The organism is Thermocatellispora tengchongensis (assembly GCF_014202315.1).
Classification (GTDB): Bacteria; Actinomycetota; Actinomycetes; order Streptosporangiales; family Streptosporangiaceae; genus Thermocatellispora; species Thermocatellispora tengchongensis.
Window position 1 is genome coordinate 1 of record NZ_JACHGN010000021.1, and the last position, 50,879, is coordinate 50,879.

A 50,879-nucleotide genomic window follows, 5' to 3' on the forward strand; every position below is an offset into this window, starting at 1 on the left:
GCGCCGTTGCCGATGATGCCCACCGACCCGTCCAGCTTGACGTAGTTGAGGTCCTTGGCCTTGGCCGCGGCCTCCAGCGGGTCCTCGCTGGCCTTGTCGGCCAGAGCCTCGTGGTCGGGCTGGCGGAAGGCGGCGTTGTCGTCCAGCGTCACCTTGCCGTCGAGCGCGATGATCCGCCCGTCGGAGGTCGCGGCCAGCGGGTTGACCTCGACCAGCGTGGCGTCCTCGCGCTTGAACACCTGCCACAGCCGCACGATCGCCTCGGCGGCGGGCTCGATCACCTGGGCGGGCAGCCCCGCCTGGGCCGCGAGGCGGCGCGCGTCCTCGGCGCCGATCCCCTCGACGGGATCGACCGGCAGCTTCACCAGCGCCTCGGGCCGGGTCGCCGCCACCTCCTCGATGTCCATGCCGCCCGCGGCCGAGCACATGACGATGAACGTGCGCTCGGCGCGGTCGAGCAGGAACGCCAGATAGAACTCGTCGGTCACCACCTGCGCGGCCTCGACCAGCACGCTGCGGGCGACGTGGCCCTTGATGTCCATGCCGAGGATGTCGCGGGCCGTCTCCTCGGCCGAGGAGGGGCCGGGCGCCGGGCGCACGCCCCCGGCCTTGCCGCGCCCTCCGGTCTTCACCTGGGCCTTGACCACGACGGGGACGCCCAGCTCCGTGGCGACCTCGCGGGCCTGGGCGGGGGTCGTGGCCACCCTTCCGGGGAGCACCGGGACTCCGTGCGCCGCGAAGAGTGCCTTCGCTTGGTATTCGTACAGATCCACGCGTTACCTCGCCTCCACCGTACGACCTTGGTAGACTGTATACCGTATGGAAAAAGGGTCGTCTAGGTCTCGACAAGGGCCAGGGCGATTGCATATTACATACAGTATGGAGAAGACAGTGCGAGGCCGTGAGGTCACCGACTGGCGCGGCCGGGTCTACCTCACCGACGTCACCCCCGAGCAGATCCTCAATCGCCCCAGGTCGGCGATGCTGTGGCCCGCCGGGGCCGCCATGGGCGCGATCGGCGTCCTCCAGTACGGCTACGGCGCGGCCCTCCCCGTCGTCGCCGCCGCGCGCGGCTGGGGGATCACCCAGGCGCTGTGGCTGCTGGCCGGGTGGGCGCTGTGTCAGGCGGCGGTCGGCCTGCCGACGGCGGCCGCGATGGAGCGGCGCGGCGCCCGCCCGCGCGCGACCCTGCTCGCCGGCGCCGCGCTGTGCGCGGCCGGGCTGCTCGCGCTCGCCCACCTGTCCGACCCCTTGTGGGCGTTCGCGGGCTACTCCCTGCTCGGCGGCTTCGGCGGCGGCCTGGTCTACGCGACCTGCAGCTCCGTCGTCGCACGCTGGTACCCCGAGCGCTCCGCCGCCCGGGTCAGCCAGGTGACCGGGGCGTTCGCGTACGGCGCGGTGCCCTTCGTCGTGGCGGCCCACCTCGCCGGCCCCGGCTCGGTGACCGCGGTGCTCGACGTCGCCGCGGTGGCGGTCGGCGCGGTCGTGGCCGTGGCCGCCCTGCTGCTGCGCCTGCCGCCGGCGCGGTGGTGGCCCGCGCACATCGATCCGCGCGCCTGGGCGCTCGACGGCCGCGTCAACCCGGCCCTGCGGTGCAACCCCAGGGCCGTACGCGAGTTCTCCGCGGGCGAGGCGCTGCGCACCCCGGCCCTGTTCACCATGAGCGCGATCCTGGTGCTGGCCGGCGCCGTCTCGCTGTTCAACGTCGCCGTCGTCGCCACCCTGGCGTCCGCGCACGGCGTGGCCGCCACGGTGGCCGCCGCCGCCGGGCTGATCGCGCTGAACGGCGCGGGCCGGGCCGCCTCGGTCGCGCTGTCGGAGCGCATCGGCCGCCGCGCCGCGCTGACCCTGGTCCTGGCCTCGCTCGCCATCGGCCAGGCCGCCCTCGCGGGGGCCCTCGCCGGCGGCTCCGGCGTCACGCTGGCGGCCTTCGTGCTGTTCGCGGGCCTGGGCGGCGGCGGGTTCTACCCGCTCATCGCCGGCCTGGTCAGGGAGTACTTCGGCGAGGCACGCACCGCCGAGATCCACGGCGTCATCTACGCCGCCAAGGGGATCGGCGGCCTCCTCGGCGCGGGCATGGCCACCGTGTCGCTGGCCGCTTCGGCGTCGCCGGCCGCCTGCTGGGCCGCCGCCGCCATGGCCGCCGTCACGATCGCGCTCGCCCGCCGGCTGCGGCAGCCCGGAAGGCCCAATACATTGCCGATCACGCACGCCGCCCGTCCGTGATCGGTGAAAGCGGTGTGTGACCGGGTTCACGGAGAGCGTGCTTTCGCACGCGGTATACTGTACGCAGTCGACTGGAGCAGGGAGAAATTCATCAGCCAGGCACCCGGTCGCCCATCTCATTGGAGCTGAGAAATGTTGCGCACCGAATTGTCTGCCCAGAGAATCGCCCGGCCGGTCCCGCTACGAGAAAGCGTCTTCGAGGCCATCCTCGAACTCATAATCACAGGAAGCCTGCGCCCCGGCCAGCATTTGGTGGAAAGCGAGCTCGCCGATCTCCTCGGCGTCTCCCGCCAGCCCGTCCGCGAGGCACTGCAGCTTCTCAGCGGCGAGGGCTGGGTCGATCTGCGCCCGGGGCAGGGCGCCTTCGTGCACCTGCCCACCCACGAGGAGGCCGACCAGCTCCTCGCCGTGCGCGGCCTGCTGGAGACCGAGTCGGCCCGGCTCGCCGCGCTCAACACCACCCCCGAGGGCACGGCCCGCCTCCGCGACATCTGCGCCCGCGGCGCCGCCGCCAACGAGTCCGGCGACATCGACGGCGCCGTGGCCGCGAACGCCGAGCTGCACGCCTACGTCACCGAGATGTCGGGCAACAAGGTGCTGGCCGAGCTGGCCGCCCAGGTGTCCCGCCGGGTCCGCTGGTACTACACCCCGGTGGCCCGCCACCGCGGCGCCAAGTCCTGGGAGGAGCACGCCGCCCTGATCGACGCGATCGAGGCCGGCGACAGCCCACGCGCGGCCGAGATCATGCGCGAGCACACCGAGCACACCCGCCGCTCCTACCTGGAGCAGCGCACCGACGAGGCCCCGGTCGAACCGGCCCCGGCGCGCCGCCGGCGCACCCGCTCGGCAACTTGACCCGGATTTCACATTGAGCCCGCCCCGCGGAAACAAGCGGGGCGGAAGATCTGTTACAAGTAAAGGAGGTAAGAAAAATGCCGAACATTCTCGAAAACCTGCGGCGTTCCCTGAGACGGCCGCGCGGATACGTGGCCGACGGCCGCGTCCTGGGCCTGGGCCTGGCCACGGCCCTGGCCAAGCAGCAGGAGAGCATGCGCATCAACGCCGACGACGCCGAGCGCCACCTGCGCCGCTGGGCCGCCGACGAGTCCCTCGGCATCCGCCGCTGACCGGCAGGCCCGTCCTCACCCCCCAGGGCCACCCCCGGTAGGCGCCCCGCATCCCACGAGGTGCGCGACCGCCGCGCAGGGCGCGAACGCCCGCGCCGCCCCCCGCGCCCCATTCGGGCGCCGGCCCCGCACCCGGCGGCCTCCGCTCCCGCGGCCACCGCCACCCGCGCGCCGCTCCGAGAGCGGGCCCGCTCCCCCGGGCCCACGGTTCCATGAGCACCGGGCCCCATGAGCACCGGGCCCCATGAGCACTGGGCCCCATGAGCACCGGGCCCCATGAGCACTGGGCCCCATGAGCACCGGGCCCATGAGCACCGGGCCCCATGAGCACTCCCGCCCGGCCGCGTCATCCGCGGCCGGGCGTCAGCGTGACCGAGGGCCGGATGGAGGTGCCGCCCGCCCTGCGGATCTCGCGCGGGCGGGCGGCGGGATGGGGGTGGGCCCGGCCGAGGCGGGGTCAGTCCACCTCGGCCGGCTGCCGCTCGGCGGACGCGGCCTCGCGGACGCGGTCGCGGCGGGTCTTGATCAGGCTGGCGGCGGCCGTGATCACCAGGGTGCCGATGATCACGCCCAGCGAGAGCATGATGGGGATCTCCGGGGCCCAGGAGACGCCGTCGTGGTGCAGGGCCTCCAGGACCAGCTTGACGCCGATGAAGGCGAGGATGAGGGCCAGCCCCTTGCTGAGGTAGATCAGCCGGTCCAGCAGGCCGCCGATCAGGAAGTAGAGCTGGCGCAGGCCCATGAGCGCGAAGGCGTTCGCCGTGAAGACGAGGTACGGCTCCTTGGTCAGGCCGAAGATCGCGGGGATGGAGTCGAGGGCGAACAGCAGGTCGGTGGTGCCGATCGCGACCATCACGATCAGCATCGGGGTGACCAGGCGGCGCCCGTCGATCCGGACGGTCATGGAGGCGCCGTGGTAGCGGTCGGTGGTGGGCAGGACCCGGCGTACGGTGCGCAGGGCGATGTTCTCGGAGAACTCCGCCTCCTCTTCCTCGTGGCCGATCAGCTTCCACGCGGTGTAGATGAGGAACGCGCCGAACAGGTAGAACAGCCAGTCGAACCGGCTCACCGCCTCCGCGCCGATGGCGATGAAGACGCCGCGCATGACAAGGGCGATCACGATTCCGATGAGAAGGACCTTCTGGCGATACTCCCGGGGCACCGCGAATCTGCTCATGATCAGAATGAAGACGAACAGATTGTCGGCGCTGAGGGAGTACTCGGTGAGCCAGCCGGCGAAGAACTCCCCGCCGTATCCGGGTCCCGCGAAAATCAGGACGCCGATGCCGAAGGTGATCGCGAGGCCGACGTAGAAGGACACCCACAGGGTGCATTCACGAAAGGAAGGCTCCCGTGGATTGCGGGCGACAAGATAGAAATCTCCGGCGATAATCGCCGCGAATCCCACGATCGTCACGATCCAGACCCACGTGGGCAGGCTCATTTCACTCCTTTGCTACGGGCGGCGGCGTCACCACGAGTTCCAGAGGTGCCGCGAGCCCCGCTGCCGGTGCGGGGTCGCGTACCGGAGCGACCGTTCCCGGAGCCGCGGCCCGCGGGGGCGCGGGCTCCGGAGGACGCGCCGGCCGACGGGGGGCCGGTGCGCCCGCGACGTGCGGCGCGGGCCGCGCGGCGGGCCTGTTTGGCCCGCCACAGCATCTCCGCGTGCTGGACGTACCTCTCCAGCAGCAGCCGCGCGTCGGGATTGCGATCCTGGATGCGCATGAGCCAGTGGGGGGTGACCCGCTCGTGCATCCACACGAAGCCGATGGCGAAGCCCAGGCTGACCAGGCCCTGGTAGGCCAGGAAGGACAGCAGGTCCTCCCGCAGGTGCGGGGCGCCGGAGACGAGGGTGCTCGTGCCGGCCTCCTGGCTCAGCCGGGCGACCGGGAAGGCCACCAGCCAGTAGAGCCCGGCCGTGGCGAACACCCCGGGCTTGAACACCCCGCGGGCCATCAGCACGCCGTAGCCGCCACCGAAGATCGCGAGCGGGACGCCGAGCGTCACCAGCGAGGCCAGGGCCCAGCCGGCGGGCTGCCCCGCGAGCAGGGACAGTCCGCCGGCGATCAGGCCGGCCGTGACTCCGATGGCGAACCCGGGGACCGCGAGCTCGCCGAGCCGTCGTACACGTTCGGCGGTCATCTCAGCCCACGACCACGCCGAACCGGAACAGGCTGTAGAACAGCATGCCGAGGTAGAACACCGCGCCGAAGCCGATGATCACGTTGGTCCACCACTTCGGCCGGATCGGCTTGGGCAGCATTCTGTTGTTCACCAGCAGGAGCGTCACGCAGTACGCGCCCATGGCGAAGGTGGACAGGAACGCCAGCGTGTCCAGGATCCCGCTCGGCCCTTCGGCGGGACCGAACAGCAGGATCAGGATGCCGAAGATGATGACGCCCCACAGGAACGCCGCGTACAGGTGCGACATCCGCAGCTTCTTCGCGCCGGGCACGAAGAAGTAGGTCATGTCCGCCTGCCCTCGGGAGAAGGAGTCGAACAGGCCCAGCGTCGCGTTCAGGCCGATCAGGGCGATGAAGCCGAGGAAGACGGCGCCGAGGACCGAGCCCCCCGCCGAGGCGAAGGAGTCGGCCATCGCGTTGAGCGCCGCCTCGCGCTCACCGGACTCGATGACCTGCCGGACGTTCGGGTTCTGCCGGGCCGCGGCCTGGGCGATCACCGTGAAGGCGACCGTGACCAGCATCGTGATGCCCCAGAACAGCAGCAGGGCGTCGAAGGTCACCCACCGGCGCCAGCCCTTCCACTTGGCCATCTCGGCGGGGTTGTCGGTGTCGAACATGAACCCCCGCGAGGGCATGCTCTCCTCCTCGCCGGCGTGCCGCAGGCCGCGGATGCGCGGGATGTGCGCGCCCATGCCGGCGCCGGAGTCGCGCAGGTGCAGCGTGTACCACATCTGCTGCATGCCCGACGGGCCGGCGAAGGCGCAGGCGCCGACGATGACCGGGAACCATTCGGCCGACATGGCCTCGGCCGGGATGTAGCCGATGGCGAACATGCCGGTGATGGTGCTGGTCAGGTCGTCGAAGCTGCCGACGATGGAGGCGACGACCGCGGTGCCGATCACGAGCGTGCCGATGAGGATCGACAGCACGTTCTCCAGCAGGTTGTAGATGACCTTGGCCAGGCTGAACACCACCCCGACCAGCAACAGTCCCACGACCGCCGTGACCGTCCACGGTATGCCGGTTATCTCCTCGAAGGCCGCCGCGCCCGCCGACAGATGGCCGGGCCAGATGTAGACCGCGATGGCGACGATGAAGAAGAACCACATGAGCGGCTTGAACACCCGGGCCGCGCCGAAGAAGATGCTCTCTCCGGTGGCCATGGCGTAGCGCGCCATCTCCAGCATCACGACGGCCTGGAGGGTGACGCCGATGAGGAAGAACCAGCGGATCTCGGGCCCGAACAGCAGCACCAGGCGGGGCCACATGTACGACTCGCCCATGCCGACGCCCAGCGCGACGAGGAACACGGTCGGGCCGAGGAGGTGGACCGATGGGGGCGCGTCAGGCAGTTCACGGATGGGCATCGGCTCCAGCTTGCCCGCGTGCCATACCCGTTCCTCCTGGTCCGGCGGCGCGGCAGCCGCTGGGTTCGGTGGTGTTGCCGCCGGTTTAGATGAAGTGTCCACTTTTGGACCTCCTCGGGAGAATTGCGGATCCGGGTGACTGCCCCGATGGCCCCCTTGGCTCATGAGTGGGGCGGCTTGGCGGGCCGCCCCGTATCAACCGGCCATCAACCGCCCATCGACCCGGACGCCCGGGCCCAGCGGTACTTGGCGCCGAGCACGGCGACCGGCTTCTCGGTGGTGTAGGGGTAGGCGACGATGCCGCGGTCGAACAGGTACTCGCAGGCGGCCTCGACCTCGGTGTCGCCCGCCAGCGACGCCACGACCGGCTTGTCGTGGCCCGCGGCCCGGCACTCGGCGACCACGCGCGCCGCGAGCTCGGCGAACACCATCGGCGGCGTGACGATCGTGTGCCAGTAGCCCAGAATCAGCGCGTCGATGCGCGGGTCGGTCATGCCGAGCCTGATCGTGTTCTCGTACGTCGCCGGCGGCTCGCCACCGGTGATGTCGATCGGGTTGCCGGCCGCGCCGAACGGCGGGATGTAGGCGCGGAACGCCTGGTCCAGGTCCGGCGGGATGTCCATCAGGGTGAGCCCGTTGTCCACGCAGGCGTCGGACAGCAGCACGCCCGACCCACCCGCAGCCGTGATGATCACGACGTTCTCGCCCTTCGGCGTGGGCAGCATCGGCAGCGCCCGCGCGTACTCCAGCATGTCGTTCAGGCCGGGCGCGCGGACCACGCCGGCCTGGCGCAGGATGTCGTCGTAGACCTTGTCGTCGCCGGCCAGCGCCCCGGTGTGCGAGCTGGCCGCGCGGGCGCCCATGGCGGTGCGGCCCGCCTTGAGCACGATCACCGGCTTCTTCCTCACGACCCTGCGGGCCACCTCGAAGAAGCCCCGGCCGTCCTTGAGGTCTTCCAGGTGCATGGCGATGCAGGCGGTGTTGTCGTCCTGCTCGAAAAAGGTGAGCAGGTCGTCCTCGTCCACGTCGGCCTTGTTGCCGACCCCGACGATCGCCGAGACCCCCATCTTGCTGGTACGGCTGAAGCCCAGGATCGCCATGCCGATGCCGCCGCTCTGCGACGTCAGCGCCACGTTGCCCTTGACGTCGTAGGGGGTGCAGAACGTCGCGCACAGGTTCTCGGGCGTGTAGTAGTAGCCGTAGATGTTGGGGCCGAGCATCCGCACGCCGTGCCGCCGGGCGATCTCCACGATCTCGGCCTGGCCCTCGGTGTTGCCGGTCTCGGCGAAGCCCGACGGGATCATGATCGCCCCGGCCACGCCCTTGGCGCCGACCTCCTCCAGCGCGGCCGGCACGAACTTGGCCGGGATCGCGAACACCGCGACGTCCACCTCGCCGGGCACGGCCGAGATGCTGGGGTAGGCGGGCAGTCCGAGGATCTCGCTCGCCTTGGGGTTGATCGGGTAGATGTGGCCCCGGTAGCCGCCGTTGATCAGGTTGCGCATCACCGAGTTGCCGATCTTGCCGGTCTCGGCGGACGCCCCGATCACCGCGACCGCCCGCGGCTTGAAGATCCGGTTCATCGAGGCCAGGATCTGCTCGCGCGAGAGCCGGGCCGGCTCCTCGACCGGGCCCTCGGCCAGCAGGATGCGCACGTCGGCGGCGGTGGCGCCGCGCGCGTCGGCGAAGACCGGGTTGAGGTCCACCTCGGCGATCTCGGGGAAGTCGCCGACGAGGTCGCCCACCCTGCGGATCATGTCCGCCAGGGCGTCGCGAGCGACCGGCTCGGCCCCTCGAACCCCATCAAGCACGTCGGCCGCCCTGATGTCATCGAGCATCCCTCGTGCATCATCACCCGAAAGCGGGGCCAATCGGAAGGTCACATCGCGCAGCACCTCGACGAGCACGCCACCGAGCCCGAACGCGACCACCTTGCCGAAGGTCGGGTCGGTCACCGCGCCGATGATCACCTCCTGGCCGCCGCCGACCATCTGCTGCACCTGGACGCCGTCGATCACGGCCTCGGCGTTGTACGCCCGCGCGTTGGCGATGATCTTCTCGTACGCCGCCCGCGCCTCCTCGGCGTCGGAAACGCCGACGACCACGCCGCCGGCCTCGGTCTTGTGCAGGATGTCCGGCGAGACCACCTTCAGCACCACCGGGAAGCCGATCTCCGCGGCCAGCGCGGCGGCCGACTCGGCGGAGGTGGCCAGCCCCTCCCCCGGCGTGGCGATGCCGTAGGCGTCGCACAGGCGCTTGCCCTCGGGCGCGGTCAGCGCGGTGCGGCCCTCGGCCCTGGCCTTCTCCAGGATCTCGCGCACCGCGGTCCGGTCGTGGGTCATGACCTAGATCACTCCGTTCGTCTTGAGCTCGGCCAGGCGGTCGGCGGGGATGCCGAGCTCCTCGGTGTAGATCTGCTCGTTGTGCTCGCCGAGCAGGGGGGACCGGACCACATCGACCGGGGAGTCGGAGAGCTGCAGCGGGCTGCCGACGGTGGTGAACGTGCCGCGCTCGGGGTGGTCCACCGAGACGATCAGGCCGTTGTCGCGCAGCGTCTGGTCCTCGATCAGCTCCTTGGTGGACAGGATGGGCCCGCACGGGATGTTCTCGGCGTTGAGCGCCTCAAGCGCCTCCCACTTGCCCAGCCCGCTGCTCCACTCCTCGATGAGCTGGAACATCTTGTCCAGCTTGGGCAGCCGCGCCTCGGGGGTGGCCCACTCGGGGTCGTCGGCCAGCTCCGGGCGGCCGATGATGCGGGCCAGCGGCGCCCAGCCGACCGGCTGCACGATGACGTAGATGTAGTCGTTGGGCCCGCCGGGGGCGCACTTCACCGCCCAACCGGGCTGGCCGCCGCCGGAGGCGTTGCCCGACCTGGGCACCGAGTCGCCGAAGTCCTCGTTGGGGTACTCCGCCAGCGGCCCGTGCGCCAGCCGCTGCTGGTCGCGCAGCTTCACCCGGCACAGGTTCAGCACCGCGTGCTGCATGGCCACCTGCACCCGCTGGCCGCGGCCGGTGTGCTCGCGCTGATAGAGCGCGGCGAGGATGCCGGCCACGGTGTGCACGCCGGTGCCGGAGTCGCCGATCTGGGCGCCGGTGGCCAGCGGCGGGCCGTCCTCGAACCCCGTGGTGGACATCGAGCCGCCCATGGCCTGCGCGATCACCTCGTACGCCTTGTAGTCGGCGTACTTGCCGGGGCCGAAGCCCTTGATCGAGGCGTAGATGAGCCGCGGGTTGAGCTCCTGCAGCCGCTCCCAGGTGAAGCCCATGCGGTCCACGGCGCCCGGCCCGAAGTTCTCCACCAGGATGTCGGACCTGCGGACCAGGTCGGTGAAGATCTCCTTGCCCTCGGGGGACTTCATGTTCAGCGTGATGCTGCGCTTGTTGCAGTTGAGCATCGTGAAGTACAGGCTGTCCACGCCCGGCAGGTCACGGAGCTGCTTGCGGGTGATGTCGCCGGTCGGCGCCTCCAGCTTGACGACGTCGGCGCCGAGCCAGGCGAGAAGCTGGGTGGCCGAGGGGCCCGACTGCACGTGGGTCATGTCGAGGACGCGGACGCCCTCCAGAGCCTTGCCCATCGATGACGCCTTCCTACTTGTACATCGTCTGGTTCATGGTTCCGGGGGCGTAGACCTCCGGATCCACCCACACGTTGATCAGCGACGGCTTGCCCGACTCGCGGGCGCGCTCCAGGGCCGGCCGGATGTCGGCGGGGTTGCGGACCTCCTCGCCGTAGCCGCCCAGCATCTTGGCGAACTCGCTGTAGCGGACGTCGCCGAGCGTGTTGCCCACGCGCCCGCGGTCCTCGCCGTACTTCTGGATCTGGCCGTAGCGGATCTGGTTCATCGAGGAGTTGTTGCCGACGATGCCGACGAACGGCAGGTTGTAGCGGACCAGGGTCTCGAAGTCCCAGCCGGTGAGGCTGAACGCGCCGTCGCCGAACAGCGCCACGACCTCCTTGTCGGGGCGGGCGTACTTGGCGGCCAGCACGAACGGCACGCCCACGCCGAGGGTGCCGAGCGGGCCCGGGTCCATCCAGTGGCCGGGGGCCTTGGGCTGCACGACCTGGCCGGAGAAGGTGACGATGTCGCCGCCGTCGCCGATGTAGATGGAGTCCTCGGTGAGGAACTCGTTGATCTCGTGGACCAGGCGGTAGGGGTCGATCGGCTCGGCGTCGGAGAGCTGCCGGGGCAGCCGCTTCTCGTACGCCTGCGTCTCGACCGCGCGCAGCTCCTCCAGCCACTCCTTGCGCCCGGCGGCGCCGTTGCCGAGCCGACCGCTCGCGGCCTGGGTGACCTGGGACAGGATCAGCCCGGCGTCGCCGACGATGCCGAGGTCGATGTCGCGGTTCTTGCCGACGGTGCGGTAGTCGAGGTCGATCTGCACGACGGTCGCGGTCGGCGAGAGCCGGCGCCCGTAGCCCATGCGGAAGTCGAAGGGGGTGCCGACGATCACGATCAGGTCGGCGTTGGTGAAGGCGTAGCGCCGGGAGAGCTGGAAGTGGTGCGGGTCGCCGGGCGGCAGGGTGCCGCGGCCCGCGCCGTTCATGTACGCCGGCACGTTCAGCGCGCGTACCAGCTCGATCGCCGCGTCGGTGCCCCTGGTGGTCCACACCTGGCTGCCGAGCAGGATGCACGGCTTGCTCGCGTGCACCAGCATGTCGGCCAGGCGCTCGATGGCCGCGGGGTCGCCCGCCTGCCTGGTGGAGGCGCGGTAGTGGCCGGCCTTGGGGATGCGCGCCCGGTCGAGCGGCACCTTGGCGTCCAGCACGTCGCGCGGGATCTCCAGGAAGGACGGGCCGGGCGCGCCGTGGTAGCACTCGCGGAAGGCCATCGAGACCATGTCGGCGACCCGCTCGGTGCCGGGCACCGTGGCGGAGAACTTGCTGATGGGGGCCATCATGTCCACGTGGGGCAGGTCCTGCAGCGAGCCCATCTTGTGCTGGCTGAGGGCGCCCTGCCCGCCGATGAGCAGCATCGGGCTCTCGGCGCGGAACGCGTTGGCCACACCGGTCACAGCGTCGGTCGTGCCGGGACCGGCGGTGACGACCGCACATCCGGGACGCCCGGTCACCCTGGCGTACCCGTCGGCAGCGTGCGCCGCCACCTGCTCGTGGCGGACGTCTACCACATCGATGCCCTCGTCTACGCAACCGTCGTAGATGTCGATGATGTGGCCGCCGCACAGGGTGAAGATCACATCGACGCCCTCGGCCTTCAGGGCTTTCGCCACCAGATGGCCGCCGGAGATCACCTCGGGTTCGCGGACCGTGAGCGAGGGTGTGCTCTCGGGCGCAGTCTTGGTCATTGGGGTCCTCTCCCTAACTTGCCGCTGAGCGGCATCCAGTCTCCTGCATACTGCATACCGTATGTGCGGTCGGTACCATGGTTATCGCGCCGCTCGACGGATGTCCAGACCTTGGGCCCGGCAATCACGAGGGCAGCTCGACCAACTCCACAGGGGCGCCGCCCCAGCCGGGCGGCACGACCGCGAGGGCGTCGGCGAGCGCCGCGCCCCACAGGGTGCCCGGCCGGTCGTGCCCCACGGGCACCGCGGCGTCCTCGGCGCGCCGCACCGCGACCAGCCTGGTCAGCGCCGGGTGGGGCCGCACGTCACCGGCCAGCGCCGACCACTGCGCCCCCGGCGGCGTACGCCCGCCGAGCGCGCGCAGCGCGGGCACGAGCAGCGTCATCGCCGCCACCAGCGCCGCGAACGGGTTGCCGGGCAGCCCGACCAGCACCCGGCCGCCGGGCAGCCGGGCCAGCACCTGCGGATGCCCCGGCCGGCATGCCACGCCGGCCACCAGGACCTCGGCCCCGAGGTCCGCCAGCACCCGCCTGAGGTGGTCGGCGGGCCCCTTGGAGGACGCCCCGCACACCACCACCACGTCGGCCGCCGCCCCCGCCGCCGTCACGGCCGCGGCCAACGCCTCCACCGAGTCGCGCACCCGAGCCCACGGCACGACCGGCGCCTCCGCCCCGGCCGCCACGCCGCCCCGGCCCGCTCCCCCGCCCCCGGCCGCGTATGGAGCGCGACCGGGCGGGTCCGCGTCCCGGCCAGGCCAGGACCCGGCCGTGCCCGGGTCGCCGCCGGGCAGGCCGGCCGCGTCCGGGAGGGGCGCCGGTACGAGGCGGGCGCCGGACCAGGACAGCAGGCCGGGGAGCATGGGGCCGATGGCGTCGCGCACCCGGCCCCGGCCGGGGAGGCCGGTGGAGACCACTTCGTCTCCGGTGACCAGGACGGCCACGCGGGGCGGCGGGTGGACCGTGAGCGTGTCGTGGCCGACGCTCGCGGCCAGGCCGAGGAGCGCGGGGGTGACCACGGCGCCGGCCGTGACCAGGTCGCGCCCCTGCGGGCAGTCGGTGCCGCGCGGGCGGATGTGCCGCCCGCGGGCGATCTCGCCCCTGACCAGATCGCCCGTGCGCAGCGCGCCCTCCACGGGCAGCACGGCGTCGGCGCCGTGCGGGACCTCGGCTCCGGTGGCGATCTCCACCGCGGTGCCGGGCGCCAGCACGCCCTCGTGCGCGACCCGGCCCGCGAGCACGCTGCCCACGACGCGCCACGGCGGCGGGCCGGCGACGGCGTAGCCGTCCATGGCCGCGGTGTCGAAGCCCGGGATGGGCGCCAGTGCCCGCACCGGGGCCGCGAGCCGCAGCCCGCCGGCCTCGGCCAGTGGGACCTCGGCCGGTGGCAGCGGCCCGGCCACCGCCGCCGCCAGCGCCCTGGCCTCCGCCCAGGGCATGTCCGCCGCCGCGCCGCGGCTCCCCTTGCGGGCCGGGCCCCGGATCGAGTTGCGCGTCACGCGGGGCCGCACCTCCTCAGGCGGGGCCCGGCGCCGCCTCGGCCGGTGCCGGGCCGGGGATCGGCGGGGTTCGGACGGTTCTGACGGTTCCGACGAGGGCCGGGCGGGGCGCCGGACGCGCCCTGCGGCGCACCGGCGGACACCGGGATCACCTGCATGGGATCACCCCTTCCTTGACCCTCATAATTCCATACTGTATACCGAATGCAAGGGGCCTGCGAGAACGGGAGCTGATTTGTGAGAGTCGCTGTTCTTGGCGCCGGCGCCATCGGCGCGTACGTCGGCGCCGCCCTGCACAGGGCCGGTGCTGAAGTCCACCTGATCGCCCGCGGTCCTCATCTTCGCGCGCTGCGCGAGTCCGGGGTGCGCGTGCTGAGCCCGCGTGGCGACTTCTCCGCCCGCCCGAACGCGACCGACGACCCCCGGGAGGTCGGTCCTGTCGACTACGTCTTCCTCGGCCTGAAGGCCAACTCCTACGCCGCGGCCGGGCCCATGGTCCAGCCGCTCCTGCACGACAAGACCGGCCTGATCGCCGCCCAGAACGGCATTCCGTGGTGGTACTTCCACAAGCTGGCGGGGCCGTACGAGAACTACCGGATCGAGAGCGTCGATCCGGGCGGCGCGGTCACCGCCGCGCTGCCGCTGGAGCGGGCGATCGGCTGCGTCGTGTACGCCGCGACCGAGATCGAGTCGCCGGGCGTGATCCGCCACCTTGAGGGCACGCGCTTCTCCATCGGCGAGCCCGACGGGTCGATCTCCGAGCGGTGCAAGGCGTTCAGCGAGGCCATGGTCGCGGGCGGGCTGAAGTGCCCGGTCGAGGCCGACCTGCGTCACGACATCTGGGTCAAGCTGATGGGCAACATCGCCTTCAACCCGATCAGCGCGCTGTCGCGGGCCACCATGGCGGGCATCTGCCGCCACGACGGCGCCCGCGAGCTGGTCGTCGCGATGATGCGCGAGACCCTGGACGTGGCCGAGCGCGTCGGCTGCAAGCCCAGGATCTCCATCGAGCGGCGGCTGGCCGGCGCCGAACGGGCCGGGGAGCACAAGACCTCCACGCTCCAGGACCTGGAGAAGGGCAAGCCGCTCGAACTGGACGTGATCCTGGCCGCGGTGGTCGAGCTGGCCGACCTGACCGGCGCCGACATCCCCACCCTGCGCGCGATCCACGCCGTGGCCGACCTGCTGAACGAGCAGATCACCCAGGCATCCCTGGCGAGGGCGCTGTGACCTTGTCGGCACGGGAGCCGGTGAATACCGTAGGCTGCATACAGAATTCGATGAAGGGATCGGCATGAAGAACAAGCGCGCCGAGCCATATGACCGGCTCACCCATCCGCTGGTCCGGGAAGACGGCGTGTTGCGGCGGGCGTCCTGGGAAGAGGCGCTCGACCGCGCGGCCGAGGGGTTCCGGCGCAACGTCGAGGCGCACGGGCCCAACGCGTTCGCCATGCTGTCGTGCGCCCGCTCCACCAACGAGATGAACTACGTGGCGCAGAAGTTCACCCGCGCGGTGATCGGCACCAACAACGTCGACTCCTGCAACCGCACCTGCCACGCGCCCAGCGTCGCCGGGCTGTCGGCCGTGTTCGGCAGCGGCGGCGGCACGTCCTCCTACCAGGAGGTCGAGGACACCGACGTGATCATCATGTGGGGTTCCGCCGCGCGCAACGCCCACCCGATCTTCTTCCAGCACGTGCTGAAGGGCATCCACAACGGCGCCCGCATGTTCGCGGTCGATCCGCGCCGCACCGGCACCGCCCAGTGGGCCGACCTGTGGCTCGGGCTCAACGTCGGCACCGACATCCCGCTCGCCCACGCCATCGCCCGTGAGATCATCCACGCCGGCCTGCACAACACCACCTTCATCGAGCGGGCGACCACCGGCTTCGAGGAGTTCCGGCGCTGCGTGGAACCGTGGACCCTGGAGGTCGCCGAGCGGGTCACCGGCGTCCCCGCGTCCGCGATCAGGGAGCTGGCGCACGCGTACGCGCGGGCCGACCGGGCCCAGCTCTGCTGGACGCTCGGCATCACCGAGCACCACAACGCCACCGACAACGTACGCGCGCTGATCAACCTGGCCCTGCTCACCGGGCACGTGGGCCGCTACGGCTCGGGCCTGTCGCCGCTGCGCGGGCAGAACAACGTGCAGGGCGGCGGCGACATGGGCGCGATCCCCAACCGGCTGCCCGGCTTCCAGGAGATCCTGGACCCCGCGATCCGGGCCAAGTTCGAGGGCGCCTGGAACACCAGGATCCAGCCGCGCCACGGCCTCAACCTCACCCAGATGCTGGAGGCCATGGGCGAGGGCGAGGTCACCGCCTGCTACATCATCGGCGAGAACCCGGTGCAGTCCGAGGCCGACTCCCTGGCCTGCATCAAGCGCCTGGGCATGCTCGACCACCTGGTGGTGCAGGACATCTTCCTCACCAAGACCGCCCGGATGGCCGACGTCGTGCTGCCCGCCACCGCGGCGTGGTGCGAGACCGAGGGCACCTTCACCAACTCCGAGCGCAGGGTGCAGCGCGTACGCCGGGCGCTGGAGCCGCCGGGCGAGGCGCGCGACGACATCTGGATCCTGTGCGAGCTGGCGCGCCGGCTGGGCCACGACTGGCACTACGACGGCGCCGAGGAGGTGTGGAACGAGCTGCGCTCGCTGTCCCCGGTGCACGCCGGCATGACGTACGCGCGGCTGGAGGAGCACCAGGGCATCCAGTGGCCCTGCCCGTCGGAGGACTCGCTGGAGCCGCCCTTCCTGCACGGCAGGCTGTGGGAGACCGACCCGGTCAAGCGCGGCATGCCGGCGCCGTTCGCGGTGCTGGAGCACTCGCCGCCGGTGGACGAGCTGGACGAGGAGTTCCCGCTGCGGCTCACCACCGGCCGCCGCCTCGACTCCTACAACACCGGGGTCCAGTCCTCCGGCTTCGCCTCGCCGCTGCGCCGCGGCGAGACCATCGAGGTGTGCCCGGAGGACGCGCTGCGGCTCGGCCTGACCGCCGGTGAGGAGGTGCGGATCAGCTCCAGGCGCGGCTCGGTGGTCGCCCCGGTCTACATCGACCCGGCGCTGCGGCCCGGCCTGGTGTTCATGACCTTCCACTTCCCCGACGAGGTCGACACCAACGCCCTGACGATCGAGGCCACCTGCCCGATCGCGGGCACCGCCGAGTTCAAGGCGGCGGCCGTGCGCATCGACAAGCTGACCGCCCCGGTGAGCGAAGAACTCGTCCCCGCGAAGGCCGGGTGACCCGCAGATGGATCTTCGGTTCCGCGACGCCGAACCGAGCGACGAGGAGCGCGCCGCCGTTGACGCGCTCCTCGGCCCGCCCGCCACGGCGTGGGAGGGCGGGCTGCGCACCGACGAGGACCTGCGGGTGGCCGCCGCCGCCGAGAGCCGGCGCGACCTGCTGCTGCCCGCGCTGCACGCGGTCAACGACCGGGTGGGCTGGATCAGCGAGGGCGCGCTCGACTACATCTGCCGCCGGCTGACCGTGCCGCCGGCCGAGGCGTACGGCGTGGCCACGTTCTACTCGCTGTTCTCGGTCACGCCGCGCCCGGCCCGGGTGCTGCACGTGTGCACCGATCTCGTCTGCCAGGCCAAGGGGGCGGCCGGGTTGTGCGCCTCCCTGGAGGAACGGCTGGGGCCCCCGGGGTCGTCCTGGCAGCACAGCCCGTGCCTGGGCCTGTGCGAGCGCGCTCCCGCCGCGCTCGCGCTCCAGGCCGGCGACCCGCCATCCTCGGCGGTCCACGGCCCGGTCACCGGACCCGATCTCGTCGCGGCCGAGCTCGCGGCGACGCCGGAGACCGGGCCCGCCGACGTGTCCGAGACGCCCGGGAGCGCAGAGCCGCCGGCCGAGGCCGCGGTGCCGCAGGCCGGCGATCCCGGCCTGGTGCTGCTGCGCCGGATCGGGGTCGTCGATCCCGGCGACCTGGACGACTACCGGGCCAACGGCGGGTACGCCGCGCTGCGCCGGGCGTTCGAGATCGGCCCGGCCGCGATCATCCGTGAGGTGCTCGACTCCGGGCTGGTGGGCAGGGGCGGCGCGGCCTTCCCCACCGGCCGCAAGTGGGAGGCCACGGCCCGCCAGCCCGACCACCCGCACTACCTGGTGTGCAACGCCGACGAGAGCGAGCCGGGCACGTTCAAGGACCGGGTCATCATGGAGGGCGACCCGTTCGCGCTGGTCGAGGCCATGACGATCGCGGGTTACGCGACCGGTTGCCACAAGGGCTACCTCTACATCCGCGGCGAGTACCCGCGCGCCATACGCCGGCTGACCCACGCGATCGAGACCGCGCGCTCGCGCGGCCTGCTCGGCGCGGACGTCATGGGCCAGGGCTACGCCTTCGACATCGAGCTGCGGCGCGGCGCGGGGGCGTACATCTGCGGCGAGGAGACCGCGATCTTCAACTCCATCGAGGGGCAGCGCGGCGAGCCGCGCAGCAAGCCGCCCTTCCCGGTGGAGAAGGGCCTGTTCGGCAAGCCGACCGTGGTCAACAACGTGGAGACGCTGGTCAACGTGCTGCCGATCCTGCTCGGCGGCGCGCCCGCCTACGCCGCGATCGGCACCGGGAGCTCGACCGGCACCAAGCTGTTCTGCCTGTCGGGCAACGTGCGCCGGCCCGGCATCTACGAGCTGCCCTTCGGCGCCACCCTGCGCGACCTGCTGACCCTGGCCGGCGGCGTGCCCGAGGGCCGTACGCTGCGGGCCGTACTGCTCGGCGGCGCGGCCGGGGCCTTCGTCCGGCCCGACGAGCTGGACATCCCGCTCACCTTCGAGGGCACCCGCGCGGCCGGCACCACCCTCGGCTCCGGGGTGGTGCTCGTCCTGGACGACGGCGCCGACCTGGTCAAGATCCTGCTGCGCATCGCGGAGTTCTTCCGCGACGAGTCCTGCGGCCAGTGCGTGCCGTGCCGGGTCGGCACCGTGCGCCAGGAGGAGGCCCTGATCAGGCTGTCCAAGCGCCCGGACTCGGGCGACCTGGCCCTGCTGCGCGAGGTCGGCCGGGCCATGCGCGACGCGTCCATCTGCGGGCTCGGGCAGACCGCGTGGAACGCGGTGGAGTCGGCCATCGACCGGCTCGGCGTCTTCTCCCCGGCGTCCCCCTCCACGTTCCCCTCGACGGAGGCGAAATGACCATCCCGCTCCGGCCGCCGCGCCGGCTCGTCGACATCACCGTGGACGGCGAGGAGGTGCGGGTCGCCGAGGGCACCACGATCCTCGACGCCTGCGGCGACTCCGGGCCGTGCTCCGGCAAGAAGGACATCCCCACGCTCTGCTACGGCGACACGCTCACGCCCAAGAACGCGTGCCGCGTGTGCATGGTCGAGGTCGAGGGCTCGCGCACGCTCGTCCCGGCCTGCTCCCGCCGGGTGGAGCAGGGCATGGTGATCAGCACCGACAGCGAGCGCGTACGGCACAGCCGCAAGCTCGTGCTGGAGCTGCTCGGCTCCTCCACCGACCTGTCCACCACGCCCCGGGCCGAGGAGTGGATGGAGCGGTACGGCGCCGACCCCGCCCGCTTCGGCCCCGACGCGGCCACCGTCGAACAGCCGCCGAAGGTGGACAACGACCTGTACGTCCGCGACTACGGCAAGTGCATCATGTGCTACAAGTGCGTGGACGCCTGCGGCGAGCAGTGGCAGAACACCTTCGCCATCGCCGTCGCCGGGCGGGGCTTCGACTCCCACATCTCCACCGAGTTCGACGCGCCGCTGACCGACTCGGCCTGCGTCTACTGCGGCAACTGCGTGGAGGTGTGCCCGACCGGGGCGCTGTCGTTCAAGACCGAGTTCGACATGCGCGCCGCCGGCACCTGGGACGAGAGCAGGCAGACGCAGACCACCACAATCTGCGCGTACTGCGGTGTCGGCTGCAACGTGACCCTGCACGTCCAGGACAACGAGATCGTCAAGGTCACCTCGCCGCACGACAACCCCGTCACCCACGGCAACCTGTGCATCAAGGGCCGGTTCGGCTTCCAGCACGTGCAGAACGTCCCCACCGGGCAGAAGGACTGATCGATGACGCGGGTCATCGCCAAGCGGCGCATCCTGCGGGTGCGCGAGGCGGGCCACAGCCACCGGGTCGACTCGCTGGCGGCCGAGGAGCCGCTGGAGATCCGGCTCAACGGCCGCCCCCTGACGGTCACGATGCGCACCCCCGGCGACGACTTCGACCTCGCCTGCGGCTTCCTCGTCAGCGAGGGGGTCGTGGGCGCGGCCGGCGACGTCAGCACCATCCGCTACTGCGCGGGCGCGACCGTGGACGGGTCCAACACCTACAACGTGCTCGACGTACGGCTGGCGCCGGGCGTACCGGAGCCGGCCGGCAGCCTGGAGCGCAACTTCTACACCACCTCGTCGTGCGGCGTGTGCGGCAAGGCCAGCCTCGACGCCGTGCGCACGGTCGCCCGCTGGGAGGTCCGCGACGACCCGCTGACCCTCTCCGCCGACGTGGTCGCGGCCCTGCCCGGCCGTCTCCGCGAGGCACAGCGGGTCTTCGACCGCACCGGCGGCCTGCACGCCGCCGGCCTGTTCACCCCCGGCGGCGAGCCGCTGTGCGTCCGCGAGGACGTCGGCCGGCACAACGCCGTGGACAAGCTCGTCGGCTGGGCACTGCGCGCCGACAGGCTGCCCCTGCGCGAGAGCGTCCTGATGGTCTCGGGGCGCGCCTCGTTCGAACTGGTGCAGAAGGCCGTCATGGCCGGCATCCCGGCCCTGGCCGCCGTCTCCGCACCGTCCTCCCTGGCCGTGGAACTGGCCGCCGAGTCGGGCCTGACCCTCCTCGGTTTCGTCCGCGGCACGTCCATGAACGTCTACACCGGCGAACACCGCCTGCACGACGCCGCCTGACCCCCGGACGAGGAACCGGGCGACGGTCCGCCCCCTTACGTCGCCCGTTTCCTCAAGGGGCGTGTCCGGTCGATCTTGCCGTACGAGCGGCGTCGTACCGGCAGGCCGGAGACCGCCCGGACACGCCCCTACCTCGCGCGTAAGCAGCCCCGCCCCTCGTTACCCAGTTGCCGGACCGCCCTGCGCGCGGAAATCGCCTTCGCTTCGCTCAGCCGCTCTTCCAGTGTCGGGCTTCGCCCGACGCTGGCGCCCTCAACCCGCCCGGTTACCACGGTCGTCGATCACCTGCCAATGCAGGTCCATCCGAGGGCGCGCCGCGCGGGAACCACCCTGATCGACCGCCCCACGGACTCATCCTTGAGCCGGATCACCCGCCGCCATCTCCCAGGACGTGAACGACTCCACGGTGGCGGCCAGCATCAATTCGCACCGATCACCAACCCGCCTGAGGCGCTCCCGGCCCATCACGAGCGCCGCCGCGCCGCAACTCGTGGTACCGGAAGACGATGCGCCGAACGACTCGTTCCAGGTCGTCGGCCTCATTCACGGCGATCGTGTATCGCCGATGCCTGCTGTTCCAAGAGGTCCGCCACCAGAACACTTCGCCGTCGGTCCACACAAGGAAATCGATCCATACCGACACCACGGCCAGCCCGTGACCGCCGTTCACATCGGCTGCGATTCCCTGGGCTTGCAGACCGTGGCGCAACTTCAGCGCGGCATGAAGGGATGCGGAATGGCCCATCAGCAACATCCGCTCTCGTCGCCCGATACGGGGCAATAGGCAGGGGAACCGCTGATCAAAGACCATTCCTCATCCGTCAACGGTGTACCGTCCAGTGCCACAGCCGCCTCCTCCACGGCGGAACGAGGAAGGGCCCAGCCCCGAATGAGATCGGCGACCACCGGATTCTTCACCTCTCGTGCCACCATAACGGCCAGGCTGGAGCGAACTCGGATGACCACGTCCTGAGTGGCGTCAGCGATCACATAGGGCGGTGGGCTTCCGTGTCCCGCAGATCCTGGCGACACGTCTCCATGTCGCTGCGACGCGAAGGAGCGGCTAGGCCATCGGGGCGCGGGCGGCTCCCTACGGTTACCGTGTGCGTCCATGTATCGATCGTCACAGTGCGTCACGGCCTCGTGAATGCTGTAGTCCTATCAGGCCCGGAACCATTCGCTTCACGAATAGAGGTGCCGCTGCTGGTCGCGCCTAATCTAGAGTCATGGATCGGGAATCCGGCAGTCTGCCGCCTCAGTTCTGGTCTTCACCCGCCGTGGCCAGAGCCCTGGCGAAATGCGACATTCCCGCTGTACTCACCGAAGTACAGCACGTCCGCGGATGGACACAGGCGCAGCTTGCCGAGGCAGTGGGGTACTCACAGAGCTGGGTTTCCAAGGTTCTGCGCGGCAAGCAGCCACTCACCCTGGACCAGGTGCGGACGATATCGCACCAAATCGGAATACCGATCCGTCTGCTCCGGTTCGACACTCTGGAAGAGGGCGATCAAACGAAACGGCGAGATTTCAGCAAGGCGATGGCGCTCGCCGCCATCGCCACTCAGTTGGGACACGACAGGGCCGACGAGGCCACCGCATCCATCCTCACCACGATCACCGGCGCGCAGCGTCGCCTCGAGGCCACCACTCCCGCCCGAGAGCTGACACGCACGGCGGTGGCGCATGTGGAAATGGCCAGGCGCACTCTGAGCCGTACGTCCGGGACCCCGTTCGTCTCCGACCTCTGCGCGGCGGTCAGCGAGGCCGCCGGATTCACCGCGTGGCTCCACGCCGACATGCACGACACCGGCACCGCCCGCACGTACTACCGGCTCGCGATCGATGCGGCGCGTAAGGCCGATCACGCGCTGCTCGCGGCGTACATGCTGGGCAGCCTGGCGACATTCGACATCGAGAACGACGATCCAGCACTCGGACTCGCGCTGCTGAACTCCGCCCGTCGCGAAGTCGGCAACCGGCCGCCCGCGATCGCGCTGGCCTGGCTCGCCGGCCTGACGGCCCTTGGTCATGCCACCGCGAGCAACGAGCCGGAGGCCAGGAGAGCGCTGAGAGAGGCGGAGGCCGCCGTAGAGGCCAGCCAGCGCACCGCGGCGCCGCCGTGGCCGTGGGTGTTCCCCTTCGATCACGCCAAACTGGCCGGATACCGCGCACTCGCCATGGTGAGATTGGAACGCCCGGCAGAGGCGGTCTCCGCCTTCGCCGAGTCCCTGTCTTCATCCCAGCCCGCCCACAAGCAACGCGGTGTACTCGCGATCGAGATCGCCACCGCGCGATTGATCGCGGGAGACCTCGATGAGGCGTTCCGGCTGGCGCAAGAAGCCCTGACTGTGGGCGTCACCTACCAGTCTGAGCGGGTGATCCAACGCGCTCGCCGCTTCCGCCACCGCTATACCGGTCCCGTCACCACTCACGTAAGGGCATTCGACGATCAGCTCCGTGCAGTCCTCCTGTAGAAAGCAGCCAACCACATGCGAATCGCGATCTCCGGCCACCGCGGGCTGTCCGCCGCGACCAGTGCACTCATCGACAAAGCCATCCGTGAGGCGCTGGCTCGGCATGCGCCGAATGTCACCGGGATCTCCTGCCTCGCCGACGGCGCCGACCAGATCTTCGCCCGTGCGGTGATCGAGCTGGGCGATGCACTGGAGGTGGTGGTCCCCGCCGAGAAGTACCGGGACGGGCTGCCCGCCGAGAGTCATGCCGAGTACGACGAGCTGATGGACGCCGCGAGCGTGGTTCACCGGCTGGGCTTCCTCGAGTCCACCTCCGAGTCTCACATGGAGGCGAGCAGATTCATGCTGGACCAGGTCGATGAGCTGTACGCGGTCTGGGACGGGCGGCCGGCGCGCGGCTATGGAGGCACCGCGGACGTGGTGGCCGAGGCCCGAGCGCGCGGCGTGCCGGTACGCGTCATATGGCCGGAGGGCGCGTCCCGGGACTGAGCGCCGTCGCCCGGCCAGGGCAGGTCGCCCGTAGGATCACATCGTGAAGCCGTTCCTCTCGGGGTCATGGTGCCCTCGGCCTGCCGGACCGCCCCGGGAAGCGGTCGAGGGCGGGCCGGCGGCCACCCCCATCCTGGATTGGGGCCATCCCCGGGTTCTGGAGCTGGCGGCCGAGGTTCGGGGCACGAGCGCGGGGACCGAGCGGGATCTGCTGATCACGGCCCACCGGCTCATCGCCGCGCGGGTTCGTCCGGTGTATGCGATGAACGAGAAGCAGCCCGTCTCCAGAACCCTCCTCCTCGGTCGTGGATCGTGCAGCCAGCGGCTGGCGCTGCTGGAAGCGGTGGCGCGGGCGTGCGGGATCGCCAGCCGGGTGAGGGGGTTGCTCGTGGACGGGCGCTTCTGGCACGCGCGCTTTCCCCGGTTGCGGGCGCTGGTCCCACGCCGTGTGGTGCTCGCCTGGCCGGAGTTCCTGCTCGCCGGCCGCTGGGTGCCGGTCTCGGAGTTGTACGGCGACCTGAGCACGTTGCGGCAGGGGGGCGGGTTCAGCAACACCGGGGGCGAGACGCTGTTCGACGCGGTCGCCCGTACCGCCGTGGACTGGGACGGCGTGACCTGCTCGTCATGCGATCTGTCCGGCCACGTGCTGGCCGATCTGGGGTGGTTCAGCTCCCGCGACGCCTTGTTCCGGGCGCACGGCCAGACGTTGTGCCTGCCGGTCCGCATCCCCGCCGACCTCGTCATGGGGCGACGTACGGCTTAGCGCCCGCGATGCGCCAGGAGCGGCAGGTCAGCCGGGCCGGCAGGACCTGGGCCGGGTCGCGGGGCCGGGCGGGGAGCCCGGCCCCGGGATGAGCGTCCGAGCGGAGCGAAGGCCCCCGGGCGTCGCTCAGAAGAGGGCGCTGGCCAGGGAGCGGCGGGCCGAGGCCAGGACCGGGTCTCCTGCGGGGAGGGTCTCGAACAGGCCGAGCAGGTGGACGCGTACCTTGTCGCGGTCGGCGCCGGAGGTGCGCTTGATCACGCCGATCAGCCGGTCGAATGCCTTGTCCACGGCGCCGGAGAGCATCTCCAGGTCGGCCATCTGGAGCTGGGCGTCGAGGTCGGCCGGGTCGCCGGCGCGGCGCTGGACGTCGGCGGGGTCGAGGCCCTCGGTGCGGGCGATCAGGCCGAGGCCGGCCAGGCCCATCTTGGCGTCCTCGTTGGCGGGCTGGCGGGCGAGCACGCGCTCGTAGGCCGCCTTGGCCGCCGCCATGTCGCCGCGGTCGATGGCCTGCTCGGCGGCGAGCAGGTCGGGGTCGCCGGGCGGCTGCTGGCCCTGGGCCTCCTGGCCGGCCTCGGCACCGGGCGGCGGGAGGTACTGGGCCAGGGCCTCCATGAGCTGGTCGAGCCACTGGCGCACCTGGGCCTCGGGGAGGGCGCCCTGGAAGCCGGTCACCGCCTGGCCCTGGAAGATCGCGAGTACGGTGGGGATGCTCTGCACCCGCAGCGCCTGGCTGACCTGAGGGCTGGCGTCGACGTCGACCTTGGCCAGGATCCAGCGCCCGCCCGCCTCGGCCGCCAGCTTCTCCAGGATCGGGCTGAGCTTCTTGCACGGCTCGCACCAGGTGGCCCACAGGTCGAGGATGACCGGGGTGCGCATGGAGCGCTCGATCACCTCGGCGGAGAAGGTGGCGTCGGTCACGTCGATGACGTTCGTGCCCGCTCCCGCGCCGCCGGCCTGCTGGCCCTGGGCGGCGGCGGCCTCTCGGCGCGCCTGTGCTTCGAGTGCCTGCTTGCGCGCGCCGAGGTCCACGGCGCCGTAGAGCGATCCGGGTCGATTGAAGTCCGCTGGGCTCATACCCCAATCCTGCCGCATAGTCATGGGTCACCGTACGCGGCGGGGCGCTTGTCCCCGCAAATGGCCACAGCGCGGATGGCTAGAGCTCGAACAGGTCCAGGAGCGCGTCGCCGCGGCGGGTGCGGGAGACCCAGACCTCGCGGCCGCGGCGCTCGCGGGTGATCAGGCCCGCGGCGGCCAGGCGGTCGCAGTGGTAGGTGATCGCGCTGGGCACCGTGCCGGCCTGGCCGGCGAGGCGGCTCATGGTGGTGGGGCGGGCCAGCGCGGCGAGCAGGCCGGCGCGTACGTCGCCCAGGACCGCGGCCAGTTCTTCCCCGCGGCGCTGCTCGCCTTGGTCGTACCAGAGCCTGTCGGCCCCGGGGACGGGGTAGGCGATCCACACCATGCCGGGGTTGTCCAGGTTGACGATGACCGAGTCGCGGCCGGCCAGGGTGGGCACCAGGACGAGGCGGCGCTCCCCCAGGTCGTATCCGCTGGGCTGGAGGTCGCTGATGCGCAGGGCCCCGCCGGTGTAGACGATGCGGTCGCTGAGCGTGCCGAGCAGCGCGTCGAGCCCGCCCCGTACGACGGCCGCCCCGACGCGCTCGACCTCGCGGTCCAGCGCCTGCCGCGCCCGCTGCCACAGCGGCTCCACCACCGACCAGACGTTGTCCACGGCCGTCGCGTAGCCGTGCAGCCACCGCTTCGGGTGAGCCACCGCCGCCTGCCAGTGGGTCGGCACGTTCTCGCCGCCGAACGCCTGCTCCAGGTCCTCCATCAGGACCTCCGGCGGCACGTCGCGCAGCCAGGCGACCTGGAACTCCACCGGGATGTCGCCGACCGGGGTCAGCGGCACGATGCTGTCGGGCGCCACGGAGTGGCCGGGCACGCCGAGGGGGCGGGTCGCCTCCCACCCCTCGGGGGCGACCGCCTCCTGCACGGCGCGCCGCCACGGTTCGGGCAGCCCCCTGCGCCGTCCCGCGACAGCATCGGCTAATACCGCCAATGTCGTGACCTGCGGCGATATCGATACGCTCACCTGTGGAGTGGGCCCGATCCGCAGCTCACTCCACACCCCAGGTTGTGTGCGCTGCACCATACCCCCGCAGTACTCCCGCAGTCGCTCCGCTCTGGTCCCGTTGCAGCACCATAACGAATCATTTCTTTGTGGGACGAATCCTTCAAAGAACCTGGAAGTAATCGAACCGGTCATTCCCACATTCCGTGAAGCGGAACTCCGGGCCTTCCGGGAGCCGCCAGACTGGCCGCCCCAAGCGAAGAACCAGGAGGACCTTCCGGATGCCGTTCTCACTCGCCCGCGTCATCGGCCGCCCGCTCGCGGCCGGCCTCGCCCTGGCGCTCGGCGCGACGCTTCCCGCCGTGGTCGCCGCGCAGCCCGCCGCCGCGAGCGTCCGGACCGCGAGCGCCGACGGCTCGGTCGCGGTCGCGCGGGTCAAGATGTACGAGCTCGTCACCAAGGACGGCGGCTTCTTCTACACCGCCAGCGCGACCGAGCGGGAGAGCGCGATCACCAAGCACGGCTTCAGGCCGACGCAGACGCCGCTGTACTACGTCTCGACGTCGGCGGGTCCCGGCCTCAAGCCGCTGTACCGGCTGCGCTCCACCGCCCGCGCCTCCTACCTGGTGACCGGTTCCACCGACGAGCGGGACAGGCTCGTCGCCTCCGGCAGGTTCCGGTACGAGGGCGTGCTCGCGTACGCCCCCGCCTCCGCCGGGGCGGCCGGCGGCGGAGTCGAGATCTTCCGGCTGAGCAACCAGGGCAAGTGGCGCCTGGCCATCGAGTCGCACAAGGACAAGATCCTGGCCAACGAGCCCGGCTGGCGCCTGGACGGCCCGCTGTACTACCAGTTCACGACCCCGTAGCACACCACCACCGAGTAGAGCCACCGCGTCCCCCGGGGGTCACCCATCCTGCCCCCGGGGGCGCGGTTCTTCCCGTTCACAAGCGCATGAGCGCGGGGATCAGAAGCGCGGCGGCTCGGCGTACGTGCCCCACTCCGCGCGCAGGGCGTCGCAGATCTCGCCCAGCGTGGCCTCGGCGCGGACGGCGGCCATCATCGGCGGGATCATGTTCTCGGTGCCGCGGGCCGCCTGGACCATGCGCGCCAGGGCCGCGTCCACGGCCGCCTGGTCGCGGGCGGCGCGGCGGGCGGCGAGCACCCGGGTCTGCTCGCGCTCGACCTCGTGGCCGACCCGCAGGATCTCCAGCGGCTGCTCCACCGTGGCCGTGTGGCAGTTCACCCCGACGATCTTCTTCTCGCCCTTCTCCAGCTTGCGCTGGTAGTCGAAGGCCGCCTCGGCGATCTCGGACATGAACCAGCCGTCCTCGATGCCGCGCAGGATGCCGGCCGTCATCGTGCCGTCGCCGCCCATGTCGCGGATCTTGACGAAGACGGCCTCGGCCTCGGCCTCCAGCCGGTCGGTGAGCGCCTCGACGTACCAGGAGCCGCCGAGCGGGTCGGCGACGTTGGCCACCTCGGTCTCCTCCATGATGACCTGCTGGGTGCGCAGCGCGATCTCCGCGGCCTTCTCCGACGGCAGCGCCAGCACCTCGTCCAGGGCGTTGGTGTGCAGTGAGTTGGTGCCGCCCAGCACCGCCGCCAGGGCCTCGATCGCGGTGCGGACGATGTTGTTGTCGGGCTGCTGCGCGGTGAGCGACACCCCGGCCGTCTGGGTGTGGAAGCGCAGCCACTGCGCCCGCTCGGTGCGCGCGCCGTACACATCGCGCATCCACCGGGCCCAGATGCGGCGCGCGGCCCGGAACTTGGCGATCTCCTCGAAGAAGTCGATGTGCGCGTCGAAGAAGAACGACAGGCCGGGCGCGAACACGTCCACGTCGAGACCGCGCGACAGGCCCAGCTCGACGTAGCCGAAGCCGTCGGCCAGCGTGTACGCCAGCTCCTGCGCCGCCGTGGCCCCGGCCTCGCGGATGTGGTAGCCGGAGACCGACAGCGGCTTGTACGCCGGGATCTCGGCCGCGCAGAACTCCATCAGGTCGCCGATCAGCCGCAGATGGGGCTCGGGGGCGAACAGCCACTCCTTCTGCGCGATGTACTCCTTGAAGATGTCGGTCTGCAGCGTGCCGTCGAGCGAGCCGATCGGCACGCCCTGCCGCTCGGCGGCCACGAGGTACATGCAGAAGATCGGCACGGCCGGTCCGCTGATCGTCATGGACGTGGTGACCTCGCCGAGCGGGATGCCGTCGAACAGGACGTCCATGTCGGCGGCGGAATCGACGGCGACGCCGCAGTGGCCGACCTCGCCCAGGGAGCGCGGGTCGTCGGAGTCGCGGCCCATCAGCGTGGGCATGTCGAACGCGACCGACAGCCCGCCGCCGCCCGCGCCGAGGATCATCTTGTAGCGCTCGTTGGTCTGCCTGGCGTTGCCGAACCCGGCGAACTGGCGGATCGTCCAGGGCTTGCCCCGGTAGCCGGTGGCGTACAGGCCGCGGGTGAACGGGTACTCGCCCGGCCAGCCGATGCGGGCGAACCTGGGGTCGGCCGTGCCCGGGGGCGGGCCGTAGACGGGCTCCACCTCCAGGCCGGACAGCGTGCGGAACTCACCCTCGCGCCTGCGCGAGCGGTCGTAGCGCTCCTGCCAGCGGCGGCGTCCTTCTTCGATCTCCGTGGCGTCCATGTCGCCTCCCGGCCGCGAAAAAACTAGGACGTCCGACTATCCTAGGCGGCCGGCGGCACGAAGTCGCCCGCGGCCACCCGCAGCGTCCGCAACTGCTCGAACATCGCCTCAAGCTCCGCCTCGCCGTACATGTCCATGCAGAAGCCCGCGCCCATCAGGTCGTCCGTGGCCCGGCGCACGACGTCGCGGCCCGCCGGGGTGATCTCGGCGAGCACGCCGCGCCCGTCGCGCGGGTTGCGCAGGCGGCGGACCAGGCCGGAGCGTTCCAGGCGGTCCACGGTGTTGGTCACGCTGGTGGGATGGACCATCAGCCGCTCACCGATCTTGGACAGCGGCAGCGAGCCGGCTTTGCTGAAGGTGAGCAGCACCAATGCCTCGTACCGGGCGAAGGTCAAGTCATGGGGCTTGAGCAGCGCGTCCAGTTGCGACAACAGGATCTGGTGCGCTCTCATGATCGATGTGACGGCGGCCATGGCCGAAGACGGTCCGAAGTGAACGCGCCACGACTCCGCGGCACGCTCGATCGGATCGAACGGCAAGTTCAACGACTTGGGCTGACCGGTAGGCACAGCGATTACGGTAGCGCGGCCTCGTCCCGGTTCGCCCGCTTACGTTGCGTAGCCGAATTCGCGGCTTGACCAAAGAAGCCGTACGCGAAACATCACGTTCAGTTATGGTTCTCGCACGGATTGGTGAGGCCGAGGCCAAGCGGCCGCGCGACGGGACGGGTGTGTCCGCCGCCGTCCCGCCCAGCCGGGCCTGCGGGGGCGCAGGCCGGGGCGGCGCCGATGGGGATCGGCGCCGGGCTGGGCGCAGCGCCGGGCGCGGCCGGGTCACGCACGGCACGGGGGGTGCTTGATGACTAGCAGGTCGCCATCAGGGGGCGACGGGACCCGCGAGATCGGCAGGACGTGCGCGCGTACCGGTCGGTGCGCGCCCCGGGGCGGCGAAGCGTGCGCGAAGCGCCGGCGCACGCGCGCCCGTGCGTAGGCACCGGGGCGTCTCGCGCGCGGAGCTCAGGCAGAGCGCGGCGGTCACCGTCACCGTCCTGCTCGCGCTCGGGCTCATGGCCGCGTGGAGCGTCCTCATTCCGGGTGTAGACGCGTGGGAGAACATCGTCGTGGCCGTCATCGGCTCGCTGCGGCTGACCGGGCCGGTGGCGGCGGCGTTCGCCTCCTGGGTGGCGCTGCGCAAGCGCCGCGCGCTGACCAGGCGGCGCAGGTGGGCGGCGCGGCGGCCGCCGCTGACCGCCTGGCAGGCGATGAAGGTCCCGCTGGCGATCATGGGCGTGGTCGCGGGCTCGTTCGCCGCCACGGTGATGGTGCTGGCCGCCCGCGGCGTGCTCACCGAGCAGGCGGGCAAGCTGCCGCCCAGCGGGCTGGCCATGGGCATGGCGGGCCTGACCCTGTACGTCGTGATCGGCTGGATCGCGGGCTGGCTGCTGCCCTGGCACGGCACTCCGGTGCTGGCCGCGCTGGGCTGCTACGGGCTGTTCACCTGGCTGATCACCGGATCGAGCTGGGCCGACAGGCTGGCGCCCGCCACACAGGAGCCGTACGACGTGTTCCAGGGGCTGAGCGCCGCGGCGCTCACCGACCAGACCCTGTGGCTGATCGGCGTGAGCGCCGCGCTGCTGCTCGGCTGGGCGGCGCTGGTCACCCGCCAGGCGCTCGTGCTCGCCGGGGCGGGGCTCGCCGTACTGGCGGCGGCGACCGGGGTCGCGCGGCTGGTGAGCGCGCCCGTGCCCACCTCGGCCCAGCCGGTCGTCTACAGCTGCCAGGAGTGGCCGATCACGGTCTGCGTGCACCCCGGCATGCGCGGCGGCCTCACCGACCTGGGCGCGGCGTTCACCACGGTCGCCTCGCGGCTGGCGGGCACGCCGGGGGAGTTCACCCGGGTCGAGCAGCGGCCCCGGCGCGAGCGCGGCGGCCTCGGGCCGGGCACCGTGCCGGTGCACGTGGACGACCTCGCCGCCGGGTTCGCCGACGAGGCCGTGGCCGAATACCTCGACAGCCTGGCCCAGAAGTGCACCGACCCCGTCTCGGCCGGATACCGCGCGATCGTCATGGCCTGGCTGCGCGGCGACCCGCTGCCGCCCGGCCACCTGCCCGAGCACCGGTACGCCGTCGGCTACTTCAGCGGCATGACCGAGTCGCAGCGGCGCGGCTGGCTGCGCATGTACTACACCGACTTCACCCGCTGCACGCTGCGCGAGGAGCACTTCGGCGGGCCCCGGCCCTGGGCCGAGGCCGCGCCCGGGCAGCGTACCGGGACGGCCGGGGGCCAGGCGCCCGGCTCGCACATGCCCGTCGCCCCGGAAGTTCCCAGCACCGGCGCCGAGGGCAACCCGGGCGGCACGGCGCGCGAGCAGGGCGTGCCCTCGGGCGTGCCCGCCGCGCCGCGGCGGCCCGCCCCCGAGACCCCGGCCCCGCTCGCCCCGGCGCCGGGCACGACGGCGGCGCCGCTGGGCACCGCGCGCGCCGGCGACCCGATCGACGGGGCCCCCACCGCCGACCCGAGCCACGGGTCGGGCGAGGAGCGGCCCGGCGATCCGGCCATGCGCGGGCGCGACGCCCTCCGCCACGGCGACCCGGGACGCCGCGAGGCCGAGCGCACCCGCCGCGAGGCCGTGCGGCAGCGCTCCGATCCCTCCCGGCGCGCGCCCCACGAACCCCTGGTTCACCGGCCATCTCAGTACATGCCGGAAGATCAACGAGAATGGCCGGGAACGATCAGATCCATGTGAGAAGGTCCCGCCCCGGGGAAGGAGAACCGTTGTGACGCCCAAGGCTCCCACTCCCCCCGACGCGCCGGCGGCCCCCACCGACGACGCACCCCGCAGGAGCAGGCGCGCCTGGCGCCTGCTCGCCGGCTTCCTCGTCATCGTCGCCCTGCTCGTCGTGGGCGCCAGGCTCACCTGGGCCTGGCTCGACCCCTTCGGCGAGCGGGCGATCGACCGCAGCCAGCCGGCCCTGTTGCAGTCGATCCAGGACCTCAGCAGGTTCGAGGCCGCGACCGGCAACTTCCAGGTGGTGGTGGACCTGGAGAAGGACGCCGCGTTCCTGCCCGACGCGATCAAGGGCACGCGCACGCTGTTCGTGGGCGCGGGCAGCGTGGACGCGTACGTCGACTTCGCCGGGCTGACCGCGGGCGCGATCTCGATGAACGCCGACCGCACCGAGGTCACCGTACGGCTGCCGCGCGCCCAGTTGGAGAAGCCGAGCCTGGACAACAAGCGGTCCTACACCTACCACCAGCAGCGCGGCATCCTGGACCGGGTGCAGGACTTCCTGTCCTCCTCGCCGCAGAACCAGCAGGAGCTCTACGTGCTGGCCGAACGCAAGATCGCCGACGCGGCGGCGGCGAGCGACCTGCGCGCCCGCGCCGACCAGAACACCAAGATCATGCTGGAGGGCCTGCTCAAGTCGCTCGGCTTCACCAAGGTGACCGTCAAGTACGCCGACGAGCCCTGACCCTGGCCCTGACCCTGACCCGCCGCCTTGACGAAGGCGCGGGCGGCGCTCAGGAGGGCAGGGTGGCGAGCAGGGCGTCGGCGGCGGTGTAGGGGTCGGTGGCGCCCGCGACCACCTCGGCGGCCAGGGAGTCGAGCCGGGCATCGCCGTGCACGGAGAACCGGGAGCGCAGGGCGGTCACCGCGATCGACTCGATCTCGTCGCGCGCCCGCGCCAGCCGCCTGCGGGCCAGCTCGCCCGACTCCTCCAGATGGCGCAGGTGTCGGTCGAGCGCGTCGAGCAGATCGTCCGCGCCCTCGCCGCGTACGGCGACGGTGGGCACGATGGGCGGCTTCCACGGCCGCTCCACCAGGGCGATCATGTTGCGCAGGTCGCGGATCGCGGCCTGGGCGCCGTCGCGGTCGGCCTTGTTGACCACGAACACGTCGGCGATCTCCAGGATGCCCGCCTTGGCCGCCTGCACACCGTCGCCCATGCCCGGCGCGACCAGCACGATCGTGGTGTCGGCCAGCGAGGCGACGTCCACCTCGGCCTGCCCGACGCCCACGGTCTCGATCAGGATCACCTCGCACCCCGCCGCCGCGAGCACCCGGGTCGCCTGCGGCGTGGCCCAGGCCAGCCCGCCGAGGTGCCCCCGGCTGGCCATGGACCGGATGAACACCTCGGGGTCGGTCGCGTGGTCCTGCATGCGAACCCGGTCGCCCAGCAGCGCCCCACCGGTGAACGGGCTGGACGGATCGACCGCGAGCACCCCCACCCGGAGCCCCCGCTCCCGGAACCCCCGCACCAGCATCGACGTCGACGTCGACTTCCCCACGCCAGGCGCCCCGGTCAGCCCGACGACCCACGGCGGCGGCCGCTCCCCCGCCGCCGCACACAGCTCCGCCGTGATCTCCCGAACCTCCGGCGCCCCGTCCTCCACCAGCGAGATCAGCCGAGCCACCGCCCGCACCCGCCCCGCCCGCGCCTGCTCGACAAGCTCAAGGCTGTGCCCACGGCCCGTGCTCCGCACGGGCGGACTCGGCCGCCCCACAGGGTCACGCCTTCCCTCGGTCCAGGCACGACCCGCGCCCGAGTCGGGCGGGGGCCGTTCCGGGGGCGGGGGCATGGCGGTCAGGAGGAGGTGGTGGGGACGCGGAGGATGAGGGCGTCGCCCTGGCCGCCGCCGCCGCAGAGGCCGGCGGCGCCGAGGCCGCCGCCGCGGCGCTTGAGCTCGTGGGCGAGGGTGAGGACGATGCGGGCGCCGGAGGCGCCGATGGGATGGCCCATGGCGATGCCGCCGCCGTTGACGTTGACGATGTCGAGCGGGACGCCCAGCTCCTTGACCGACTGGAGCACGACCGCGGCGAACGCCTCGTTGATCTCGACGAGGTCGAGGTCGGAGACGGACAGGCCCTGCTTGCCCAGGGCGTGCTTGATCGCGTTGGCGGGCTGGGACTGGAGGCTGTTGTCGGGGCCCGCCACGTTGCCGTGGGCGCCGATCTCGGCCAGCCACTCCAGGCCCAGCTCCTCGGCCTTGGCCTTGGACATCACCACGACCGCGCACGCGCCGTCGGAGATCTGCGAGCTGGACCCGGCGGTGATGGTGCCGTCGGGGGCGAAGGCCGGGCGCAGCTTGGCCAGCGCCTCGACGGTGGTGTCGGGGCGGACGCCCTCGTCGGCGGCGAACGAGATGGGCTCGCCCTTGCGCTGCGGGATCGAGACCGGGACGATCTCGTCGTCGAACACGCCGTCCTTGGCCGCGGCGGCGGCGAGCTGGTGGGAGCGGACGGAGAGGGAGTCCTGCTCCTCGCGGGTGAGCCCCAGGCGCTTGTTGTGCCGCTCGGTGGACTCGCCCATGGCGATCTGGTCGAAGACGTCGGTGAGCCCGTCGAAGGCCATCGAGTCCAGAATGTCGGCGCCGCCGTACTTGACGCCCTTGCGCAGGCCCGGCAGCAGGTGCGGCGCGTTGGTCATGGACTCCATGCCGCCCGCGACCACGATGTCGAACTCGCCCGCCCTGATGAGCTGGTCGGCCAGCGCGATGGCGTCGAGGCCCGACAGGCACACCTTGTTGATGGTCAGCGACGGGACCGTCATCGGGATGCCCGCCTTGACGGCCGCCTGGCGGGAGGGGATCTGGCCCGCGCCGGCCTGGAGCACCTGGCCCATGATGACGTACTGGACGGCCTCGGGGGCGACGCCGGAACGCTCCAGCGCGGCCTTGATCGCGATGCCGCCCAACTCGACGGCGGACATCCCGCTCAGGGAGCCCAGCAGGCGGCCGATGGGCGTGCGGGCCCCTGCGACGATGACGGAACCGGACATCACTGCCTCCGCGTGAAAGGAGTGTCGGCGACTTTGACACGATACCCAGGAGCACTTCGGCGCTTGCCATGGAGGTAGGACACATGTTTCTGCGCATCGACCATGTGGGCATCGCCTGCCACGACCTGGAGGAGAAGATCGCCTTCTACGAGTCCACGTTCGGCCTCACGGTGGTGAGCCGCGAGGTCAACGAGGAGCAGGGGGTGAAGGAGGCGATGCTGCACGTGGCCGAGGGCGAGGGCGGCGCGTCGTACGTGCAGTTGCTCGAACCGCTGAGCCCCGAGACCGCCGTCGGCAAGTTCCTGGCCAAGCGGGGCGAGGGCGTGCACCACATCGGGTACGGTGTCGCCGACGTGACCAGGGCGCTGCAGGAGATCGCGGGCAAGGGCGTACGACTGATCGATTCGCGTCCGCGGCACGGATCGATGGGCGCCGCGATAGCCTTTCTCCATCCGAAGGACGTCGGAGGGGTCCTGACGGAGCTGGTCGAGGCACCAAGGAGATCATCCTAGTCGCTGGGGCGCAGCGAAAAAACGTTCATACGTAACAAGTCGCGCAGAAAGTCTGAGGGGGCCTCCAACGCGGCAGCGGCGGAGTACGCTGCCTACCACCGGACGTGGATCCGCTGTCGGTGCGTGCGCGCGAGCGCGCACCGGGCTCGGGCTCCCCGCCCCGGAAGTCCGCTCCCCCGTCCGGCCCGTGTAGCCGTCTCGACAACCCAGGATCGAGCCTCCATGCAGTCCGACATCGACGCCCAGCTCAACAACTTCTTCGAAGACGCCCCCGCGCGGGAGTTCGACGTGGTGCTCCGGGGGTATGACCGGCACCAGGTCCACGACCACCTCAAGACGCTCGACACCGAGCTGCGCCAGGCCCGCGAGCAGATCCAGAACCTGCAGCGCGAGCTGGCCGACTCCCAGCGTCAGCTTCAAGAGCAGGAACGCCCGACGTATTCCGGGCTGGGCGCGCGCATCGAGCAGTTGCTGCGCCTCGCCGAGGAGCAGGCGACCGAGCTCGTGCAGGCCGCCAGGGCCGAGGCCAACGAGATCAAGGCCGCGGCCAAGGTCGACGCCGCCGACATGCGGGCCCACGCCGAGAACGAGGCGGCCGAGAAGCGCGCCCTGGCCACCCGCGAGGCCGAGGAGATGCGCACCTCCGCCGAGCGCGACGCGGAGGAGATCCGCTCCACGGCCCGCCGCGAGGCCGACGAGCTGACCTCGACCACCGAGCGCGAGGTCGCCAAGCTGCGGGCCACGGCCGACCACGAGGTGGCCGAGAAGCGCGCCGACGCCGAGCGCGAGATCGCCAAGCTGCGCACCACCACCGAGCGCGAGGTGGCCCAGCTCCGCGCCTCGACCAAGCGCGAGCGCGACGAGATCCTCACCACCGCCAAGCGGCAGGCCGACGAGATGCGGGCGCAGGCCCAGCGGGTCCTGGAGGAGTCCGAGGCCAAGCGGGCGCAGGACGAGGCCGAGTTCGAGATCCAGCTCGCCGCGCGGCGCGAGGAGGCCGAGCGGCAGGAGGCCGAGCGGCACGCCACGGCGCAGGCCGCCACGCAGAAGCTGGTCGCCGAGGCCGAGCAGCGGGCCGCGACGGCCGAGCAGCGCGCCACCAAGGCCACCCAGCAGGCCGAGCAGACCCGGCGCGAGGCCGACACCCACGCCAAGCAACTGCTGGCCAACGCCAAGAAGAACGCCGACCAGATCGTCGCCGACGCCAAGGCGAGCGCCGAGACCATCGTCAGCGAGGCCAAGGCCGAGGCCGAGCGCAGCCGCTCCTCCGCGCAGCGGCAGGTGGACGAGCTCACCCGGCAGCGCGACAGCATCACCAGCCACCTCGCCCAGCTCCGCCAGCTCCTCGGCGGCGCGGCGCTGCCGGGCATGGACCCGGAGCCGGCGATCTCCGCGGCCCCGGCCAAGCCGGCCCTGGCTCCGTCCAACGGCGTCGACAAGCCGGCCCCGGTGGCCGCGGCGGCGCCCGCTCCGGCTCCGGCCCCCGCGCCGGCTCCGGCACCGGCTCCGGCCAAGAGCACGGCTTCCGAGGACGACTCGGAGTGGTGGCAGGAGTAGCACCAGGCGCGTACGAAAGGCGCACCCGGCGCGGGCTTCAGGCGTACGCCGCGGTGGGCCGCTGATCTCGGGGCATTGACGACGGCTGACGGGGAGAGCCCGGCGACCGAGCACATCGGTCGCTAGGCTCTCCCCGTTCGTTACCGCCCGCCATGTCCCACTATTTCCGACAAAATCACCACGTATCACGACGTAACACCAACAGGCGGCGAACGGGCGTACGACCGTACCCGATCGAGTCCCAAGGAGCGCTTCCCCCGTGTCCGAGCAGCCCCCGGGTCCTCCCGAGGACGACTCCGCCCCCGCCCCCGTCACGACCGCGCCCGCCCCCGGAAGCGCCGCCGCAGCCGGCGCTCCGGGGCGGGACGGCGGCGACGGCGCGTCCGACGGCGGCAAGGCCACGCTCCATGGTGGCGACGCGCCGGCGGACGGCCGGGCGGACGCCGCGGGACGGCCCGCCCACGAGGCCGTACCGGCCGAGGACGCGGGACGGCCCGCCGTACCGGCCGATGACGCCGGGAGGGCCGCTCTCGTGCCGGCCGGGGACGCGGGAAGGGCCGCTCTCGGCCCGGCCGACGACCCGGTCGCGGCGCTGGCGGGGGGCAGGCCGTTCGGCAAGAGCCCGTTCGTGTTCGGCCTGACCGCGGCGCTGGGCGTGCTGACCGCGATCGGGCTGGCCCAGGCGCTGGTCAACGCGCGCAGCGTGATCGTGCTCATCGTCGTGGCGATGTTCCTCGCGGTCGGGCTGAACCCGGTGGTGGAGGCGATGACCCGGCGCGGCATGGGACGCCGCTGGGCGATCTCGATCGTGTTCAGCGGGGTGATCGCGTTCTTCGTGCTGTTCGGGCTGGCCATCGTGCCGCCGGTGAGCCAGGAGACCGCGGCGTTCGTCTCGGCCGTGCCCGGATACGTCGAGGAGCTGACGCAGAACCCGACGCTCCGGCAGCTCGACGCCGAGTACCAGCTCCTGACCAGGATCCAGGAGTACATCACCAGCGGCGGGCTGGCCGCCACCGTGGCCGGGGGCATCGTGGGAGCCGGCGCGGTGGTGCTCAACGGGATCTTCTCCGGCTTCACCGTGCTGGTGCTGACCCTGTACTTCCTGGGGTCGCTGCCCACCATCAAGGAGTACCTGCTGCTCCTGGTGCCGATGAGCCGGCGGCCGCGCACCCGGGCGATGGGCGATGAGATCCTGACCGGCATCGGCGGCTACGTCGCCGGCAACGTGCTGATCTCGGTGATCGCGGGCGTGCTGTCCTGGCTGTTCCTCACCGTCGCCGGAGCCGACTACGCCCTGGCCCTCGCGCTGGTGATCGCGGTGACCGACCTGATCCCGCTCGTGGGCGCGACGATCGGCGCGGTGATCGTGACCGGCGTCGGGTTCCTGCAGTCCGTGCCCCTGGGCATCGCGTGCGCGATCTTCTTCCTGATCTACCAGCAGGTCGAGAACTACGTGATCTATCCCAGGGTGATGAAGCGCTCGGTGGACGTGACGCCCGCGGTGACGGTCATCGCCGCGCTGTTCGGGGGCACGCTGCTGGGCATCGTGGGCGCGCTGCTCGCGATCCCGGTCGCCGCCGCCCTGGCCCTGATCATCCGGGAGGTCGTGGTGCCCCGCCAGGCGCGGGCGTGACCGTCGCCGCGGTCACGCCTCCGCGGGCGCGAGGGTGGCCAGGAAGCCCGCCACGATCCGGTTGAACGCCTCGGGCTGCTCGACCGCGATCAGATGACCGGCCTTCTCCACGATCTCCAGGCGGGAGTCCGGGGCGGCCTCGGCCATGGCCCGCGCCTCCGGCACCGGGGCCAGCTCGTCCTCCTCCCCCACCATCACCAGGGCGGGCACGGCCAGCTTGGCCAGGGTGTCGAAGGAGTCGGGCCGGGCCGCCATCGCCCGCGCCGCCCAGGCGACCGCGCGCGGCGGCGCCGCCTGCACCAGGCCGCGTACCCTGCCGAAGACCATGCCGCGGCGGGCCTTGGTGGTCGCTCCCACCAGGCCGGGCAGGACCTCCTCCACCAGTACGCCGCTGCCGGACGCGACGACCGCCTCGGCCAGCCGCTCCCGGGCGAGCCGCGCGGCCTCGGAGTCGGCCCCGGCCTTCGTGCCCGCCAGGATCACGCCGAGCACCCGCTCCGGATGGCGGCGGCAGAACGCCATGGTCACGTAGCCGCCCATGGAGTGCCCGCCGATCACGGCGCGGTCGATGCCCTCCGCGTCGAGCAGCCGGGCGACGTCGTCGGCCATCGCGTCCAGCGACGGCTCCTCCTCATCGAGCACGGACCCGCCGAAGCCGCGCAGGTCGGGGGTGATGACCCGGCACCTCCCGGCGAGCCCCTCGCGTTGGGCGAGCCACATCGCCGACGACAGCGGGAAGGCATGCAGCAGAACCACCGGCATGCCACGACCGGTTGATCGGAAGTACAGATGCACGCAGAACAACGTAACCCGGGAGCGGCACACTGCCACCCCTTGCGGCCAATACCGGTCAAGCCGGACCCGACTCGATCCTGACCGAATCCTGACCGGCGTGCCGGACAGCGGCCGGTCGCGCCGCGTTCACCCCGCGCTGGCGGTCAGGCCGCCGTCGATGAACAGCACCTGACCCGTCATGTACGACGACGCCGGCGCGGCCAGGAAGACCGCGGGCCCGGCCATCTCCTCCGGGGTGGCCCAGCGGCCCAGCGGCACATTGGCCATCATGGCCCGGCTGGTGGCCTCGTCGCCCCACAGGTTCTCGTTCAGCTCGGTGGCGGTCCATCCGGGGCACAGCGCGTTCACGCGTACGCCGCTGCCGCCCCACTCCACGGCCAGGGTCTTGGTCAGCCCGACGAGCGCGGCCTTGGCGGCGCCGTACGGCGCGAGCATCGGGGCGCTGACCGCGGCCACCGAGCCCACGTTGATGACCGATCCGGAGCCGCGGTCGAGGAGGTGCGGCGCGACCGCGTGGCACACCGCCATGGCGGAGTCGAGGTTGAGCCGCATCAGCTTGTCCCAGCCCGACAGCCGCAGGTCGCGGAAGGGCACCATGAAGTTGGACCCGCCCGCGTTGTTCACCACGACGTCCACCTGACCCAGGTCGGCGATCGAGCGGTGCACGGCCGCGGCGGCGGCGTCGCGGTCGGTGAGGTCGCACGGGATCACCACCGCGGTGCGGCCCAGCGCCTCGACCTCTTTGGCGACCTCGGCCAGCGCCTCGGCCGAGCGCGCGACCAGTGCCAGATCGGCCCCGGCCTCGGCGTACGCGAGCGCGATGGCCCGGCCGATGCCGCGCGAGGCCCCCGTGACCATGGCCTTCATGCCTGTCAGATCGAACGCCCGCATGCCGTCAGCCTCCCTTGTCCACCCTTGAGCCGAACAAGATTCTAGGGCTCGGGGACCTCGGTCGGGAGGGGGTAGGCGGCCGGGTTGACCCGCTTGACGATCTCGTTGAGCACCACGCGCACCGACGGCTCGCCCACCCACAGGTGCTTGGCGCCCTCGACCCCGATCACCTCGGCGTGCGGCACGAGCGCGAAGCGCTTGGCGGCCTCCGGCGGCTGGAGGTAGTCGTCGTGCTCGGGCACCAGCGCGATCAGGGGCTTGCCGAACTCCGCCCACGCGGTCAGCTCGGCGTCGCCGGCGCGGCGCAGCGGTGGGGAGAGCAGGATGGCGCCCTCCACCAGCGGGTCGCGGCCCCACTTCAGCGCCAGCTCGGTGCCGAAGGACCAGCCGACCAGCCAGGGGCGGGGCAGGTCGTGGAACTCGGCGTACTCCAGCGCGGCGGCGACGTCGTACCGCTCGCCCTCGCCGCCGTCGAAGGCGCCCTGCGACGTGCCGCGCTCGGAGCTGGTGCCGCGGGTGTTGAAGCGGAGCACGGCGAGGTCGGCGAGCGCGGGCAGCCGGTACGCCGCCTTGCGGTACACGTGGCTGTCCATCATCCCGCCGTGGGTGGGCAGCGGGTGCAGGCAGACCAGCGTGGCCACGGGCGGGCGCTCGGCGGGCAGCGCCAGCTCCCCGACCAGCGTGAGCCCGTCGGCGGTGTGCAGCTCGATCGGCTCGCGGCGGGCGGGAAGCACCGTGGACGCCCGAATCTCCATCTGCCTGCCTCTCTAGGACCGTTCAGTAGCGGGTGCGGCCGTGACCGCGGTCGAGGCGCTTGCGCCAGCACGCGGTGTGCCAGTGCCTGCGCTCCTGTTCGCCTCCGGCCCAGTTGGGCCAGCTCACGATGTGCGGCAGACCCGGGCGGATCACCTGATCGCACCCCGGACAACGATACGGCCTGGCCGCGCCGGCGCCGCTCAGGGTCCGCACCCGCCACTCGCCGTCGGGCCACTCCTCGATGCGGTCGATGCCGCGCGGCGGCCCGTCGATCGGCCGGGCCGGCGGCAGGCCCCCTCTGCCGCGGTCCCTGCCCCGTTCGAACGGGTCCATGCGGCGGGATCGGCGGGGGCTCATGACACCAGTCTCCCACCACGGACAGGTAGATCATGGGTGGGTCCGGGCCTTCGGAACGGTAGGGTAATCGGCTATGCGGCTGGTCATCGCGCGGTGCAGCGTGGATTACGTGGGGCGGCTCACCGCCCATCTGCCCATGGCCCCCAGGCTCATCCTGATGAAGGCCGACGGCAGCGTCTCCATCCATGCCGACGACCGCGCGTTCAAGCCGCTGAACTGGATGAACCCGCCGTGCAAGCTGCGCGAGGACGGCCAGACCTGGACCGTCACCCACGGCAAGACCGGTGAGAAGCTCATCCTCACCATCGAAGAGGTCATGCACGACTCCAGCCACGAGCTGGGCGTCGATCCCGGCCTGCAGAAGGACGGCGTCGAGGCGCACCTCCAGGAGCTCCTGGCCGAGCACATCGGCACCCTCGGCGAGGGGTGGAGCCTGATCCGGCGCGAGTATCCGACCGCGATCGGCCCGGTGGACATCCTGTGCCGCGACCACACCGGCGCCACGGTCGCGGTCGAGATCAAGCGCAGGGGCGAGATCGACGGCGTCGAGCAGCTCACCCGCTACCTGGAGCTGCTCAACCGCGACCCGCTGCTCGCCCCGGTCAAGGGCGTGTTCGCCGCCCAGGAGATCAGGCCCCAGGCGCGGGTGCTGGCCACCGACCGCGGCATCTCCTGCGTGACGCTCGACTACGACTCCCTGCGCGGCATCGCCCCGGAGAACCCCACCCTGTTCTGAGTGTTGTGAGCTCGGCCGTCCACCGAATGGAGGACACCCCGTTCCACCGGCCGTAGGTGCCGCCCGGGCCGCCGTCCGACGACGCTGGTCACATGACGGCGACAACGGCGATCAAGGTTCGCGGGCTCACCAAGAGCTACGGCGACGTACAGGCGGTACGGGGCATCGACCTCGACATACGGGCGGGCGAGGTGTTCGCCGTCCTGGGGCCCAACGGGGCGGGCAAGTCGACCACCGTGGAGATCCTGGAGGGGCACCGCAAGCGTGACGGCGGCGAGGTCAGCGTGCTGTCCGTGGACCCCGGCCGGCCCACCCGGGAGTGGCGCTCGCGGATCGGCGTCGTGCTGCAGACCATCGAGGAGGCGGGCGACGCCACCGTACGCGAGATGGTGCGGCACTTCGCCCGCTACTACCCCGACCCGCGCGACCCGGACGAGGTGATCGAGCAGGTCGGGCTGGCGGAGAAGGCCGGCACCCGCGTACGCGAGCTGTCCGGCGGGCAGCGCCGCAGGGTGGACGTCGCGCTCGGCATCATCGGCCGGCCCGAGCTGCTGTTCCTGGACGAGCCGACGACCGGCTTCGACCCCGAGGCGCGCCGGAGGTTCTGGGAGCTGATCTCCGGCCTGTCCGACGACGGCACCACGATCGTGCTCACCACCCACTACCTGGACGAGGCCGAGGCGCTGGCCGACCGGGTCGCGGTGATCGCGTGGGGCCGGATCGTGGCCGAGGGCGACCCGCACACGCTCGGTGGCCGGGCCACCGCCAAGGCGTCGGTGTCCTGGTCCCAGGACGGCGTGCGCCACAGCGTCGAGACCGGCACCCCGAGCAGGACCGTGGCCGAGCTGGCCCGGCGCTTCGACGGCGAGGTCCCGGAGCTGGCCGTGACCCGCCCCACCCTGGAGGACATCTACCTCAAGCTGATCGAGACCCCCGCCGCGGCGGGACAGGAGGCCGGCGATGAGTGAGACCGCCACCGCCACCGCCGCCACGCCCGCGGCCCCCGCGGCGCCGAACCGGCGGCTGCCGTCCACGCTGCGGATCGGCCTGTCCCGCGCGGCGATGGAGACCCGGCTGTTCTTCCGGGAGCGCGAAGCCGTGATCTTCACCTTCTCGTTCCCGATCGTGCTGCTCGTGTTGTTCGGCTCGATCTTCGCCGGCGATCTGGAGGGGACCGGGATCACGGTGTCCCAGCTCTACACCGCCGGGCTGATCGGCGCGGGCGTGATGAGCGTGAGCTTCCAGAACCTGGGCATCACGATCGCGGTCGAGCGCGACGCCGGGGTGCTCAAGCGGCTGGCCGGCACGCCGATGCCGCGCACGGCGTACTTCATCGGCAAGACCCTGAACGTGCTGCTGCTGTCGGTGCTGGAGATCGCGATCCTGCTCGCCATCGGCGTGCTGATGTACGACCTGGACCTGCCCTCCGAGGCCGGGCGCTGGGTGACGTTCGCGTGGGTGTTCGTGCTCGGCGTGAGCGGCGCCGCGCTGCTGGGCATCGCGGTGAGCAGCCTGCCGCGTACGGCCAAGAGCGCCGCCGCCGTGATCACGACGCCGTTCGTGGTGCTGCAGTTCGTCTCCGGGGTGTACATCCCGATCACCCAACTGCCGGGCTGGCTGATCGACATCGCCTCGGTCTTCCCGCTGCGGTGGATGTGCCAGGGATTCCGGGCGGCCTTCCTGGGCGACGCCGGGGTCTCGCTGGAGCTCGCCAAGTCCTATGAGCTGGACAAAGTGGCGCTTGTCCTGGGCGCGTGGGTCATCGCAGGCTTGCTCCTGTGCCTGACCACCTTCCGCTGGAAGAGCCGCCGCGACGGCTGAGCGCCATGAGCGACGCCCCGAACCACGCGACGGACCACGCGATCCGGCCCGGACCCGCCCTCGCCGGCGGTGCCGGGCCGCACGCGTGGCTGAAGCTGCGCGGCTGGGAGGTCCTGCTGGTCGTCTCGGTGCTCATCCCGGTCGGGTTCATCCCGCTGAGCGACCTGGACACCTCCGCCAAGGCCGGCGCGTGCGCGCTGATGCTGGCGATCCTGCCGCTGTACGCGCTGGTCGGCCGGCCCGCGATCGTCAACGGCGACTCCCGGCGCGGCATGATCTACATCGGGCTGCTGGTCGTGCTGTTCGCCGCGGCGCACATGCTGGCGCCGATGGTCACCTTCGCGCTGTTCGGCCTGTGCCCGCAGTGCTTCATGGCGCTGCCGAACAGGCGCACGGAGACGATCGCGGTGATCCTGCTCGCCCTCGGCCCCGGACTGCGGTTCCTGATCGCCGAGCGCACCATGGGCGGCCTGTTCAACTTCGTCACGGTGACCACGATCGTGGTCTTCTTCTCGACGGTGTTCGGCGTCTGGATGGAGCGGATCGTCCGGCAGAGCAACGAGCGGGCCAAGCTGATCGAGGAGCTGGAGGCCAGCCGGGCCGAGGTGGCCAGGCTGTCGGCCGAGCGCGGCGCCCTGGCCGAGCGCGAGCGGCTGGCCGGAGAGATCCACGACACCCTGGCTCAGGGCTTCACCAGCATCATCATGCTGCTCCAGGCGGCGGAGGCGCAGCCCGACCCGTCCCGGCACCTCGCCCTGGCGGCGCGTACCGCACACGAGAACCTGGCCGAGGCGCGGGCGCTGATCGCGGCGCTCAGCCCGCCGCCGCTCGACGGCTCCACTCTGGAGGAGGCGCTGCGCCGGCTCACCGCGCGGCTGGGCGAGGAGACCGGGCTCGCGACCTCGGTGGAGGTACGCGGGCGGGCCGTCCCGCTGCCCCCGGCCACGGAGGTGGTGCTGGTGCGCGCCGCCCAGGAGGGGCTGGCCAACGTGCGCAAGCACGCCGCCGCCCGTACGGTGGGGGTCGAGCTGGACTACGGCCGCCAGGAGGTCGCGCTGCGCGTGCGCGACGACGGCAGGGGCCTGCCGCCCGGTGTGGACGACGTCACCGAGCCCGGCGACGGCCCGGCCGGTCTCGGCGGGCCGACCGGCCCGGGTATCGGGCGTGGCCGCTACGGCCTGCGCACCATGCGGACGCGGGTGGAGTCGGCCGGCGGCGTCGTACGCGTGCGCGGCCTGCCCGGCGAGGGCACGACGCTGGAAGTGGTCCTCCCCCGGGAGGCCGGGGCGGGAGGAGTGTCATGATCAAGGTGCTGATCGTCGATGACCACCCCGTGGTGCGCGAGGGGCTGCGCGGCATGCTGGACGCCGATCCGGGCATCCACGTGGTGGGCGAGGCCGGGTCGGGCGACGAGGCCGTCGTACGCGCCCGCGAGCTGCTGCCCGACGTGATCCTGATGGACCTGCGCATGCCGGGCGGCGACGGGGTGAGCGCCACCGGGCGCATCCTCGCCGACCGGCCCGAGAGCCGGGTGGTGGTGCTCACGACGTACGAGACCGACCAGGACATCGTCCGGGCGGTCGAGGCGGGCGCCGCCGGATACCTGCTCAAGGACACCTCCCGGGCCGACCTGCTGAACGCCATCGCCGCCGCCGCGCGCGGCGAGACCGTGTTGTCCCCGACCGTGGCGACCAGGCTGGTCACCCGGATGCGGGCGCCCGCGGTGGAGGCGCTGTCGCCGCGCGAGACCGAGGTGCTGTCCCTGGTCGCCAAGGGCCTGACGAACGGCGAGATCGGGCGGCGGCTGTTCATCAGCGAGACCACGGTCAAGACCCACCTGCTGCGCGCGTTCGCCAAGCTCGGCGTGTCCGACCGCACGGCCGCGGTCACCACGGCGATGGACCGGGGCCTGCTCGACACCTGACCGCGCGCAGATGGTTTACGGCGCAACGACCGCGTTCTATGGTGGGCCGCATGACGGCCACGACCGACAACCGCACCTTCGACTCCCTCGACCCGGCGACCGGCGAGGTGGTGGGCACGCACCCGATCCACGACGCCGCGGCGGTACGCGCGGCGGTGGCCGCGTCCGCGCCCGCGGCCGAGTGGTGGGCGGGGCTCGGCTTCGCGGGCCGCAAGGAGCGGTTGCTGGACTACAAGGCGGTCGTGACGCGCGACATCAGGCGGCTGGCGGCGACGGTGCGCGCCGAGACCGGCAAGCCGGAGGGCGACGCGCTGCTGGAGATCGTGCTGGCGATCACGCACATCGACTGGGCGGCCCGGCACGCCCGCCGGGTGCTCGGCCCGCGCCGGGTCTCCTCCGGGATGCTCGGCCTGAACCTGGCCGCCACCCTCGAATACCCCCCGCTGGGCACGGTCGGGGTGATCGGGCCGTGGAACTACCCGGTGTTCACCCCGATGGGGTCGCTGGCGTACGCGATGGCGGCGGGCAACGCCGTGGTGTTCAAGCCGAGCGAGCTGACCCCCGGCGTCGGCGTGCTGCTGGCCGAGCTGTTCAAAGAGTCGGTGCCCGAGCAGCCGGTGTTCCAGGTGGTCACCGGGCTGGGCGAGACCGGCGCCGCGCTGGCCGCCGACCCGGGCATCGGCAAGATCGCCTTCACCGGCTCCACGGCGACGGCGAAGCGGGTCATGGCCGCCTGCGCGCAGAACCTGACGCCGATCGTGGCCGAGTGCGGCGGCAAGGACGCGCTGATCGTGGACGCCGACGCGGATGTCGCCGCCGCCGCGGACGCCGCGCTGTGGGGCGCGATGTCCAACGCGGGCCAGACGTGCGTGGGCGTGGAACGCGTGTACGTCGTGGACGCCGTCTATGAACCTTTCATGCGCGAGCTGACCTCGCGGGCCGAGAAGGTCAAGGCGGGCGAGCAGTACGGCCCGGTCACCATGCCGTCCCAGATCGACGTCATCCGGCGCCACGTCGAGGCGGCCGTCGAGCGCGGCCGGGCGGTGGTGGGCGGCAAGGAGTCCGTACGCCCGCCGTTCGTCGATCCGGTGATCGTGGAGGACGTGCCCGAGGACAGCCCGGCCGTGCGGGAGGAGACCTTCGGGCCCGCGATCACGGTCAGGCGGGTGGCCGACGCGGAGGAGGCGCTGAAGGCGGCCAACGCGTCGGCGTACGGGCTGGGCGGGACCGTGTTCTCCCGCGACCGGCGCCGGGCGATGGACCTGGCCAGGCGAATGCGTACCGGCATGACCGCGGTGAACTCGGTCATCTCCTTCGCCGGAGTTCCCGCCCTGCCGTTCGGCGGCGTGGGAGACTCGGGCTTCGGCCGCATCCACGGCGCGGACGGGCTGCGGGAGTTCGCCCGGCCCAAGGCCATCTCGCGCCAGCGGTTCCCCCTGCCCGGGATGAACATCACATCCTTCGGCCGGGGTCAAGCGGAGTTGGAGCGTTTGGTCAGGCTGGTCACCGTTCTCCACGGACGACGCAGGTGACTATGTCCTGACTCTTCCCGAAAAAGGATCATGCGTCCATAATGGTGGGCTCTGGGGGGCCGCGATCGCTCTGGGCGCGAGGTGGGATGTGACGGGACGAGCGTACCGGGGGATGTCGGCGGAGCAGCGGCTCGCCGACAGACGGGAACGACTCATGATGGCCGCGTACACGCTGTTCGCGTCGCCGGGCTTCCCGGCGACGACGATCGAGCGCCTGTGCACGGCCGCACGGGTCTCCAACCGGGCCTTCTACGAGTGTTTCTCCGGACGTGAGGCGCTCATGCAGGCCGTCTACGACCGCTGTGTGGACGAGACCCTCCAGGCCGTGGCCGCCGCGCTGGCCACCGCCCCCAACAGCCTGGACGGCCGCATCGAGGCCGGCATAGCCGGCTACGTCACCTTCGTGACCAAGGACCCGCGCCGAGCGCACATCATGCACGTCGAGGTGCGCCGGGCGGGTGACTGCCTGACCACCGCGCGCCAGCGCGCCGTCCGCGGCTTCTCCACCATGATCGAGGAGACCGCCAGTGCCTTTCCCGACCGCATGCCGGCCGAGAACACCCATCTCCTGGCCCTGGGCGTCATCGGCGCCCTCCAGGAACTCCTGATCGAGTGGGTGCTGTCCGACGTACCGCCCCCGGTGGACCAGGTGATCAGCACGGCGGTGCACATCTTTCGCAGATCCTTCACCCCCTGACGCCGCTTCCCGGTACCGTCGCGATGCACCCACGACGGACGGGAGATCGCGGTGTCGCTCACGAACCAGCAGGTGACCGCCCACGAGTTCCTCAAGGAGCTGTACGACGACGACTACTTCCCCGATCACGTCCTGGACAAGGGCAAGGCGATCCTGCTGAGGCTGTGCGAACGCATCGAGGCCGAGCGTCCCGCCGACCTCGCGGCGCTCTACGCCCTCACCGAGGCCGCGACCGAGGAGTTCAACGACCTGGAAGCCGAGTTCGAGGCGGCCGGCAGCGAGATCGAGACCGTCGCCCGCGAGACCATCTCCGAGGACTTCTGGTTCGTGGCCTCGGCGTACGGTTTCGCCGACGCCGACCCGGAAGAGCTGGTGGCCGCCCGAGAGTGGTGAACGCGCGGGATCAGGCGACCGCGGCCGAGCTGGACTCCACGGCCAGCACCCGATTCAGCCTCGTCACGGCCAGGATGCGCATGATCCGGGGCGGCACGGACCGCAGCACCAGGCGCCGCCCGGCCGAGGCGGCGCGGCGGTGCGTGCCGACCAGGACGCCCAGGCCGGTCGCGTCGATCATCTCCAGCTCGGCGCAGTCCAGGACGAGATCGCCGGTGCCGTCGTCGACCGCGTGATGGAGGCGGGGCCGGACACTCGCGACGGTGCCCACGTCGAGTCGCTGGCCGAGATGGACCACCTGGGCCTGAGTCCTCCTCCGCGAGCGCATGCCACCTCCTCCGTCGGCACGGCCGTGCTCCCCACCCCTGCCCAGGCTCACCCCCATCCATGCCTAAAACAACCAAACGCACAAAAAAGTGCTACAACCACCCCATATCCTGCGCGGTTTTGATGGCGGTGATCCGGTTGCCCGCGCCCAGCTTGCCGATCGCGCTGGACAGGTAGTTGCGCACCGTGCCCTCACTCAGGTGCAGGGACGCCGCGATCTCGGCCACCGCGGCGCCGCGGGCGGCCAGCGCCAGGGCGTCGCGCTCGCGCTCGGTCAGCGGCGACTCCCCCGCCATCATGGCCGAGGCCGCCAGGTCGGGGTCCAGGTAGCGCCCGCCGGCGTGCACCTTGCGGATCGCCGTCGCCAGCTCGTCGGCCGAGGAGTCCTTCGGCAGGAACCCGCGTACGCCCGCCGCCAGCGCCCGCCGCAGATAGCCGGGACGTCCGAAGCTGGTCAGGATCAGCACCCCCTGCCCCGGCAGCGCCTCGGCCACCGCGAGCCCGTCGGCGCCGGGCATCTCGATGTCCAGCACCACCACGTCGGGCCGGTGCTCGGCCACCGCCGCCACGACCTCGTCGCCCCGCGCCACCTGGGCCACGACCTCGATGTCGGGCTCAAGCCCGAGCAGCGTGGCGATGGCCGCCCGGATCAGATGCTCGTCGTCGGCGAGCAGAACCCTGATCACGCTCACGCCGAAGCCCCCAGCGGAACGGCCACCGGAACGGTGACGGTGAGCAGGAACTCCCCCGGCCTGTGGCCCGGCCCGGCCCGCAGCACGCCCCCGAGCGCGGCCACCCGCTCGGCCATCCCCGCGATCCCGCTCCCCGGCGCCGCGATCCCCTCCTCACCGCGCCCCTCGCCGCGCCCCTCGCCGGCCTCGCGGGCCCCGTCGCGCACCCCGTCGTTGGCCATCTCCAGCACCACCGCGCCGTCGCCCGCCGTCACCTCGATCCGGCACCGGCTCGCCGCACTGTGCCGCAACACGTTCGTCGTGCCCTCCCTGACCACCCAGGCCAGCAGGGTGCTCACATCCTGGGGCAGCTCGGCGTCCGGCGCCCGCAGCGAGCACCGGATGCCGCCCGCCTCCAGCACCGCGCGCACGCTCAGCAACTCGGCCCGCAGATCCACCGTACGATAGCCGCGCACGGCCGCCCGTATCTGCTGCAACGTCTCGCGGGCCAGCCTGCGCACCTCGGCCATCTCGGCCGCGGCCCGCTCCCCGTCGCTGGTGGCCAGCTTGGTCGCCACCTCGCTCTTGACCGCGATGGCCGACAGGCTGTGCCCCACCAGATCATGCAGATCCCGGGCGAACCGCAACCGCTCGGCCGTCACCGCGAGCGCCGCCTGCGCCCGCTTCCCGTCATCGGCGGCCCGCACGACCTGCCAGAACCATAACTGGAACCGGTTCGCCCAGGGCAGCGCCAGGCACAGCAGCCCGTAGGGAACCAGCGTGAAGGCAGGCGAGTCATCCCCCGAGGCCAGCAGCGCGCACACCACCGCGGTCCCCCCGCACACCAGCCAGGCCCGCGCGGCGTTCACATGCAGTATCGCCGCCGACGCCCACGCCGCCCCCACCATCCCCCACCCGAAGGGCCCCGCGTCCGGAAGCAGCAACAGCGCGACCGTGACCGCCCCCAACGCCCAGATCTCCCACCGCGCCGGCCGCTCCTCCACCGCCGCCTGGATGACCCGCCAGTACAGCACGCTGAACGCCACCACACCCACGCCCCCCGCGGCCACGACCACCACGGACGCCGTCCCCTGCTCCACCGCCAGCGCCACCCCGCCGAACAACCCCACCCAGGCCGCGACCAAAGCCCCCGCCAGCGACCACTTGGTCACCAACCGCACCCGCTCGAAGTCGCTACGCTTACCACGCCCAAAGGCCCCGAACATCCACCCACTCCATCCCATCGTCCCTAAACGCTAGCCGCCCCCACGCCCCCCGACGAGGCCCCAACCCCGACCCTCACGCGGACGCCCCCGTACCGGCCCCAAGAGGCGAGCGCAGGCACAGGCGCCACCACAAGCCCAGAGCGCGGGGTCCGGAGCGCGAAGCGCGCGGCGCGGGCGCGGGGACACGACGCGACTGGATGTGGGACGCGGGGCACGGAGCGCGGCCACGACGCGACTGGACGCGACGCGGACGCGAAGCGCGGCGCGCACGCGAAGCGCG

The 50,879-nt window shown here is 72.0% G+C and carries 47 protein-coding genes; 25 read left to right on the top strand and 22 right to left on the bottom strand.

Annotation, left to right across the window (positions count from 1 at the left end; genetic code table 11):
- On the bottom strand, positions 1 to 773 hold a 773-nt coding region (locus HNP84_RS37880), incomplete at its 3' end, for an ATP-grasp domain-containing protein (RefSeq protein WP_185054859.1).
- 106 nt (positions 774 to 879) lie between these two features.
- Between HNP84_RS37880 and HNP84_RS37885 the strand changes: the two genes are divergently transcribed.
- From HNP84_RS37885 to HNP84_RS37895, 3 genes are all read left to right on the top strand, one after another.
- The gene (locus HNP84_RS37885) at positions 880 to 2,226 is read left to right on the top strand and encodes an MFS transporter (protein ID WP_185054860.1); all 1,347 of its coding nucleotides are present in this window, start codon (positions 880 to 882) and stop codon (positions 2,224 to 2,226) included.
- Between the two features lie 132 nt (positions 2,227 to 2,358).
- Positions 2,359 to 3,081, top strand: a complete 723-nt coding sequence (locus HNP84_RS37890; RefSeq protein ID WP_185054861.1) for a GntR family transcriptional regulator — start codon at positions 2,359 to 2,361, stop codon at positions 3,079 to 3,081.
- Between the two features lie 77 nt (positions 3,082 to 3,158).
- The gene (locus HNP84_RS37895; RefSeq protein WP_185054862.1) at positions 3,159 to 3,353 is read left to right on the top strand and encodes a hypothetical protein; all 195 of its coding nucleotides are present in this window, start codon (positions 3,159 to 3,161) and stop codon (positions 3,351 to 3,353) included.
- Positions 3,354 to 3,810: 457 nt separating this feature from the next.
- Here HNP84_RS37895 and HNP84_RS37900 read toward each other — a convergent pair whose 3' ends face one another.
- The 7 genes from HNP84_RS37900 to HNP84_RS37930 all read right to left on the bottom strand — a co-directional run bounded on the left by HNP84_RS37900 (position 3,811) and on the right by HNP84_RS37930 (position 13,702).
- Positions 3,811 to 4,797, bottom strand: a complete 987-nt coding sequence (locus HNP84_RS37900; protein ID WP_185054863.1) for a TerC family protein — start codon at positions 4,795 to 4,797, stop codon at positions 3,811 to 3,813.
- A complete protein-coding gene (locus tag HNP84_RS37905) occupies positions 4,794 to 5,495 on the bottom strand; it encodes a hypothetical protein (protein ID WP_185054864.1) in 702 nt (233 codons plus the stop codon). The genes HNP84_RS37900 and HNP84_RS37905 overlap by 4 nt, the downstream gene beginning before the upstream one ends.
- Before the next feature lies 1 nt (position 5,496).
- Positions 5,497 to 6,903, bottom strand: a complete 1,407-nt coding sequence (locus HNP84_RS37910; protein ID WP_246519216.1) for an Nramp family divalent metal transporter — start codon at positions 6,901 to 6,903, stop codon at positions 5,497 to 5,499.
- Between the two features lie 206 nt (positions 6,904 to 7,109).
- On the bottom strand, positions 7,110 to 9,245 hold the full coding sequence (locus HNP84_RS37915) for an acetate--CoA ligase family protein (protein WP_185054866.1): 2,136 nt from the start codon (positions 9,243 to 9,245) through the stop codon (positions 7,110 to 7,112).
- A gap of 3 nt (positions 9,246 to 9,248) precedes the next feature.
- A complete protein-coding gene (gene frc, locus HNP84_RS37920) occupies positions 9,249 to 10,478 on the bottom strand; it encodes a formyl-CoA transferase (protein WP_185054867.1) in 1,230 nt (409 codons plus the stop codon).
- A gap of 13 nt (positions 10,479 to 10,491) precedes the next feature.
- The gene (locus HNP84_RS37925) at positions 10,492 to 12,207 is read right to left on the bottom strand and encodes a thiamine pyrophosphate-binding protein (RefSeq protein WP_185054868.1); all 1,716 of its coding nucleotides are present in this window, start codon (positions 12,205 to 12,207) and stop codon (positions 10,492 to 10,494) included.
- A gap of 124 nt (positions 12,208 to 12,331) precedes the next feature.
- The gene (locus HNP84_RS37930) at positions 12,332 to 13,702 is read right to left on the bottom strand and encodes a molybdopterin molybdotransferase MoeA (protein WP_312926667.1); all 1,371 of its coding nucleotides are present in this window, start codon (positions 13,700 to 13,702) and stop codon (positions 12,332 to 12,334) included.
- Between the two features lie 237 nt (positions 13,703 to 13,939).
- Here HNP84_RS37930 and HNP84_RS37935 point away from each other — a divergent pair, with 237 nt between their 5' ends.
- The 5 genes from HNP84_RS37935 to fdhD all read left to right on the top strand — a co-directional run bounded on the left by HNP84_RS37935 (position 13,940) and on the right by fdhD (position 20,555).
- Positions 13,940 to 14,932, top strand: coding sequence for a 2-dehydropantoate 2-reductase (locus tag HNP84_RS37935; protein WP_185054869.1), 993 nt, complete (start codon positions 13,940 to 13,942; stop codon positions 14,930 to 14,932).
- Positions 14,933 to 14,996: 64 nt separating this feature from the next.
- Complete coding sequence (locus tag HNP84_RS37940; protein ID WP_185054870.1) at positions 14,997 to 16,946, top strand: molybdopterin oxidoreductase family protein; 1,950 nt, start codon at positions 14,997 to 14,999, stop codon at positions 16,944 to 16,946.
- 7 nt (positions 16,947 to 16,953) lie between these two features.
- Entirely contained in the window at positions 16,954 to 18,837 is a 1,884-nt protein-coding gene (locus tag HNP84_RS37945; RefSeq protein WP_185054871.1) for an NAD(P)H-dependent oxidoreductase subunit E, read from the top strand.
- The gene (locus HNP84_RS37950) at positions 18,834 to 19,721 is read left to right on the top strand and encodes a 2Fe-2S iron-sulfur cluster-binding protein (protein ID WP_185054872.1); all 888 of its coding nucleotides are present in this window, start codon (positions 18,834 to 18,836) and stop codon (positions 19,719 to 19,721) included. Before HNP84_RS37945 ends, HNP84_RS37950 begins: the two co-directional genes overlap by 4 nt.
- 3 nt (positions 19,722 to 19,724) lie before the next feature.
- Positions 19,725 to 20,555, top strand: coding sequence for a formate dehydrogenase accessory sulfurtransferase FdhD (gene fdhD / locus HNP84_RS37955; RefSeq protein WP_185054873.1), 831 nt, complete (start codon positions 19,725 to 19,727; stop codon positions 20,553 to 20,555).
- Between the two features lie 433 nt (positions 20,556 to 20,988).
- On the opposite strand, the gene HNP84_RS37960 is transcribed toward fdhD, so the two are convergent.
- Positions 20,989 to 21,309: a hypothetical protein gene (locus HNP84_RS37960; RefSeq protein WP_185054874.1), complete on the bottom strand. Its 321-nt coding sequence runs from the start codon at positions 21,307 to 21,309 to the stop codon at positions 20,989 to 20,991.
- A 472-nt stretch (positions 21,310 to 21,781) separates the two neighbouring features.
- Between HNP84_RS37960 and HNP84_RS37965 the strand changes: the two genes are divergently transcribed.
- From HNP84_RS37965 to HNP84_RS37975, 3 genes are read left to right on the top strand one after another with little or no spacing between them, the layout of a single operon-like run.
- On the top strand, positions 21,782 to 23,029 hold the full coding sequence (locus HNP84_RS37965; protein ID WP_221337274.1) for a helix-turn-helix domain-containing protein: 1,248 nt from the start codon (positions 21,782 to 21,784) through the stop codon (positions 23,027 to 23,029).
- 15 nt (positions 23,030 to 23,044) lie between these two features.
- Positions 23,045 to 23,518, top strand: coding sequence for a hypothetical protein (locus HNP84_RS37970; RefSeq protein WP_185054875.1), 474 nt, complete (start codon positions 23,045 to 23,047; stop codon positions 23,516 to 23,518).
- 43 nt (positions 23,519 to 23,561) lie between these two features.
- Positions 23,562 to 24,281, top strand: coding sequence for a transglutaminase domain-containing protein (locus HNP84_RS37975; RefSeq protein ID WP_345600048.1), 720 nt, complete (start codon positions 23,562 to 23,564; stop codon positions 24,279 to 24,281).
- A 126-nt stretch (positions 24,282 to 24,407) separates the two neighbouring features.
- On the opposite strand, the gene HNP84_RS37980 is transcribed toward HNP84_RS37975, so the two are convergent.
- Positions 24,408 to 25,355 carry a tetratricopeptide repeat protein gene (locus HNP84_RS37980; protein ID WP_185054877.1) on the bottom strand — a complete coding sequence of 316 codons (948 nt, stop codon included), beginning with the start codon at positions 25,353 to 25,355 and terminating at the stop codon, positions 24,408 to 24,410.
- Between the two features lie 79 nt (positions 25,356 to 25,434).
- Entirely contained in the window at positions 25,435 to 26,373 is a 939-nt protein-coding gene (locus tag HNP84_RS37985; protein ID WP_185054878.1) for an ArsR/SmtB family transcription factor, read from the bottom strand.
- Between the two features lie 260 nt (positions 26,374 to 26,633).
- On the opposite strand from HNP84_RS37985, the gene HNP84_RS37990 reads away from it, so the two are divergent.
- Positions 26,634 to 27,218 carry a hypothetical protein gene (locus HNP84_RS37990; RefSeq protein WP_185054879.1) on the top strand — a complete coding sequence of 195 codons (585 nt, stop codon included), beginning with the start codon at positions 26,634 to 26,636 and terminating at the stop codon, positions 27,216 to 27,218.
- 99 nt (positions 27,219 to 27,317) lie between these two features.
- Here the strand turns inward: HNP84_RS37990 and icmA are convergent, their stop codons facing one another.
- Positions 27,318 to 28,991, bottom strand: coding sequence for a coenzyme B12-dependent isobutyryl-CoA mutase large subunit (gene icmA / locus HNP84_RS37995; protein ID WP_185054880.1), 1,674 nt, complete (start codon positions 28,989 to 28,991; stop codon positions 27,318 to 27,320).
- Positions 28,992 to 29,032: 41 nt separating this feature from the next.
- Entirely contained in the window at positions 29,033 to 29,536 is a 504-nt protein-coding gene (locus tag HNP84_RS38000; protein ID WP_221337280.1) for a MarR family winged helix-turn-helix transcriptional regulator, read from the bottom strand.
- Positions 29,537 to 29,973: 437 nt separating this feature from the next.
- Between HNP84_RS38000 and HNP84_RS38005 the strand changes: the two genes are divergently transcribed.
- Together HNP84_RS38005 and HNP84_RS38010 are read left to right on the top strand one after the other, a co-directional pair.
- Positions 29,974 to 31,737, top strand: a complete 1,764-nt coding sequence (locus HNP84_RS38005) for a hypothetical protein (protein WP_185054881.1) — start codon at positions 29,974 to 29,976, stop codon at positions 31,735 to 31,737.
- A gap of 31 nt (positions 31,738 to 31,768) precedes the next feature.
- Positions 31,769 to 32,464: a DUF4230 domain-containing protein gene (locus tag HNP84_RS38010; RefSeq protein ID WP_312926673.1), complete on the top strand. Its 696-nt coding sequence runs from the start codon at positions 31,769 to 31,771 to the stop codon at positions 32,462 to 32,464.
- Positions 32,465 to 32,513: 49 nt separating this feature from the next.
- Here HNP84_RS38010 and meaB read toward each other — a convergent pair whose 3' ends face one another.
- Together meaB and HNP84_RS38020 are read right to left on the bottom strand one after the other, a co-directional pair.
- The gene (gene meaB / locus HNP84_RS38015) at positions 32,514 to 33,476 is read right to left on the bottom strand and encodes a methylmalonyl Co-A mutase-associated GTPase MeaB (RefSeq protein ID WP_312926675.1); all 963 of its coding nucleotides are present in this window, start codon (positions 33,474 to 33,476) and stop codon (positions 32,514 to 32,516) included.
- Positions 33,477 to 33,577: 101 nt separating this feature from the next.
- The gene (locus tag HNP84_RS38020) at positions 33,578 to 34,771 is read right to left on the bottom strand and encodes an acetyl-CoA C-acetyltransferase (RefSeq protein ID WP_185054883.1); all 1,194 of its coding nucleotides are present in this window, start codon (positions 34,769 to 34,771) and stop codon (positions 33,578 to 33,580) included.
- A gap of 83 nt (positions 34,772 to 34,854) precedes the next feature.
- On the opposite strand from HNP84_RS38020, the gene mce reads away from it, so the two are divergent.
- From mce to HNP84_RS38035, 3 genes are all read left to right on the top strand, one after another.
- Positions 34,855 to 35,283: a methylmalonyl-CoA epimerase gene (gene mce, locus HNP84_RS38025; RefSeq protein ID WP_185054884.1), complete on the top strand. Its 429-nt coding sequence runs from the start codon at positions 34,855 to 34,857 to the stop codon at positions 35,281 to 35,283.
- A 222-nt stretch (positions 35,284 to 35,505) separates the two neighbouring features.
- Positions 35,506 to 36,840, top strand: a complete 1,335-nt coding sequence (locus HNP84_RS38030; RefSeq protein ID WP_185054885.1) for a DivIVA domain-containing protein — start codon at positions 35,506 to 35,508, stop codon at positions 36,838 to 36,840.
- 259 nt (positions 36,841 to 37,099) lie between these two features.
- Positions 37,100 to 38,473, top strand: a complete 1,374-nt coding sequence (locus tag HNP84_RS38035) for an AI-2E family transporter (RefSeq protein ID WP_185054886.1) — start codon at positions 37,100 to 37,102, stop codon at positions 38,471 to 38,473.
- 12 nt (positions 38,474 to 38,485) lie between these two features.
- Here the strand turns inward: HNP84_RS38035 and HNP84_RS38040 are convergent, their stop codons facing one another.
- From HNP84_RS38040 to HNP84_RS38055, 4 genes are all read right to left on the bottom strand, one after another.
- Positions 38,486 to 39,235, bottom strand: coding sequence for an alpha/beta fold hydrolase (locus HNP84_RS38040; protein WP_185054887.1), 750 nt, complete (start codon positions 39,233 to 39,235; stop codon positions 38,486 to 38,488).
- A 159-nt stretch (positions 39,236 to 39,394) separates the two neighbouring features.
- On the bottom strand, positions 39,395 to 40,159 hold the full coding sequence (locus HNP84_RS38045) for an SDR family NAD(P)-dependent oxidoreductase (protein WP_185054888.1): 765 nt from the start codon (positions 40,157 to 40,159) through the stop codon (positions 39,395 to 39,397).
- Positions 40,160 to 40,200: 41 nt separating this feature from the next.
- The gene (locus tag HNP84_RS38050; RefSeq protein WP_185054889.1) at positions 40,201 to 40,914 is read right to left on the bottom strand and encodes an alpha/beta hydrolase; all 714 of its coding nucleotides are present in this window, start codon (positions 40,912 to 40,914) and stop codon (positions 40,201 to 40,203) included.
- Between the two features lie 22 nt (positions 40,915 to 40,936).
- On the bottom strand, positions 40,937 to 41,272 hold the full coding sequence (locus HNP84_RS38055) for an Rv1322 family protein (protein WP_185054890.1): 336 nt from the start codon (positions 41,270 to 41,272) through the stop codon (positions 40,937 to 40,939).
- A gap of 73 nt (positions 41,273 to 41,345) precedes the next feature.
- Here HNP84_RS38055 and nucS point away from each other — a divergent pair, with 73 nt between their 5' ends.
- From nucS to HNP84_RS38095, 8 genes are all read left to right on the top strand, one after another.
- Positions 41,346 to 42,008: an endonuclease NucS gene (nucS, locus tag HNP84_RS38060; protein ID WP_185054891.1), complete on the top strand. Its 663-nt coding sequence runs from the start codon at positions 41,346 to 41,348 to the stop codon at positions 42,006 to 42,008.
- 92 nt (positions 42,009 to 42,100) lie between these two features.
- On the top strand, positions 42,101 to 42,976 hold the full coding sequence (locus tag HNP84_RS38065; protein ID WP_185054892.1) for an ABC transporter ATP-binding protein: 876 nt from the start codon (positions 42,101 to 42,103) through the stop codon (positions 42,974 to 42,976).
- Positions 42,969 to 43,829, top strand: coding sequence for an ABC transporter permease (locus tag HNP84_RS38070; RefSeq protein WP_185054893.1), 861 nt, complete (start codon positions 42,969 to 42,971; stop codon positions 43,827 to 43,829). Before HNP84_RS38065 ends, HNP84_RS38070 begins: the two co-directional genes overlap by 8 nt.
- Positions 43,787 to 45,133, top strand: coding sequence for a sensor histidine kinase (locus HNP84_RS56430; protein WP_185054894.1), 1,347 nt, complete (start codon positions 43,787 to 43,789; stop codon positions 45,131 to 45,133). The genes HNP84_RS38070 and HNP84_RS56430 overlap by 43 nt, the downstream gene beginning before the upstream one ends.
- Positions 45,130 to 45,753: a response regulator gene (locus tag HNP84_RS38080; RefSeq protein WP_185054895.1), complete on the top strand. Its 624-nt coding sequence runs from the start codon at positions 45,130 to 45,132 to the stop codon at positions 45,751 to 45,753. The genes HNP84_RS56430 and HNP84_RS38080 overlap by 4 nt, the downstream gene beginning before the upstream one ends.
- 50 nt (positions 45,754 to 45,803) lie before the next feature.
- A complete protein-coding gene (locus HNP84_RS38085) occupies positions 45,804 to 47,285 on the top strand; it encodes an aldehyde dehydrogenase family protein (RefSeq protein WP_185054896.1) in 1,482 nt (493 codons plus the stop codon).
- Between the two features lie 88 nt (positions 47,286 to 47,373).
- Positions 47,374 to 47,982, top strand: coding sequence for a TetR/AcrR family transcriptional regulator (locus HNP84_RS38090; protein ID WP_312926680.1), 609 nt, complete (start codon positions 47,374 to 47,376; stop codon positions 47,980 to 47,982).
- Positions 47,983 to 48,033: 51 nt separating this feature from the next.
- A complete protein-coding gene (locus tag HNP84_RS38095; protein ID WP_185054897.1) occupies positions 48,034 to 48,375 on the top strand; it encodes a DUF5713 family protein in 342 nt (113 codons plus the stop codon).
- A 10-nt stretch (positions 48,376 to 48,385) separates the two neighbouring features.
- Here HNP84_RS38095 and HNP84_RS38100 read toward each other — a convergent pair whose 3' ends face one another.
- From HNP84_RS38100 to HNP84_RS38110, 3 genes are all read right to left on the bottom strand, one after another.
- On the bottom strand, positions 48,386 to 48,703 hold the full coding sequence (locus HNP84_RS38100; RefSeq protein ID WP_185054898.1) for an STAS domain-containing protein: 318 nt from the start codon (positions 48,701 to 48,703) through the stop codon (positions 48,386 to 48,388).
- A gap of 91 nt (positions 48,704 to 48,794) precedes the next feature.
- Positions 48,795 to 49,388 (bottom strand): response regulator transcription factor, encoded by a 594-nt coding sequence (locus HNP84_RS38105; protein WP_185055018.1) that lies wholly within the window; start codon positions 49,386 to 49,388, stop codon positions 48,795 to 48,797.
- A gap of 2 nt (positions 49,389 to 49,390) precedes the next feature.
- On the bottom strand, positions 49,391 to 50,599 hold the full coding sequence (locus HNP84_RS38110; RefSeq protein ID WP_281396406.1) for a sensor histidine kinase: 1,209 nt from the start codon (positions 50,597 to 50,599) through the stop codon (positions 49,391 to 49,393).
- Positions 50,600 to 50,879 lie beyond the last annotated feature (280 nt).

Bases quoted from the DNA above. Each gene is read 5' to 3' on its own strand.
- nucS (WP_185054891.1), top strand. From the start codon at position 41,346: ATGCGGCTGGTCATCGCGCGGTGCAGCGTGGATTACGTGGGGCGGCTC.
- HNP84_RS38065 (WP_185054892.1), top strand. From the start codon at position 42,101: ATGACGGCGACAACGGCGATCAAGGTTCGCGGGCTCACCAAGAGCTAC.
- HNP84_RS37915 (WP_185054866.1), bottom strand. From the start codon at position 9,245: ATGACCCACGACCGGACCGCGGTGCGCGAGATCCTGGAGAAGGCCAGG.
- HNP84_RS37925 (WP_185054868.1), bottom strand. From the start codon at position 12,207: ATGACCAAGACTGCGCCCGAGAGCACACCCTCGCTCACGGTCCGCGAA.
- HNP84_RS37990 (WP_185054879.1), top strand. From the start codon at position 26,634: ATGCCGTTCTCACTCGCCCGCGTCATCGGCCGCCCGCTCGCGGCCGGC.
- HNP84_RS37980 (WP_185054877.1), bottom strand. From the start codon at position 25,355: ATGAGCCCAGCGGACTTCAATCGACCCGGATCGCTCTACGGCGCCGTG.
- HNP84_RS38110 (WP_281396406.1), bottom strand. From the start codon at position 50,599: ATGTTCGGGGCCTTTGGGCGTGGTAAGCGTAGCGACTTCGAGCGGGTG.
- icmA (WP_185054880.1), bottom strand. From the start codon at position 28,991: ATGGACGCCACGGAGATCGAAGAAGGACGCCGCCGCTGGCAGGAGCGC.
- mce (WP_185054884.1), top strand. From the start codon at position 34,855: ATGTTTCTGCGCATCGACCATGTGGGCATCGCCTGCCACGACCTGGAG.
- HNP84_RS38080 (WP_185054895.1), top strand. From the start codon at position 45,130: ATGATCAAGGTGCTGATCGTCGATGACCACCCCGTGGTGCGCGAGGGG.
- HNP84_RS37905 (WP_185054864.1), bottom strand. From the start codon at position 5,495: ATGACCGCCGAACGTGTACGACGGCTCGGCGAGCTCGCGGTCCCCGGG.
- HNP84_RS37910 (WP_246519216.1), bottom strand. From the start codon at position 6,903: ATGCCCATCCGTGAACTGCCTGACGCGCCCCCATCGGTCCACCTCCTC.
- HNP84_RS38020 (WP_185054883.1), bottom strand. From the start codon at position 34,771: ATGTCCGGTTCCGTCATCGTCGCAGGGGCCCGCACGCCCATCGGCCGC.
- HNP84_RS38085 (WP_185054896.1), top strand. From the start codon at position 45,804: ATGACGGCCACGACCGACAACCGCACCTTCGACTCCCTCGACCCGGCG.
- HNP84_RS38030 (WP_185054885.1), top strand. From the start codon at position 35,506: ATGCAGTCCGACATCGACGCCCAGCTCAACAACTTCTTCGAAGACGCC.
- HNP84_RS37890 (WP_185054861.1), top strand. From the start codon at position 2,359: ATGTTGCGCACCGAATTGTCTGCCCAGAGAATCGCCCGGCCGGTCCCG.
- HNP84_RS37895 (WP_185054862.1), top strand. From the start codon at position 3,159: ATGCCGAACATTCTCGAAAACCTGCGGCGTTCCCTGAGACGGCCGCGC.
- HNP84_RS37885 (WP_185054860.1), top strand. From the start codon at position 880: ATGGAGAAGACAGTGCGAGGCCGTGAGGTCACCGACTGGCGCGGCCGG.
- HNP84_RS37900 (WP_185054863.1), bottom strand. From the start codon at position 4,797: ATGAGCCTGCCCACGTGGGTCTGGATCGTGACGATCGTGGGATTCGCG.
- HNP84_RS38070 (WP_185054893.1), top strand. From the start codon at position 42,969: ATGAGTGAGACCGCCACCGCCACCGCCGCCACGCCCGCGGCCCCCGCG.
- HNP84_RS37960 (WP_185054874.1), bottom strand. From the start codon at position 21,309: ATGTTGCTGATGGGCCATTCCGCATCCCTTCATGCCGCGCTGAAGTTG.
- HNP84_RS37950 (WP_185054872.1), top strand. From the start codon at position 18,834: ATGACCATCCCGCTCCGGCCGCCGCGCCGGCTCGTCGACATCACCGTG.
- HNP84_RS37970 (WP_185054875.1), top strand. From the start codon at position 23,045: ATGCGAATCGCGATCTCCGGCCACCGCGGGCTGTCCGCCGCGACCAGT.
- HNP84_RS38100 (WP_185054898.1), bottom strand. From the start codon at position 48,703: ATGCGCTCGCGGAGGAGGACTCAGGCCCAGGTGGTCCATCTCGGCCAG.
- HNP84_RS38045 (WP_185054888.1), bottom strand. From the start codon at position 40,159: ATGCGGGCGTTCGATCTGACAGGCATGAAGGCCATGGTCACGGGGGCC.
- HNP84_RS37945 (WP_185054871.1), top strand. From the start codon at position 16,954: ATGGATCTTCGGTTCCGCGACGCCGAACCGAGCGACGAGGAGCGCGCC.
- frc (WP_185054867.1), bottom strand. From the start codon at position 10,478: ATGGGCAAGGCTCTGGAGGGCGTCCGCGTCCTCGACATGACCCACGTG.
- HNP84_RS38055 (WP_185054890.1), bottom strand. From the start codon at position 41,272: ATGAGCCCCCGCCGATCCCGCCGCATGGACCCGTTCGAACGGGGCAGG.
- fdhD (WP_185054873.1), top strand. From the start codon at position 19,725: ATGACGCGGGTCATCGCCAAGCGGCGCATCCTGCGGGTGCGCGAGGCG.
- HNP84_RS37965 (WP_221337274.1), top strand. From the start codon at position 21,782: ATGGATCGGGAATCCGGCAGTCTGCCGCCTCAGTTCTGGTCTTCACCC.
- HNP84_RS38050 (WP_185054889.1), bottom strand. From the start codon at position 40,914: ATGGAGATTCGGGCGTCCACGGTGCTTCCCGCCCGCCGCGAGCCGATC.
- HNP84_RS37940 (WP_185054870.1), top strand. From the start codon at position 14,997: ATGAAGAACAAGCGCGCCGAGCCATATGACCGGCTCACCCATCCGCTG.
- HNP84_RS38040 (WP_185054887.1), bottom strand. From the start codon at position 39,235: ATGCCGGTGGTTCTGCTGCATGCCTTCCCGCTGTCGTCGGCGATGTGG.